This is a genomic window from Pseudomonas sp. Leaf59 (assembly GCF_920984685.1).
Lineage (GTDB): Bacteria > Pseudomonadota > Gammaproteobacteria > Pseudomonadales > Pseudomonadaceae > Aquipseudomonas.
The window spans coordinates 1-57,671 of sequence record NZ_CAKLBR010000027.1 but is presented as its reverse complement, the minus strand read 5'-3'; the positions used below and the strand labels follow the sequence as shown (position 1 = coordinate 57,671).

At 62.4% G+C, this 57,671-nt stretch carries 47 protein-coding genes (1 of these 47 running past the window's edge); 22 read left to right on the top strand and 25 right to left on the bottom strand.

The window, feature by feature from the left end; translation table 11 throughout:
- The 3 genes from LUB09_RS22100 to LUB09_RS22090 all read left to right on the top strand — a co-directional run.
- A protein-coding gene (locus tag LUB09_RS22100) for an efflux RND transporter periplasmic adaptor subunit (protein WP_209981452.1) crosses the window boundary here: on the top strand, nt 1-40 show its end. 1,103 nt of this gene lie to the left of the window's left edge; 40 of the gene's 1,143 nt are visible here — the last part of the coding sequence; its start codon lies off the left edge, out of view; its stop codon occupies nt 38-40.
- Nucleotides 41-46: 6 nt separating this feature from the next.
- On the top strand, nt 47-3,145 hold the full coding sequence (locus tag LUB09_RS22095) for an efflux RND transporter permease subunit (RefSeq protein ID WP_209981451.1): 3,099 nt from the start codon (nt 47-49) through the stop codon (nt 3,143-3,145).
- A gap of 87 nt (nt 3,146-3,232) precedes the next feature.
- Nucleotides 3,233-3,874 carry a DUF1345 domain-containing protein gene (locus tag LUB09_RS22090; protein WP_209981449.1) on the top strand — a complete coding sequence of 214 codons (642 nt, stop codon included), beginning with the start codon at nt 3,233-3,235 and terminating at the stop codon, nt 3,872-3,874.
- Nucleotides 3,875-3,924: 50 nt separating this feature from the next.
- On the opposite strand, the gene LUB09_RS22085 is transcribed toward LUB09_RS22090, so the two are convergent.
- From LUB09_RS22085 to LUB09_RS22075, 3 genes are all read right to left on the bottom strand, one after another.
- Nucleotides 3,925-5,682, bottom strand: coding sequence for an autotransporter outer membrane beta-barrel domain-containing protein (locus LUB09_RS22085; RefSeq protein WP_209990305.1), 1,758 nt, complete (start codon nt 5,680-5,682; stop codon nt 3,925-3,927).
- A 769-nt stretch (nt 5,683-6,451) separates the two neighbouring features.
- On the bottom strand, nt 6,452-8,521 hold the full coding sequence (locus tag LUB09_RS22080) for a hypothetical protein (protein WP_231423695.1): 2,070 nt from the start codon (nt 8,519-8,521) through the stop codon (nt 6,452-6,454).
- Between the two features lie 149 nt (nt 8,522-8,670).
- Nucleotides 8,671-10,608, bottom strand: a complete 1,938-nt coding sequence (locus LUB09_RS22075; RefSeq protein WP_231423694.1) for a hypothetical protein — start codon at nt 10,606-10,608, stop codon at nt 8,671-8,673.
- 273 nt (nt 10,609-10,881) lie between these two features.
- Between LUB09_RS22075 and LUB09_RS22070 the strand changes: the two genes are divergently transcribed.
- From LUB09_RS22070 to LUB09_RS22050, 5 genes are all read left to right on the top strand, one after another.
- Entirely contained in the window at nt 10,882-11,940 is a 1,059-nt protein-coding gene (locus LUB09_RS22070; RefSeq protein WP_269325509.1) for a LacI family DNA-binding transcriptional regulator, read from the top strand.
- 86 nt (nt 11,941-12,026) lie between these two features.
- Complete coding sequence (locus LUB09_RS22065; protein ID WP_231423693.1) at nt 12,027-12,809, top strand: sugar phosphate isomerase/epimerase family protein; 783 nt, start codon at nt 12,027-12,029, stop codon at nt 12,807-12,809.
- Nucleotides 12,802-13,743, top strand: coding sequence for a sugar kinase (locus LUB09_RS22060; RefSeq protein WP_231423692.1), 942 nt, complete (start codon nt 12,802-12,804; stop codon nt 13,741-13,743). Before LUB09_RS22065 ends, LUB09_RS22060 begins: the two co-directional genes overlap by 8 nt.
- Nucleotides 13,744-13,788: 45 nt before the next feature.
- A complete protein-coding gene (locus LUB09_RS22055) occupies nt 13,789-15,081 on the top strand; it encodes an MFS transporter (RefSeq protein WP_057010196.1) in 1,293 nt (430 codons plus the stop codon).
- Nucleotides 15,078-16,055 (top strand): 2-hydroxyacid dehydrogenase, encoded by a 978-nt coding sequence (locus tag LUB09_RS22050; RefSeq protein ID WP_231423691.1) that lies wholly within the window; start codon nt 15,078-15,080, stop codon nt 16,053-16,055. The genes LUB09_RS22055 and LUB09_RS22050 overlap by 4 nt, the downstream gene beginning before the upstream one ends.
- A 649-nt stretch (nt 16,056-16,704) precedes the next feature.
- Here LUB09_RS22050 and LUB09_RS22045 read toward each other — a convergent pair.
- The 10 genes from LUB09_RS22045 to LUB09_RS22000 all read right to left on the bottom strand — a co-directional run bounded on the left by LUB09_RS22045 (nt 16,705) and on the right by LUB09_RS22000 (nt 30,501).
- Nucleotides 16,705-18,408, bottom strand: coding sequence for an AMP-binding protein (locus tag LUB09_RS22045; protein ID WP_231423690.1), 1,704 nt, complete (start codon nt 18,406-18,408; stop codon nt 16,705-16,707).
- 31 nt (nt 18,409-18,439) lie between these two features.
- Entirely contained in the window at nt 18,440-19,738 is a 1,299-nt protein-coding gene (locus LUB09_RS22040; RefSeq protein ID WP_231423689.1) for an acetyl-CoA C-acetyltransferase, read from the bottom strand.
- On the bottom strand, nt 19,735-20,625 hold the full coding sequence (locus LUB09_RS22035; protein ID WP_231423688.1) for a MaoC/PaaZ C-terminal domain-containing protein: 891 nt from the start codon (nt 20,623-20,625) through the stop codon (nt 19,735-19,737). Before LUB09_RS22035 ends, LUB09_RS22040 begins: the two co-directional genes overlap by 4 nt.
- A 3-nt stretch (nt 20,626-20,628) precedes the next feature.
- On the bottom strand, nt 20,629-21,972 hold the full coding sequence (locus LUB09_RS22030) for a 3-oxoacyl-ACP reductase (RefSeq protein WP_209981432.1): 1,344 nt from the start codon (nt 21,970-21,972) through the stop codon (nt 20,629-20,631).
- A gap of 460 nt (nt 21,973-22,432) precedes the next feature.
- Nucleotides 22,433-24,985: an acyl-CoA dehydrogenase gene (locus LUB09_RS22025; protein WP_231423687.1), complete on the bottom strand. Its 2,553-nt coding sequence runs from the start codon at nt 24,983-24,985 to the stop codon at nt 22,433-22,435.
- A gap of 153 nt (nt 24,986-25,138) precedes the next feature.
- The gene (locus tag LUB09_RS22020; protein WP_231423686.1) at nt 25,139-26,548 is read right to left on the bottom strand and encodes an outer membrane protein transport protein; all 1,410 of its coding nucleotides are present in this window, start codon (nt 26,546-26,548) and stop codon (nt 25,139-25,141) included.
- Between the two features lie 123 nt (nt 26,549-26,671).
- Complete coding sequence (gene praB / locus LUB09_RS22015) at nt 26,672-27,175, bottom strand: alkane oxidation protein activator PraB (RefSeq protein ID WP_231423685.1); 504 nt, start codon at nt 27,173-27,175, stop codon at nt 26,672-26,674.
- A gap of 134 nt (nt 27,176-27,309) precedes the next feature.
- A complete protein-coding gene (gene praA / locus LUB09_RS22010) occupies nt 27,310-27,804 on the bottom strand; it encodes an alkane oxidation protein activator PraA (protein WP_231423684.1) in 495 nt (164 codons plus the stop codon).
- A 58-nt stretch (nt 27,805-27,862) separates the two neighbouring features.
- Nucleotides 27,863-29,143, bottom strand: a complete 1,281-nt coding sequence (locus LUB09_RS22005; RefSeq protein ID WP_209981421.1) for an alkane 1-monooxygenase — start codon at nt 29,141-29,143, stop codon at nt 27,863-27,865.
- Nucleotides 29,144-29,439: 296 nt separating this feature from the next.
- Nucleotides 29,440-30,501: an alpha/beta fold hydrolase gene (locus tag LUB09_RS22000; protein ID WP_231423683.1), complete on the bottom strand. Its 1,062-nt coding sequence runs from the start codon at nt 30,499-30,501 to the stop codon at nt 29,440-29,442.
- 202 nt (nt 30,502-30,703) lie between these two features.
- Between LUB09_RS22000 and LUB09_RS21995 the strand changes: the two genes are divergently transcribed.
- The 11 genes from LUB09_RS21995 (at nt 30,704) to LUB09_RS21945 (ending at nt 44,100) form a co-directional block, all read left to right on the top strand.
- Complete coding sequence (locus LUB09_RS21995) at nt 30,704-32,242, top strand: flavin-containing monooxygenase (RefSeq protein ID WP_231423682.1); 1,539 nt, start codon at nt 30,704-30,706, stop codon at nt 32,240-32,242.
- Nucleotides 32,239-33,129 (top strand): SDR family NAD(P)-dependent oxidoreductase, encoded by an 891-nt coding sequence (locus LUB09_RS21990; protein ID WP_209981416.1) that lies wholly within the window; start codon nt 32,239-32,241, stop codon nt 33,127-33,129. Before LUB09_RS21995 ends, LUB09_RS21990 begins: the two co-directional genes overlap by 4 nt.
- A gap of 16 nt (nt 33,130-33,145) precedes the next feature.
- Nucleotides 33,146-33,994, top strand: a complete 849-nt coding sequence (locus LUB09_RS21985) for a metal-dependent hydrolase (protein WP_231423681.1) — start codon at nt 33,146-33,148, stop codon at nt 33,992-33,994.
- Between the two features lie 159 nt (nt 33,995-34,153).
- The gene (locus tag LUB09_RS21980; RefSeq protein WP_057010182.1) at nt 34,154-34,435 is read left to right on the top strand and encodes a peptidylprolyl isomerase; all 282 of its coding nucleotides are present in this window, start codon (nt 34,154-34,156) and stop codon (nt 34,433-34,435) included.
- Between the two features lie 124 nt (nt 34,436-34,559).
- Nucleotides 34,560-36,419 (top strand): extracellular solute-binding protein, encoded by a 1,860-nt coding sequence (locus LUB09_RS21975; protein ID WP_209981411.1) that lies wholly within the window; start codon nt 34,560-34,562, stop codon nt 36,417-36,419.
- Complete coding sequence (locus tag LUB09_RS21970) at nt 36,419-37,477, top strand: microcin C ABC transporter permease YejB (RefSeq protein ID WP_209981409.1); 1,059 nt, start codon at nt 36,419-36,421, stop codon at nt 37,475-37,477. The genes LUB09_RS21975 and LUB09_RS21970 overlap by 1 nt, the downstream gene beginning before the upstream one ends.
- Nucleotides 37,477-38,499: an ABC transporter permease gene (locus LUB09_RS21965; protein WP_209981407.1), complete on the top strand. Its 1,023-nt coding sequence runs from the start codon at nt 37,477-37,479 to the stop codon at nt 38,497-38,499. Before LUB09_RS21970 ends, LUB09_RS21965 begins: the two co-directional genes overlap by 1 nt.
- Nucleotides 38,500-38,509: 10 nt before the next feature.
- On the top strand, nt 38,510-40,081 hold the full coding sequence (locus LUB09_RS21960) for an ABC transporter ATP-binding protein (RefSeq protein WP_231423680.1): 1,572 nt from the start codon (nt 38,510-38,512) through the stop codon (nt 40,079-40,081).
- 227 nt (nt 40,082-40,308) lie between these two features.
- On the top strand, nt 40,309-41,082 hold the full coding sequence (locus LUB09_RS21955; RefSeq protein ID WP_231423679.1) for a 3-hydroxybutyrate dehydrogenase: 774 nt from the start codon (nt 40,309-40,311) through the stop codon (nt 41,080-41,082).
- A gap of 161 nt (nt 41,083-41,243) precedes the next feature.
- Nucleotides 41,244-43,781, top strand: coding sequence for a PAS domain-containing hybrid sensor histidine kinase/response regulator (locus LUB09_RS21950; RefSeq protein WP_231423678.1), 2,538 nt, complete (start codon nt 41,244-41,246; stop codon nt 43,779-43,781).
- Between the two features lie 43 nt (nt 43,782-43,824).
- Nucleotides 43,825-44,100: a peptidylprolyl isomerase gene (locus LUB09_RS21945; protein WP_057010175.1), complete on the top strand. Its 276-nt coding sequence runs from the start codon at nt 43,825-43,827 to the stop codon at nt 44,098-44,100.
- A 109-nt stretch (nt 44,101-44,209) separates the two neighbouring features.
- On the opposite strand, the gene LUB09_RS21940 is transcribed toward LUB09_RS21945, so the two are convergent.
- The 8 genes from LUB09_RS21940 to LUB09_RS21905 form a co-directional block, all read right to left on the bottom strand.
- Nucleotides 44,210-45,118: a sugar kinase gene (locus tag LUB09_RS21940; RefSeq protein ID WP_209981398.1), complete on the bottom strand. Its 909-nt coding sequence runs from the start codon at nt 45,116-45,118 to the stop codon at nt 44,210-44,212.
- Between the two features lie 65 nt (nt 45,119-45,183).
- Complete coding sequence (locus LUB09_RS21935; protein WP_209981396.1) at nt 45,184-46,392, bottom strand: amino acid deaminase; 1,209 nt, start codon at nt 46,390-46,392, stop codon at nt 45,184-45,186.
- A gap of 9 nt (nt 46,393-46,401) precedes the next feature.
- Nucleotides 46,402-47,166, bottom strand: coding sequence for an IclR family transcriptional regulator (locus LUB09_RS21930; protein WP_209981394.1), 765 nt, complete (start codon nt 47,164-47,166; stop codon nt 46,402-46,404).
- Nucleotides 47,167-47,172: 6 nt separating this feature from the next.
- Nucleotides 47,173-47,562, bottom strand: a complete 390-nt coding sequence (locus LUB09_RS21925; RefSeq protein WP_209981390.1) for a RidA family protein — start codon at nt 47,560-47,562, stop codon at nt 47,173-47,175.
- Nucleotides 47,563-47,578: 16 nt separating this feature from the next.
- Nucleotides 47,579-48,361 (bottom strand): amino acid ABC transporter ATP-binding protein, encoded by a 783-nt coding sequence (locus LUB09_RS21920; RefSeq protein WP_209981388.1) that lies wholly within the window; start codon nt 48,359-48,361, stop codon nt 47,579-47,581.
- Entirely contained in the window at nt 48,358-49,020 is a 663-nt protein-coding gene (locus tag LUB09_RS21915) for an amino acid ABC transporter permease (protein ID WP_231423677.1), read from the bottom strand. Before LUB09_RS21915 ends, LUB09_RS21920 begins: the two co-directional genes overlap by 4 nt.
- A gap of 11 nt (nt 49,021-49,031) precedes the next feature.
- The gene (locus LUB09_RS21910) at nt 49,032-49,694 is read right to left on the bottom strand and encodes an amino acid ABC transporter permease (protein ID WP_015372301.1); all 663 of its coding nucleotides are present in this window, start codon (nt 49,692-49,694) and stop codon (nt 49,032-49,034) included.
- Between the two features lie 52 nt (nt 49,695-49,746).
- Nucleotides 49,747-50,595, bottom strand: a complete 849-nt coding sequence (locus LUB09_RS21905) for a transporter substrate-binding domain-containing protein (protein WP_209981386.1) — start codon at nt 50,593-50,595, stop codon at nt 49,747-49,749.
- 320 nt (nt 50,596-50,915) lie between these two features.
- Between LUB09_RS21905 and LUB09_RS21900 the strand changes: the two genes are divergently transcribed.
- Together LUB09_RS21900 and LUB09_RS21895 are read left to right on the top strand one after the other, a co-directional pair.
- Complete coding sequence (locus LUB09_RS21900; protein WP_209981383.1) at nt 50,916-51,164, top strand: hypothetical protein; 249 nt, start codon at nt 50,916-50,918, stop codon at nt 51,162-51,164.
- A gap of 91 nt (nt 51,165-51,255) precedes the next feature.
- Entirely contained in the window at nt 51,256-51,609 is a 354-nt protein-coding gene (locus LUB09_RS21895; RefSeq protein WP_209981381.1) for a thioredoxin family protein, read from the top strand.
- On the opposite strand, the gene LUB09_RS21890 is transcribed toward LUB09_RS21895, so the two are convergent.
- The 3 genes from LUB09_RS21890 to LUB09_RS21880 all read right to left on the bottom strand — a co-directional run bounded on the left by LUB09_RS21890 (nt 51,569) and on the right by LUB09_RS21880 (nt 55,881).
- Complete coding sequence (locus LUB09_RS21890; RefSeq protein WP_231423676.1) at nt 51,569-53,134, bottom strand: TerC family protein; 1,566 nt, start codon at nt 53,132-53,134, stop codon at nt 51,569-51,571. The two genes, LUB09_RS21895 and LUB09_RS21890, sit on opposite strands and share 41 nt — an antisense overlap.
- Before the next feature lie 1,055 nt (nt 53,135-54,189).
- Entirely contained in the window at nt 54,190-55,023 is an 834-nt protein-coding gene (yghU, locus tag LUB09_RS21885) for a glutathione-dependent disulfide-bond oxidoreductase (protein WP_231423675.1), read from the bottom strand.
- A 90-nt stretch (nt 55,024-55,113) separates the two neighbouring features.
- Nucleotides 55,114-55,881: an SDR family NAD(P)-dependent oxidoreductase gene (locus LUB09_RS21880; RefSeq protein ID WP_057010163.1), complete on the bottom strand. Its 768-nt coding sequence runs from the start codon at nt 55,879-55,881 to the stop codon at nt 55,114-55,116.
- Between the two features lie 137 nt (nt 55,882-56,018).
- Here LUB09_RS21880 and LUB09_RS21875 point away from each other — a divergent pair, with 137 nt between their 5' ends.
- Nucleotides 56,019-57,167, top strand: coding sequence for an aldose epimerase family protein (locus LUB09_RS21875; RefSeq protein ID WP_209981374.1), 1,149 nt, complete (start codon nt 56,019-56,021; stop codon nt 57,165-57,167).
- Between the two features lie 115 nt (nt 57,168-57,282).
- On the opposite strand, the gene LUB09_RS21870 is transcribed toward LUB09_RS21875, so the two are convergent.
- Nucleotides 57,283-57,671 (bottom strand): ABC transporter permease subunit (locus LUB09_RS21870; RefSeq protein ID WP_442964109.1); only part of this gene is annotated, 389 nt, incomplete at its 5' end.

The window sequence follows — 57,671 nt, the reverse complement described above, 5'->3', positions numbered from 1 at the left end:
CACCGTTGAAGTCGACGCCAGCCCGCTCGTGAAGGAATAACCCGCCATGCCGCAGTTCTTTATCGACCGCCCGGTGTTCGCCTGGGTGGTGGCCCTGTTTATCCTGCTGGCCGGTGCGCTGGCCATCCCGCAGTTGCCGGTGGCGCAGTACCCTGACGTCGCGCCGCCGAAAGTCGAAATCTACGCGGTGTACCCGGGCGCCTCGGCCCAGACCCTGGACCAGAGCGTGGTCAGCCTGATCGAGCAGGAGCTCAACGGCACCGACCACCTGCTGTATTTCGAATCCCAGAGCAGCCTGGGCTCGGCCACCATTACCGCCACCTTTCAGCCGGGCACCAACCCCGAGATGGCCCAGGTGGATGTGCAAAACCGCCTCAAAGCGGTAGAGCCGCGCCTGCCCCAGGCCGTTACCCAGCAAGGCCTGCAGGTGCAGAAAGTCTCCGCCGGCTTCCTGCTGCTGGTGACCCTGACCTCCAATGACGGCAAGCTCGATGACACCGCGCTCAGCGATTACCTGGCGCGCAACGTGATGAACGAGCTCAAGCGCCTGGACGGCGTGGGCAAGGCGCAGCTGTATGGCTCGGAACGGGCGATGCGCATCTGGATCGACCCGCAGAAACTGATCGGCTTCAACCTCACGCCGGCCGACGTCAACGCCGCGATTGCCGCGCAGAACGCCCAGGTTGCCCCCGGCAGCATCGGCGACCTGCCGGGCACCAACACCCAGGAAATCACCGCAGCGATTCTGGTCAAGGGCCAGCTGTCGACGCCGCAGGAATTCGCCGACATCGTGCTCAAGGCCAACCCGGACGGTTCCACCGTACGTGTCGGCGATGTGGCGCGGGTGGAAGTCGGCAGCCAGGAATACCAGTTCTCCACGCGCCTGAACGGCAAGCCGTCCACCGCCGTGAGTGTGCAACTGTCGCCGGGCGCCAACTCGTTGAACACCGCGACCCTGGTGCGCGCCAAGATGGACGAGCTGTCGCGCTATTTCCCGGCCAATGTGGAATACAAGATCCCGTACGACACCTCGCCGTTCGTCAAGGTCTCGATCACCAAAGTGGTCTACACCCTGCTCGAAGCCATGGCGCTGGTGTTTGCGGTGATGTTTCTGTTCCTGCAGAACGTGCGCTACACGCTGATCCCCACCCTGGTGGTACCGATTGCCTTGATGGGCACCTTCGCCACCATGCTGGTGCTGGGCTTCTCGATCAACGTGCTGACCATGTTCGGCATGGTGCTGGCGATTGGCATCCTGGTGGACGATGCGATTGTGGTGGTGGAGAACGTCGAGCGCATCATGGTCAGCGAAGGCCTGTCGCCCAAGGACGCGACGAAAAAAGCCATGGGCCAGATCACCGGCGCCATCATCGGCATCACCCTGGTGCTGGTGGCGGTGTTCCTGCCGATGGCCTTCATGAAAGGCTCGGTGGGGGTGATCTACCAGCAGTTCTCGCTGTCGATGGCCACCTCGATCCTGTTCTCGGCGTTCCTGGCGCTGACCTTGACCCCGGCCCTCTGCGCCACCTTGCTCAAACCGATCGCCAAGGGCGAGCACCATGCCAAGGGCGGTTTCTTCGGCTGGTTCAACAAACGTTTTGAACAACTCACCGACCGCTACGAAGGCTGGGTGACCTATGCGCTCAAGCGCAGCGGGCGTTACCTGCTGATCTATCTGGTGTTGCTGGTGGGCCTGGGCTGGATGTTCACGCGCCTGCCCTCCTCGTTCCTGCCGGTGGAGGACCAGGGCTACACCATCACCGACATCCAACTGCCGCCGGGCGCAAGCAAGAACCGCACGGTGCAGGTGGCCGAGCAGATCGAAGCACACAACGCCACCGAGACCGGCGTGGGCGATACCACCATGATCATGGGCTTCAGTTTCTCCGGCTCAGGGCAAAACGCGGCGTTGGCGTTTACCACGCTCAAGGATTGGTCGGACCGCGGCGCCGATGCCTCCGCGGCATCGATTGCCAATCGCGCCAACGCGGCCTTTGGCGGCCTCAAGGACGCGATTGCCTTCGCAGTGCTGCCGCCGCCGGTTGACGGCCTGGGCACCTCCAGCGGCTTCGAGTTTCGTCTGCAGGACCGTGGCGGCGTCGGCCACGCAGCGTTGATGGCGGCGCGGACCGACCTGCTCAATGCGGCGGCAAAAAGCCCGATCCTGGCCAACGTGCGTGAAAGCGCCCTGGCCGAGGCGCCGCAGGTGCAGCTCGAAGTGGACCGCAAGCAGGCCAATGCGCTGGGGGTATCGTTTGCCGATGTGGGCAATGTGTTGTCCTCGGCGATCGGTTCGGCGTATGTCAACGACTTCCCCAACCAGGGCCGCATGCAGCGGGTGGTGGTGCAGGCCGAAGGCGATCAGCGCAGCCAGGTGGCGGACTTGATGAAAATCAACGTGCGCAACAAGGACGGCAAGATGGTGCCGTTGTCGGCGTTTGTCGAAGCCCGGTGGACCCAGGGCCCGGCGCAGTTGACCCGCTACAACGGTTACCCCGCTATCGCGATCACCGGCGAAGCCGCACCGGGGCACAGCACCGGCGAGGCGATGGCGGAAATCCAGCGCCTGGTCAGCCAGTTGCCCGCCGGCCTGGGCCAGGAATGGACCGGCCTGTCGTTGCAGGAGCGCTTGTCCGGCTCCCAGGCGCCGATCCTGCTGGGCCTGTCGCTGCTGATCGTGTTCCTGTGCCTGGCAGCCTTGTATGAAAGCTGGTCGATCCCGACATCGGTGCTGCTGGTGGTGCCGCTGGGCGTGCTCGGCGCAGTGCTGGCGGTGACCTTGCGCGGCATGCCCAACGATGTGTTCTTCAAGGTTGGCCTGATCACCATCATCGGCCTGTCGGCGAAGAACGCGATTCTGATCATCGAATTCGCCAAGGACCTGTATGACCAGGGCGAAGACCTGATCAGCGCGACGCTCAAGGCCGCGCGGCTGAGGTTGCGGCCGATCATCATGACTTCGCTGGCGTTCATCCTCGGCGTGGTGCCGCTGGCAATCGCCACCGGCGCCAGTTCGGCGAGCCAGCAGGCGATTGGCACGGGGGTGATTGGCGGGATGATCACGGCGACACTGGCGGTGGTGTTTGTGCCGGTGTTTTTTGTGGTGGTGATGAAGCTGGTACGCAAGCGGCACACGCCCGACTGATCGACACCCCGGTGTTCGCTGTCGAGTTCATGATCAAGTGCAACCGAATAGGCTATGGTGCTCTCAACTACCCTGTTGTGAGCACCCATGGCCTTCCTTGCCCGCACCCACCCTCGCCTTTCCTGCGCCGCCGTCCTCGGCGTTGCCGTCGGCATCCTGGCTCCGGCCGATACGCTGATCGGCAAAATCCTGATCGGCTGGAACGCCGGCGTCTGGACCTATCTGCTGCTGATGCTGTGGCTGACCAGCCGCTCGCGCGCCGACGACGTAAAACGCATCGCCGAGATCGAAGACGAGAACGCCGGGCTGGTGCTGTTCGTGGTGTGCATCGCCGCGATTGCCAGCCTGGCGACCATCACCCTGAATCTGGTGGGCATCAAGGACCTGGACAGCACCGCGCGCCTGCTGCACTACGGTTTCACCGGGATGACGGTGATCGGTTCGTGGCTACTGATCGGGGTGATCTTCAGCGTGCATTACGCCCGCCTCTTTTACACCTGGGAGGGCGACGAGCCCGCGCTGCGCTTTGCCGAAGGGTTGCGTACGCCCAATTACTGGGACTTTCTGTATTTCTCGTTCACCATCGGCGTGGCGGTGCAGACCTCGGATGTGGGCGTGGCCACGCGCAGCCTGCGCAAGGTGGTGCTGGGGCAATCGCTGATCGGCTTTCTGTTCAATACGGCGATTCTGGGTTTTTCGATCAATATTGCTGCAGGGTTGTTCGGTTAAAACGCAAAAAGGGGAAGCCTGAGCTTCCCCTTTTCGCATGCGTGAGTCCCTTAGAAAGCGTACTGCACGCCTACCGTGGCGCCCCACGGCTGATCGTAGGCCTTGCCTTTCATGTGCGTGGCTTCAGCATGCACGCTCAGGCTTGGCGACAACGACACCGCCATGCCGCCCGCGACCTCGTAACTGCCGCCCGACAGGTTGTTTTTAAAGGCCTGGTCGTTGATATAGACCTTGTTGTCCGGGCTGAAATCACGTGCCACCGCCGCACGCAGGTACGGCTGCAGGACGCCGCCGCTGTCGAGCTGGATATTTTTACCGGCGGTCATGCCCACCTTGCCGATGGCCGACGTGGCACGATCGCTCTTCGCCTTCAGACCGTTGTCCATGGTGTAGTTGGAACCGCCAACAGCGGCGACGGACAACTGCGCGAAGGGTTCAAGATACAAACCGTCGTCATCGAGCTTGATGTTCTTGCCGACTTCAACCGAAGCACTTACCGCGTCCTGCGAGTATTTGCCTTTGGCGCGCTGACCGTCACTCATGTTGACCTGGCTCTGGCCGTTCAGTCGGTTGACCTTGGCCGTCAGGTCCACATACACCCCGCTCTCGTCATCACGAAAAATACCGTAGAGACCGGCGTAGTAGCTGTTGACCATACCGCTGCTGCCGCGACTCAGGCCCAGGTTTGAGTTGCTGTAACCACCCATCACACCCAGTGTCCACAGCTCATCCATCGCCCAGTCTGCACCCAGGCTCAGGCCTGCCTGATTCTGGGAGTAGCCGACGCCGTTGCTGTTGGCCGCTACGTCAATCTTGTTACCGTAACCGCGCATCCACAGGCCCTGGCTTTTGCCTTCACCGAAGCGGACTTCACCCATGCGTGTGCGCAGGATGCTTTCCTCGCCACGCAGTACGACCGGTGCCGCGTTGGCAAGCGCCAATACGGCCTTGGCGCTGGTACTGGTGCCCCGCTTCTCGGTGTCCAGGAACCAGTCGGTGCCTTCCTGCTTGAGCCCGTATTCGAACGCACCGACGTCGACGGTATCGCCTACCAGGCCGAACCTGGCACCACCACTTTCGGTGTGCACGACCTTGATTGCGTTGCCGGTAGCCAATTCCGAGCCACTGGCGCCCACCAGCAGTTGGTGATTACCTTCGGCGTTGCCGTTGACATTCAACAGGTCGGTATCGCCGGTGTTGAAGTTGGTGTGCATCTTGAAGGTGCCGTTACCGGTCAGGCTGTTGGTGTTCAACTGGACGTATTGCGCGGGGTCGCCAAACACTACATTACCGCCCCCCATTTTCAGCGCGTTGACCTGGCTGTCACCCACCAGCACCCACTGGGCATTGCTGTTGACATCCAGTTGCTTGACGTTGAACAGCTGGCCGGTCAGCGACGCGTTGTTATTGAGTTGCACAGTGCCCGTACTGCCCGCGCCAATGCGCACATCACCGAACAGGCTGCTGTTGTCGACGTTCATGTTCGCGGTGGAGTTATTGGCTACCTGAAGCAGGTCGCCATTGCCGCTGAGCAGGTTCGAACCGTTAAGCACTTGAATATCGGCATGGGTGCCATTGCCAACGGGCGGGTTCACCAGGATGGCCGCGCCGGTCTTGCCCTGGACCACGGAATTATCGAGGATCAACGAGTTGGTGCGGGTCAGTGTGGCGTCGGTGCGCATGTTGACGCCATTGACGCCGCCGATGATACGGCTGTTGTTGCGCGCCGCAGCGTCGGCGTTGAGCAGCACCAAACCGACACCCGTCGCGGCCGTGGCTTCGACACGCGCATTATCCAGGTTCACCACGCCGTAGCCGGCAGACGAAATACCACGGGTCGAGCCGGTGACGCTGCTGTCTTTCACCGTGGCCCTTGAACCGTCTACTCCCCCTGTCGTCCGGGTGACGGACACACCCCAACCGGTAGAGTTTGTAACCGTACTGTTATTGGTCACCAGCAGGCTGCTGTTGCCGGTAACCAGAATGGCCTGGTTTATCATGGAACGGGCAGTCACTTGTGAGCCATCGATGACCACAGTCGACTGCTGCCTTGCATCAATATCCAACGTCCTGCTACCTGCCTCTGCCGTCAGGCCTGCACCGCTCATCACAATCTGATTGGTGATGGCGCCGTGGGCAATCAAGCTTGAGGCTGGGTTCAGCGAATAATCATCAACACGCGTCGTGCTCGATATCGAGGTATTTGGGAGTGTAACTATGGTTCGCGCGTGAGCATTGGGCGCTGCCAAAAGCAATAACGCAATGGCTGGGGCCGTCAACGCAACGCTCAGGGGGGTGGGTTTGAAGTTAAAGACTGCCGACATATAGTGAACCTCTAGTTCCTGCACGAAACGATAGGGCGGGTTCTAAACCATTTGAGACCCAGCCAATCAAGCGGCGCCATGATTGATCAGTGCAAGCCCGAAATCTGTAGGACATTTCCGAACAATTCAGTTGAATACGCAGCCAGATACGTAGGCGCAATTGCAGCGGTACCGTTGCACAATAAATAATAATAAATGGGGAAAACACCAAAGAGGGTGACGACCCTCTTTGGCATCTACGCTTGAACTTCAATTACGTGGGCACTGCCCCCCCGGCACAGTAGTTGGCGCTACTGGTGGCAGGCCTGAACCCTCGAACACGATAAGTTGCGGGAAGCGAGGACACTGTCGAGCCAAGGTACAGCGTGCTGGTAGTGACCGTTGCAGAACCACTGGTCAACAACGACCTATTGGCGTTAATTGGATTAAACAGAAGCGTAGAGTTTGCAGGGAACGTCACATCGAAACCATTACGGGCCGCCACATCATCCGGCACCGAGAAAGTTCGAACTTCAGTAACCACCGCAGCCCCCGAACTGGTGTTGTTTTGATAACCGGCGAACGTCACACTGACGAACTGCCCTGCCGTCAAATATTCCGAACCGGGAATATGCACGACGAGGTTGCCACTGTTAATGGGTCGCAGGCTGTCGCAGTTGAGCGTTCCGGTGTTGTTAAGCACCCTCGGTGCGCTCATTTGCAGAATCACGGAGTCTACCCTGACCAGTGTAGGGGGCGACGTCTGCGGGTTTGCACTGGCAAGCGAGGTGAGGGTGTAAGACGCCGGCTGGGTAGGACCGCCCAACGTCCTGATATCGGCGAAGGGAATCTGGAATTCGATGGCCCCAGACGGAGGAATGGCCGTGACGGTCTGCGGATACAGCCGACCACCGTAATTCAACGTCACCGTGAAAGGCAACGAATCCTGGGGGAGCACCGCCGCCGTCCACAATGGCACCAGCGCTCTGGCAGGCAGATTCACGTCGGCCGCCTCCAGGTGATCGGGTGGCCCGAATGTACCACCGGCACGTATCGCCTGAACCACGACTGGCGGCAGGTTGGTGTTGACGTCCCCTGGCGGCGTGGGGTCTGGCCCCACCACCGACAGGTCCAGATCGAATGGAGTGCTTAACGGCGCGGTCGGATAGATGCTGGTCCCGCGTCTTACCTGGTAGGATGCCGTCACTGGCACCCGGCTCTTGCCCGCCGCTCGAGGCCCGTACAGCGTATCCATGTTGGCGGGCGTGAATGTAACCGGAATCGCAAAGGGCGTGTTGCCCACCGGTACGGTTATGGGAATTGACCCAAACGACGAGGAGAGCGTGACGACCAGTTGGTCTGTCGGACGCACAACGTTCAGGTAGGCCGGAATCAGCACCCTGACACCGTTCGCATCAGCCACGTCTTTGATGTTAATTAAACCGTCACCCGGGGCGGCGAGTTCGACCTGCGGTGTCAGGAAGTCTGAAGGTGCGGGAGCCTCAACCAAGTCTTCAAGGTCAAGGCTGTAGGATATTTCAGAGGGATTGCCGGCAACGTCGGATATGACGTAGCGAACTGTGTAATTCCCTTTCTTTTCAGCCTCAACCACCCACAGCGGCAGTGGGATAGACGGTGGCAAGGCCGGATCCAGGCGATATTTCGTGTCGGTGCCTGGGGCAGGCGTGAACACGTAGGGTCTGTCCGAAGAGCCAAAAAACATTTCAACGGTATCGTCCGGAGACAGCCCGTCCAGCGCGCTGTATGGAATCGGAAGGTTTACCGTCTGGTTTGGCTGGCTGGCGATAAACGCGCGATCCAGCGGTCCGGTCATACCCGCAGGCGGCTGTGGTGCGGGAGGCTTGACGCGGGGGCCGTCGTAAGGAGACGTCTCATCAACGACCAGGAGTTGCGCGACCGAATAGTTATCCACTCCCGAGTCCGCGACGAACACCCTGTACCTGATCAAATACAAGCCGGGGCCACGATAGGACTGTGGTATCGGCAACGGCACAGGGTCAGGCTGATTGCTCAGAGAAAGTTGAAATCTGCTGCTGTTGCTAGCGAAATAGGCATCTTCAGCAGTTGAGTCCAGGCCGCTCAGATCAAGATAGGGAGCAATCTCTACGGTGACGATATCGGGCTGGAGCGAGTCGGTACTGGCACCGATCCACAGGGGAATATTGTAGTTAGTCCGTTGCTTCTTTGAGCCCGTGCGTGAAAGCAAGCCGGTATAACCAGGCACCTGATCTTCAAGCGCTGCGATGTCAAATCGCTGAGGCGTGTAATCGGTAGGTAATTTGGGTACAAAGTTGTCAATGATTTCTCTGTTTGTAGATTCCATTATCTTGCTCCGGACAGTAAGCCACTGAACATCAGGACACGCCTCGTTAATTGAATGAACCTGATGGGTTCATCAACCACGAATTTTTTAAAGCCTGCAAACAACACCACAACAACTCACCTGATTACGGAAGGCGAAAACAACTTCGTTCAACCGCACACAACTCCGCGAGGCGTGCAGTAACAACCGGTGGAGTAAGTCAAATCAACTCGCACCAACCCGGGCGCGGACGCGCCCACTTTCACTCCGTCACGCCATACCTCATAACTGCCGGTAGCGGATTTGAAATTACGCAAGGGGTACAACGCCGTGTCGTAGGCGTCCACGACGATCGTTGTTCCTGCGGCAGCGTATTCAGGTTCCCAACGCAATGACCGCTCGAATACAACATTCGAATTCTGGGTGCTCCAGTTATTCTCGTTAAACCCTTGCCACTTGAACCTTATCGTGTCGCCCACCCGCAGGCCGGTGTGCGCGGCGATAAACCAGCGCACCCCATTGGCCAACATCGACCACGCCACCCCATTCACCGGTTGGGTTTGCGAGCGACAGGTCAAATAACCATTGGTTAACGTGTGTTGCACCACCGGTGCAGGCAACGGTACGAACCTCACATTCACCGTGGTCACCGGGGAACGTTGCTCGTTAACACCGTTGCTGGTGATGTAATGCACCGCGTGCGCGGTCACGGTGGTGCTATCGAGCACGGCAGCCGGCACATCGGAAAAATTCACCCAGCTACCGGCTACATCGCCCGCCCTTACCGAATAAGTGGCCACCGGACCGTCGCCATTCCAGAACAGCTGCAGTGTGTCCCCTGGTCGCGGCGTATCAAACAGACGCACGCGCACACGAATGGGGTAGCCCCTGTCGTCGTTGACCAGCAGATTGGTGCCGGTGCGCCCCACCACCTCCACCGGCGCCAGCGTCGGGTTGAGCAACGCGGGCGCATTGGCGTGATCCTGCCCGGCAATCGTCAGGTTGACATTGACCGCGAGGGGCGCTGACGGTGTCGGCGAAAGATTGAGGCCGATCACCTCGTAACGCACTTGCACAGTTTCTGCCGCCAACGCAGGTTTGGGTCCTCTTAGAACGGGCCACGGAATTTCAACCTCGAAAGGCAGCCGGGACACCCCTTGCGCGTTCGTTGGCCGATCATCCCAGTACACGATCACTTGATGCCCGGCGGCTGCCGACCATCCGGGATAGTCGATACGAACGAACACGCCCGCACGCGCGTCATCACGCTTGATCAACCGATCGTCATAGGCAGGAGGACGAATGCTTGGCGCCGGCAAGCCAATCCCCATCACAAAAGGCAGGCCCGCACTCATCTCGCTGAAATTGCCGGCCTCGTCGAAAATTCGAAAGAACGCATAAGCCTGGCCATTATTCAGATCTCGAAAAGCATCAGCATTCAGCGTGGCCGTGCGCGGGACAGTGCCGAAATTCACTGGCGAGCCTCCGTCTGCCTGCGCCACCGGAGGGGTGCTCGAATTGGATAAATAGATCTCGACCCGATCCCCGGGCGCCTCGATGTTATAAGCCGGAAGCTTGAAGACCGTGGGTTGATGGTCGAGCACATATTGCTCATCAAGCACCGGCACGGGAGGCACCTGAAACTCCAGCCTGTCGGTTGGGCGCAGCAGTGTCGGGCGCTCCAGGTCAATGGTGATCGTCACTTTGGGATTGCTGAACGTCTGCCCGCTGCCGTTGCGAACGCTGTAATAAAGGTGAGCGACCCGAGTGCGGCTGCGCAGGTTGAGCAGGCTGATTTCACGTTCGTAAAACGCGGGCATGTCCGGCGGTGGCGCGCCCACGTAAAACCGGTCGAGAAGCCTGACGCCATCATCGCTCTCCCACCAGACCTCGCAGGTATGCATGGGATCATCCACCGCGTCCGGAATGGGTTGCCAGGCGGGGATTTGCAGCTTCAGCGGAGCCAGCAACAAGTTTTGCGCAACCACGCCTCTGCCGTCTGCGGTATTGACGCCCGGTACCGTTAGCGGGTCCAGGCCAGTTGAGGTGACGGCGATCCTCGCGGTCAGCCCGGAACGACGCGAATAGGGCTTTACGATAATGGTCATGTTCCAGGCCTCGGGATTAGTTTCGCCACCGCATGTCAGGGGAAGAGCACTTCCTGGCTGCTGTAGGAAAAATTAAACGCTGAAAGCCCGTACCCGGATACTGTCATAACTAACAGGTGGCCCCATCCATTCGTCGGTTTTTTCCAGCTCGGCGCAGCGAGCATTTCCAAATAGTCCTTGACGGAACCCGGCAGCCTGGCATTTTATGAAACCGGTTTCATCGTTCGCATGCCCACGCGGGAACCGCACACTCCAATAAGAAAGGCCGCTATCGTGACTTCCTTTTCCTCCGCCCAGCGCAGCCGCGTGACCATGCTTGACGTGGCCCAGCGCGCAGGCGTCTCCAAAGCCAGCGTGTCACGCTTTATCGGCGACGACCGCGCCCTGCTCTCCGATGCCATTGCCCTGCGCATCGAACAGGCCATCAGCGAACTCGGCTACCGCCCCAACCAGATGGCACGTGGATTGAAGCGTGGCCGCACGCGCCTGATCGGCATGCTGGTGGCCGATATCCGCAACCCCTATTCGATTGCCGTGATGCATGGCGTCGAGACTGCCTGCCGCCAGCATGGCTACAGCCTGGTGGTGTGCAACACCGACCGTTGCGACGAGCAGGAGCGTCAGCACCTCGCCGCGCTGCGCTCGTACAACATCGAAGGGTTGATCGTGAATACCCTCGGCCATCACCTTGATCAATTGCTGGAACTGCAACAGGAAATGCCGTTGGTGCTGGTTGACCGCAAGGTTGAGCCGCTGCATAGCGACCTGGTAGGGCTGGATAACGCCGCAGCCGTGCGCATCGCCGTCGAGCATCTGCAACAGCAGGGTTATCTCAATGTGTTGCTGGTGAGCGAAGCCGCCGACGGCACCAGTTCCCGCTTGGAACGCCAGACCAGTTTCAAGGCCGAAATCGCCGCCCGCCCTGGTTTGACCGGCGCGGTATTGGAGCTGGATAGTGCGCTGGAAAAGCACTTGCACACCTTTCTTGCCAACCCTGGCCCCAAGGCGCTGTTCTGCGCCAACGGCATTGCCGCGCTGGCCTGTACGCGCGCGCTCAAGGCCCTGGGTTGCACGTTGTTTGAGGAAGTCGGCCTGATCGCTCTGGATGACCTGGACTGGTATCCACTGGTGGGCAACGGCATTACTGCCCTCGCCCAGCCGACCGAAGCGATTGGCGCCAGCGCCTTCGATTGCCTGCTCAAACGCCTGCGCGGTGATGACGCGCCGACGCGCACGCTGGATTTTTTGCCGCAACTGATTATCCGAGGCTCCACCCAATTACCTGTGGGAGCTGGCTTGCCTGCGATGACGGTTTATCAGACGAAGCAGTAGTCGACTGACCCACCGCTACCGCAGGCAAGCCAGCTCCCACATTTGTTTGCGTATAAAAATGAAACCGGTTTCAGAGGTACACAACAATGCATAACTACCCCGTTTCCATCAGCCTTTCCAGCTACGGCGCCGATCTGGTTCGCCAGCAGGGCCAATTGAGTTTCGTCCAACTACTGGCGTCTGCCGGCGCGCAACGCATCGAGTGGCGCGAAGAATTGCTGACCACCGAGCAACCCGCCCAGCTGGCCCGGGCCGCTGCCAGTCATGGCCTCGAAGCGGTATTTTCTTCACCGCTGGAGCTGTGGGTGGCCGGCCGCGCCCAGCCGAATGCGGAACTCGCCGCCACCCTGGACCGTGCCCAGGCCTTTGGCGCGCGCTGGCTGAAAGTCTCCCTCGGCTACTTCACCGACACCAACGACCTGCAAAGCCTGCACGCCCTGCTCAACCGGCACGCGGTGCAGTTGCTGGTGGAAAACGACCAGACCCTGCATGGCGGGCGGATCGAACCGATGCAGCGTTTTTTCAGCGAGGTCGAGCGCCTTGGCCTGCCAGTGAAGATGACCTTCGATATCGGCAACTGGCACTGGCAGGACCAGTCGTCCCTCACGGCCGCGCGCCTGCTGGGCAGGCACGTGGATTACCTGCATTGCAAGGCCGTGGCCCGGCGTGCGGACGGCAAGCTGGTCGCACTGCCGCCCAGTGCCACCGACCTGCACCTGTGGGAACAATTACTCAAACACATGAACCAAGGTATTACCCGGGCGGTGGAGTTTCCGTTGCAGGGCGACGATTTGGTCGAGGTCACTGCCCGCCAGGTCGCCGCCCTCGCCTGCCTTGGCCAACCTCGCGCGGAGAGTGCCCATGCCTGAGATCGATATCCTTTCGTTCGGCGAAACCATGGCGATGCTGGTCGCCGAGCAAACCGGTGATCTGGCCCAGGTCATGCAATTTCACAAACGCATTGCCGGGGCCGACAGCAACGTCGCCATCGGTTTGTCGCGCCTGGGTTTCAAGGTCGCCTGGCTGAGCCGGGTGGGCAACGACTCCCTCGGCCGCTTTGTGGTCGACACCTTGCAAAACGAAGGGCTGGACTGTCGGCATGTGGCGGTCGACCCGCTGCACCCTACGGGCTTTCAGTTCAAGTCCCGCGAAGAGACGGGCAACGATCCTCAGGTGGAGTATTTCCGCAAGGGCTCGGCGGCCAGCCATTTGTCCGTCGACTCGCTGAACCCGGCGCTGCTGCAGGCGCGCCATCTGCATGCCACCGGGATCCCGCCGGCGTTGTCCGACGCTACGCGCGCGCTGTCCTTCGAGTTGATGACGCAGATGCGCAAGGCCGGACGCAGTGTGTCGTTCGACCCCAACCTGCGCCCGGCATTGTGGGCCAGTCAGCAACAGATGATCCGCGAAATCAACGCCCTCGCCGCCCTCGCCCACTGGGTACTGCCGGGCCTGAACGAAGGGCGCCTGCTCACCGGGCTGGATGACCCGGCCGATATCGCCGCGTTCTACCTGGACCAGGGCGCCGAAGCCGTGGCCATCAAGCTCGGCGCGGACGGCGCCTATTTCCGCACCCAGATGGACCAGGGATTTATCGCCGCCGTGCCGGTGGACAAAGTGGTCGACACCGTCGGTGCCGGCGACGGCTTCGCGGTCGGCATGATCAGCGCCCTGCTGGAAAACCTGAGCTTCCCCGAAGCGGTGCAGCGCGGCAACTGGATCGGCAGCCGCGCCGTGCAAAGTCGCGGCGACATGGAGGGCCTGCCGACCCGTGCTGAATTGACCACCCGATCCGTCGCATAACCCATTCCCTGTTGCCACAACTACAACAAGCTCAGGAGCAACCTTATGGAAACCGTGAAACTCGCCACCCGCCGCTGGTGGTACATCATGCCCATCGTGTTCATCACCTACAGCCTGGCCTACCTGGACCGCGCCAACTACGGCTTCGCCGCCGCCTCAGGCATGGCCGAAGACCTGATGATCACGCCGGGCATGTCATCGCTGCTCGGTGCGCTGTTTTTCCTTGGCTATTTCTTCTTCCAGGTGCCGGGGGCGATCTACGCGCAGAAACGCAGCGTCAAAAAACTGATTTTCGTCAGCCTGATCCTCTGGGGCGGCCTCGCCACCCTCACCGGCGTGGTGTCCAACGCCTACATGCTGATCGTGATTCGCTTCATGCTCGGCGTGGTCGAAGCCGCAGTGATGCCGGCGATGCTGGTGTACCTGTGCCATTGGTTCACCCGTGCCGAACGTTCGCGGGCCAACACCTTCCTGATCCTCGGCAACCCGGTGACCATGCTGTGGATGTCGGTGGTATCCGGCTACCTGGTGCAGCATTTCAGCTGGCGCTGGATGTTCATCATCGAAGGCCTGCCGGCGGTGCTGTGGGCGTTTATCTGGTGGAAACTCGCCGACGAGCGCCCCAAGGACGCCAAATGGCTCAGCGACAGCGAAAAACACAGCCTGGAAAGCGCCCTCGCCGCCGAACAGGTGGGCATCAAGGCCGTAAAAAACTACGCCGAAGCGTTTCGCTCGCCCAAGGTAATCATTCTCGCGCTGCAGTTTTTCTGCTGGAGCATCGGCGTGTACGGCTTTGTGTTGTGGTTGCCGTCGATCCTCAAGAAAGGTCTGCAAATGGACATGGTCGAGGCCGGCTGGCTGTCAGCGCTGCCATACCTGGCGGCGGTGATCGCCATGCTCGTGGTGTCGTGGGGCTCGGACAAACTGCAAAAGCGCAAACGCTTCGTGTGGCCGCCGCTGCTGATTGCCTCCATCGCCTTCTATGCCTCCTACGCGCTGGGCGCCGAACACTTCTGGTGGTCCTACACCCTGCTGGTGATTGCCGGGGCCTGTATGTATGCGCCCTATGGGCCGTTTTTTGCCATCGTGCCGGAAATTCTCCCGGCCAACGTCGCCGGCGGCGCCATGGCACTGATCAACAGCATGGGCGCCCTCGGCTCGTTCGGCGGCTCGTACCTGGTGGGCTACCTCAACAGCAGCACCGGTTCGCCGGGCACTTCCTACCTGCTGATGAGCGGTGCGTTGATGCTGTCAGTGGTGCTGACCATTTTCCTCAAGCCCGGCGCCAGCGACCGCGCGTCCTCACCTACTCTGGAGCTGAAGGTAAAGACCTCATGAAAAAATCCGTCGTGCTGTACAAAAAACTCTCCGCGCCGCTGATGGCGCGCCTGCACGAACACGCAGACGTGACCCTGATCGATGCCCTTGACGAAGCCGGCCTGGCCAAACTGCGCGACGCCCTGCCCGGCGCCCACGGCCTGCTCGGCGCGAGCCTGCGCCTGGACGCCGAACTGCTCGACCTGGCGCCCAAACTCGAGGCCGTGGCCAGCGTCTCGGTGGGCGTCGATAACTACGACATCGACTACCTCACCCGACGCCGCATCCTGCTCAGCAATACCCCGGACGTACTCACCGAAACCACCGCCGACAACGGTTTTGCGCTGATCCTCGCCACCGCCCGCCGGGTGGTGGAACTGGCCGACATGGTGCGCGCCGGTCAATGGCACAAAAACATCGGCCCCGCGCATTTTGGCAGCGACGTGCACGGCAAGACCCTGGGCATCGTCGGCATGGGCCGCATCGGCGAAGCCCTGGCCCAACGCGGGCATTTCGGCTTTGGCATGCCGGTGATCTACCACAGTCATTCGCCAAAACCTGCGGTGGACGCGCGTTTTGCTGCGCAGTACCGCAGCCTGGACGACCTGCTGCAACAGGCTGACTTTGTGTGCCTCACGTTGCCGCTGACAGCGCAGACGGAAAAGCTGATCGGCGCACGCGAGTTTGCGCTGATGGGGCCGGAGACGATCTTTATCAATATCTCGCGGGGCAAGGTGGTGGACGAGGCGGCGCTGGTGGATGCGTTGCAACAGCGCACGATTCGTGCGGCGGGACTGGATGTGTTTGAACGTGAGCCGCTGGAGCATGCTTCGCCGTTGCTGCGGTTGAATAATGTGGTGGCGACGCCGCATATTGGTTCGGCGACTCATGAAACGCGGGAGGCAATGGCCAGGTGTGCGGTTGATAATCTGCTGGCGGCGTTGGGCGGGGAGCGGCCTTTGAATTTGGTGAATCCGGGGGCTTATGTGGGTTGAGCCCTTTTTTTGGGGTTTTATGGGGTACATATTCGTTATTTGGGTAATGGCTGATTATGGTTCCGCCCTTACGGCGGGTCACTTTGGAAAAGAGCCCCAAAGTAACCAAAGGGCTCTTGCCCCACCACTCGGCACCTCGCTAATGCTCGGTGTGCCCGCACGCAGGCTTGAATCCGTGGGCCGCCGCGATGGGCCATCCCTGGCCCAGCGCGGCTAACCCGGCGTCCTGCCGGGTTACCCACGGATTCAAGCCTGCGTGCGGCCAGCGTGGTTGACGGGGCGCTTGAGATCAAAAGCCAAAGCAAAGCAGATCAAAAGCCAGAGCAGAGCAGTGTGATATCCATTCAGACAAATGGAGATCCAAATGTGGGAGGGGGCTTGCTCCCGATAGCAGTGGGTCAGCTACACATAAGCTGACTGACCCACCCTCATCGGGAGCAAGCCCCCTCCCACATGTTGTACAGCGTACGGCAGACAATCCCGGTCGGCTCTAAGGCCGCCGCGCTGCAGGCTTTGGAGCGTGGGTAAGCCGGCAGGACGCCGGGCCGGCTTCCGGTCCTTCCAAAAGTGACCCGCCGTAAGGGCGGAACCGCCAGCCGCCATCACCTAAATAACGGATATGCCCCGCCCGTAAACCCAGCCAAAAAGCTCACCGCAAAGCCCTGCGCAACACCTTCCCCACCGTAGTCTTGGGCAACTCCGTACTGCGAAACTCCACATACCTGGGCACCTTGTACCCCGTCAAATACTCCCGACAGTGCGCAAGAATCTGCGCCTGGCTCAAGCTGGGATCCTTGCGCACCACAATAATCTTCACCCTCTCCCCGGTCACCCCATCCTCCACCCCGATGGCCGCCACTTCAGCCACGCCGGGATGCATCGCCACCACGTCTTCGATCTCGTTGGGGTACACATTGAAACCCGAGACCAGAATCATGTCCTTCTTGCGATCCACCAGACGGATATACCCGCGCTCATCCATCACCCCGATATCGCCGGTCGACAACCACCCCTGCGCGTCCAATACCTCCGCCGTTTCTTTGGGCCGCTTCCAGTAACCCTGCATCACCTGCGGGCCGCGCACTTGCAGTTCGCCCTGCTCGCCAATTTCGGCAATCTCGCCGTCTGCCCGCACGAACCGCACCCAGGTCGACGGCAGCGGCACGCCGATGCTGCCGGTGAATTCCATCTCGCGCATGCGCGAAATATCGATGGGGCTGATGCTCACCACCGGCGAGCATTCGGTGAGGCCGTAGCCCTCGATGATCGGCAGCCCGGTGACGTCCTTCCAGCGCTTGGCCACCGCGGTGTGGGTGGCCATGCCGCCGGCGATCACCAGGCGCAGGGCGGAAAAATCCCGCGCGCAGAAGTCCTTGTTCTCCAGCAAACCGTTGAACAGCGTGTTCACCCCGGCGATCCCGTTGAAGCGTTCCTTGCGCAGGATCATCTGCACACGCTTCACGTCCCGTGGGTTGGCGATCAGGATATTGCGCCCGCCCAGGCACATGAACATCAGGCAGTTCACCGTCAGGGAAAAGATGTGGTACAGCGGTAGCAGCGTCACGTTGCTCTGCTGTTGCGCCGGGTCCAACTGGTCGCCGACCCAGGCCTTGGCCTGCAACAGGTTGGCGATGATATTGCGGTGGCTGAGCATTACACCCTTGGCGTCGCCCGTGGTGCCGCCGGTGTACTGCAGAAAGGCCAGGTCATCGCGTTGCATCGGCACCGGCAGGTGATTGAGCGCCCGCCCCTGTTTCAGCACCTGGTTGAAACGCACCGAACCACTTAGGTTGAACACCGGCACCTGCTGCTGCACACGGCGCAGGATGAAGTTCATCGCCGCGCCCTTGAAGGTGCCGAGCAGATCACCGATGGCTGCCACCACCACGCGTTTGACACTGCTGCCCTGCATGACTTTTTCCAGGGTGTGGGCGAAATTTTCGAAGATCACCACGGTCTCGGCGCCGCTGTCCTTGAGCAGGTGCCTGAGCTCATGGGAGGTGTACAACGGGTTGACGTTGACCACCACCGCACCGGCCAGGATCGTGCCCAGCAGGCAGATCGGATATTGCAAACAATTGGGCATCATCAGCGCCACGCGGTCGCCCTTTTTCACGCCCTGGCCCTGCAGCCAGGCGGCAAACGCAATGCCCTGAGCCTGCCAGTCGGCGTACGTCATCTCGGTGCCGATGCTGACGTACGCCACGCGCTCGCGAAACTTCTCCAGGTGTTCGAGGAACACTTCGCGCAACGATGGGTAGGCCTCGATATCGGCCTCAATGTCTGCCGGAACCCCAGGCAGGTATGCGTTCAACCAGATGCGTTCGGTCTGTTCCAGGCTGATAGCGTTCATGGCAGTTTCCCTGTTGTTGTTATGGGTGGCGCTATTTTTCGACGATGGCGGTGATGCCCAGGCCGCCCGCTGCGCAGATCGAGATCAGGCCGCGCCCGCCGCCGCGTTCATGGATGGCCTTGGCCAGCGCGGCGAGTTGCCGGCCTCCGGTGGCGGCAAAGGGGTGACCGCAGCCCAGCGAGCCGCCGTTGACGTTCATCTTCGCGCGGTCGATAGCGCCCAACGGCGCCTCCAGGCCCAATCGTTCGCGGCAATAGTCGGGGTCTTCCCAGGCTTTGAGCGTGCACAGCACCTGGGCGGCGAATGCTTCGTGGATCTCGAAGAAATCGAAATCGGCAAAGCCCAGCCCTTCACGCTTGAGCATGCGCGGTACGGCGTAGGCCGGGGCCATCAGCAGGCCTTCGCTGCCGTCGACGAAATTCACCGCCGCCGTCTCGCCAGTGCGCAGGTAAGCCAGCACCGGCCAGCCATGGGCGGCGGCCCAGGCTTCGCTGGCCAGCAGCACCACCGAGGCGCCATCGGTGAGCGGCGTGGCGTTGCCGGCGGTGAGGGTGCCATGCTCGCGGTCATAGGCCGGCGCCAGGCCGGCGAGTTTTTCCAGGCTGGTATCGGTGCGCAGGTTGTTGTCACGGGTCAGGCCGCGATGGGGACTGATCAGGTCATCGAAAAAGCCACGCGTGTAGGCGGCATCGAGACGCTGATGGCTGGTGAGGGTCAATTCGTCCTGGGCCAGGCGCTTGATCTGCCAGCGCCTGGCCATTTCTTCGCAATGCTCACCCATGGACAGGCCGGTGCGCGGCTCGCCATTGCGCGGCAGCAGTGGCTTGAACAGCATCGCCGGGCGCGCCTTGAGCAGCGCCTTGAGCTTATCGCCCAGGCCTTTGCCGCGATTGGCCGCCAGCAATACGTGGCGCAGGGATTCATTGATGCCGATGGGCGCATCGGACGTGGTGTCGGCGCCACCGGCAATGCCCACCTCGATCTGGCCGAGGGCGATTTTGTTCGCCACCAGCAACGCCGCTTCAAGCCCCGTGCCGCAGGCCTGCTGTACATCGTAGGCGGGCGTTTGAGGGGACAGCGTGGTCGACAGCAGCGACTCGCGCGCCAGGTTGAAGTCTCGCGAATGTTTGATCACCGCGCCTGCGGCAAACTCGCCCAATCGCTGGCCGTGCAGGTTGTAGCGATCCACCAGGCCTTGCAGCGCAGCCACCAGCAAATCCTGGTTGCTCTCGAAGGCATACACCGTGTTGGAACGGGCGAACGGGATGCGGTTGCCGCCGATGATCGCCACGCGGCGAGTCGGCGCCGGGTTGAAGCTGTAGTCACTCATGCCAGGTTCTCTTTCCAGATAAACAGCCCGCGCATGTGCGGCTTGTCGCCCGCGACGTTGCGCACTTCGAATGCCCGGCGCGGGCCGCTCAGCGGATGGCTCCACAGCGCGACCTGGCCGGGCAGGAAGATCGGCAATTTGAAGTCGCAATGGGCCTCGGCTACGGCCAGGCCGCCCGGAGGTTGCCCGGCGGCCAGCGCCCGGCCCAGGGTCCACATGCCGTGGGCGATGGCGCGGCGAAAACCAAAGATTTTTGCGCCAATCAGCGAGGTATGAATCGGATTGAAGTCCCCCGACACCCTGGCGAAGCGACGTCCCAGGTCGGCGGGCAACACCCAGCGCTGGGTGCGCAACAGGCCTTCTTCCGGCAAGGGCAGCGCGTCGTCCCACAGCTCGCCGACGGGATTTTCCACCTCGCGGCGCAAGTAAAGGCTGTCGCTTTCCCACACCAGAGCGCCTGCGCCGTAAGCGCGAGTGGCGATGCTCAGCGCCTGCCCCTTGGGGTGGGCCACCCAGCGTTCGCAATACACCTCCAGGCGCAGGGCCTGGCCTTCGTGCAAACGCTGATGCTGACGGATGCGGTTGGCCAGGTGCACCATGCCGCTGGCCGGATACGGAAAACTCGGCCGGGTCAGCAACATCAGGTGCAAGGGAAACGCCAGCACGTGGGGATAGGACAGCGGCACGCCCTGCTCGCGCCGGAAACCACAGGCACGGCCATAGGCGGCGATGCCGGCAGGCGACAGCTCCACGGCCGAACGCACCAGGCGCTGAGTGGGCAACGGCGGTGCACCGTCGAGCGTGGGCTTGCGCAAGGCGCGCACCCCATCCAGCAGCAGCCGGCTGCGCGACAGTGGCGGGTCGATGATCTGCGTCACGTAGTCCATGGCTCAGGCTCCCAACAGGCTTTGGCCGCACACCCGCACCACCTGGCCATTGACCCCGCCCGAGGCCGGATGGGCCAGCCAGGCGATGGTCTCGGCCACGTCGATGGGCTGACCGCCCTGGGACAGCGAATTCATGCGCCGCCCCGCTTCGCGGATCATCAGCGGAATTTTCGCGGTCATCCGGGTTTCGATAAACCCGGGCGCCACCGCATTCACTGTCACTTGCTGCGCCGCCGCCTGGGGTGCCAGCGCGTTCACCAAGCCGATCACACCGGCCTTGGAGGTGGCGTAATTGCTCTGCCCCAGGTTGCCGGCGATGCCGGAAATCGACGACACGCAGACGATGCGCCCGCCCGGGTTCAGGCCCTGCTGGTCGAGCAACGCCTGGCTCAATTGCAACGGCGCTTGCAGGTTGACCGCCAGCACACTGCGCCAGGCGTCTTCGCTCATTTTGGCGATGGTCTTGTCGCGGGTGATCCCGGCGTTGTGCACCACCACATCAAAGGCGCCGTGCTGGCTGATGTGGTCGTGCAACAGGGCGGCGGCATCCGCGGCGGTGATGTCCAGCGCCAGGGCCGCGCCGCCCACGCTGCTCGCCGCCTGTTGCAAGGCATCCCGGGCCTGGGGCACATCCACGCACACCACATGGGCGCCGTCCCGGGCCAGTACCTGGGCGATGGCCAGGCCGATGCCCCGGCTGGCGCCGGTCACCAACGCACGGCGACCGGCGAAGGGCGCGTCCCAGTCGACCGCGACCTGGCCGTCCACCGGTTTCTCCAGGCGCACCACTTGCCCCGAGACATACGCGGAGCGGCGCGACAGGAAAAAACGCAGGCTGCTGTCGAGCGCGTCTTCGGCGCCCGGCGCCACGTAGAGCAACTGCACGGTAATGGCCCGACGCAGCTCCTTCGCCAGCGAGCGCACCAGGCCCTCGAGGGCGCGTTGGGCGATGGACTGCGGCGGCGCCTGGCAGTGTTCCGGCGCGGTGCCGAGCACCACCACCCGTGACTGCGGGCCAAGGCGCCGGGCATTGGCGTGGAAGAACGTGTAGAGCGTGTCGAGCTGCTGCACGTCGACCACGCCGGTGGCATCGAACACCGCGCCCTGCACCTTCACTGTGGACGGCGCCTTCAGCGTCGCCGGGATGGCAGCGACGGTGTCGGTGGCCGTGAAAAGGCGCTGCACAGGCTCAACCAGACGCCCGGCCCCGGCGACGATCACCGGATTGACCAACGCGGCCTGACCGCTGCGATGGCGCTGCAGAGGCACGGGTTGCGGCAGGCCGGCGGCCTGGGCCACGCGTCGCCCCCAGGGGGAATTGACGAACGAAAGGTAGCGGTCACTCATAAATACATTCCTTGCACACTATTCGAAAACGCCACAGGCCTGTGTGGCGAGCGGGCTTGCCCTGCGTTGGGCTGCGCAGCAGCCCCAAAGCCAGGCGCTGAGCCGTATCAGGTACACCGCGTTTTGCTCGATGGGGGCGCTTCGCACCCCAACGCGGGGCAAGCCCGCTCGCCACAGAGGCTCCGGCCTGATGTTGCAGCGCGCCCTAATGCCGTTCAGCTAAGCGCAGATTCCCTGTGGCGAGCAGGCTTGTCCTGCGTTGGGCTGCGCAGCAGCCCCAAAGCCAGGCGCTGAGCCGTATCAGGTACACCGCGTTTTGCTCGATGGGGGGCGCTTCGCACCCCAACGCGGGGCAAGCCCGCTCGCCACAATAAGCCCACACATTTTCCTTGACTGAACGGCATTAGGGCTTGCCCCGCGTTGGGCTGCGAAGCAGCCCCCGTAAGACGAATGCGTGGTATCAGGCACTCCGCGTGGGCTGGTTTTGGGGCTGCTTCGCACCCCAACGCGGGGTAAGCCCGCTCGCCACTTTGGCCGGTTCCAGCGCTTGCTTGCGCTGCTGCAGTGCCTCCAGCAAACCGAAGTCCTGCGCGAAGTCGTCCACCTGGATGGCGTGGTCAGCGTATTCCACATAGCGCCCGAGCAGGCTGTCTTCGTCGTCGCTGATCAGGTCCAGCGCCCGCGCCTTGACGCGCCAGGCGGTAAAGGCCGTGGCAGAAATCGGCATCGGTTCGAGCAGGCCCTGTTTGATCGCAGGCTTGAGCCGCGCTTCGATCAACTCCAGTTGAGGCAACAACCGGAAGCCCAATTCGCCATAAGCCAGCTTGTCGATTTCCGGCCGGGGAATATAGGAATCAGCGAGCAAACGGTCGCGGGTTTCGCAGGGCGTCTGCACCAGGTCGGCGACCTCGGCCAGCAGGCGATCGGACGGTTTGCGCTGGGGAATGCCCAACGGAAAACTCAAGCCACGCAGCACCGCCGCCGCCGCTTTGGACGGGTAGTTATCGAGCACTTCGGCCAACGCTTCGTGGGCCCGCAGCAGTGCATCACGGGCCGACCAGTGCACCAACGGCAGGTCCGCCTGGGGCCGGCCGTCGTCTTCAAAGCGCTTGAGCACGCAGGACAGGATGTACAACTGCGACAGCACATCGCCCAGGCGCCCGGTGATGCTTTCCTTGCGCTTGAGGGCACCGCCGAGTACGCCCATGGACACGTCCGACACCAGCGCCAGCACCACCGACAGACGATTGGCCTGGCGGTAGTAGCACGCCAACGCTGGTTCGGTGCGGGCCGGAGCGGCAATCAGGCGGCCGCCGGTCAGCCCATGCACCGCCGCGCGCACGGTGTTGGCCAGCACAAAGCTGATATGGCCGAACATCGCGCTGTCGAACGCTTCCAGCGCCTTGCGCCGGTCGGGGTTGCGCGCCGCTTCCATCTCGCGAAACACATAGGGATGGCAACGAATCAGGCCCTGACCATAGATGATCAGGCAGCGGGTCATGATGTTCGCGCCTTCCACCGTGATGGCGATGGGGCTTTGCTGGTAGGCACGGGCCAGGAAGTTGTTGGGCCCCATGCAGATGCCCTTGCCCGCGACGATGTCCATGCCGTCGTTGACGATCATCCGCGCACGTTCGGTGACGTGGTACTTGGCGATGGCCGAAATCACCGAAGGCTTCTCCCCGGCATCCAGCGACGCCACCGACACCTTGCGCACCGCATCGCAGGCATACAGATGCCCGGCCATGCGCGCCAGCGGTGCCTGCACCCCTTCGAACTTGCCGATGGGCAGGCCGAACTGCTTGCGCATTGCCGCGTACGCGGTGGTGCCGCGCACCGCAACCTTGCCCAGGCCGACGTTGGCCGATGGCAGCGAAATCGCGCGCCCCGCCGCCAGGCATTCCATCAACATGCGCCAGCCATTGCCGACCTGTTCACGGCCACCGATCACCCACTCCAGCGGAATGAACACATCCTTGCCGGTGGTGGGGCCGTTCTGGAATACCGCGTTCAATGGCCAGTGGCGACGGCCGCTGTTCACCCCGGGGTGCGAGGTGGGGATCAATGCGCAAGTGATGCCCAGCGCACCCGGCGCGCCGAGCAGGCCCTGGGGGTCTTCGGCGCGAAACGCCAGGCCGAGCACCGTGGCAATCGGCCCTAACGTGATGTAGCGCTTGTCCCAGGTGACTTTGAAGCCAAGGACTTCCTGGCCCTCGTGCAGGCCTTTGCAGACGATGCCGAGGTCGGGAATCGCACCGGCATCGGAGCCGGCATACGGGCTGGTCAGCGCGAAACACGGGATGTCTTCGCCCCGCGCCAGGCGCGGCAAGTAGTAGTTGCGCTGGGCATCGGTGCCGTAATGCAACAGCAGTTCGGCCGGGCCCAGGGAATTAGGCACCATCACCGAAATCGCCGCTGCCGAGCAGCGGGTCGACAGCTTCATCACCACCTGCGAATGGGCGTAGTGGGAGAAGCCTTTGCCGCCGTACTGCCGGGGAATGATCATGCCGAGGAACCCGGCGTCCTTGGTGTACTGCCAGGCCTGCGGGGACATGTCCTGCCAGACCTGGGTGGTTTCCCAGTCGTTGGCGATGTCGCACAGGGTTTCGACTTCGTTGTCGAGAAAGGCCTGCTCTTCGGCACTCAGGCTGGCCGGCGCGGCTTTCAAGAGGCGCTGCCAGTCGGGCTTGCCGCTGAACAGTTCGGCGTCCCACCACACGGTGCCGGACTCGATGGCCGCACGCTCGGTGTCGGACATCGCCGGCATGATCGTGCGAAACAGCGCCAGCGCCTTGCCGGTCAACAGCGCACGGCGCAGCGGTTTGATCGCCAGCAGCAGCGCGGGCACTACCACCAGCAGCGCCGCAAGGGTGATGCCCACACCCGCCACCACGCTGAACAGGTAACCCATCGCCAGCCATACCAGGCCAGTGCCGAGCCACAGCGCGGCGGCGGCTTGTCGATACGCCAGGACAATCGCGGCGGCGAAACCCACCAATAACCAGATAACCATGGGACACCTCTCTCGATTTCAGGACGGAGCAAATTCAAATTAAACTTTGAAATTTTTATTTAATGCTTGAGCCAAAAAAAGCAGCCGACCCGGTCAGCCGCCTGTTACTTGATTGCATCGCCATGGGTCGCCTGCGCGACCCATGGCGACAGGTCAGAACGCGTAGGTTGCCGACAGGCTGACCACCTCGCCCTTCGCATCGGCCTTGCCGTCCAGCGTCGCCCCACCGAGACGATCCTGGTTTTGTGTCCTGAGCTTGGCTTTCTCGACGAATTGCCGCGAGTAGGCACCGTCGATGCTCAAACCGGGAATGGCGCGAATGTTGTAGCCGAAGCCCAGGGACGCGAAAATCCGATCCCCGTCCGGGATACGCGGGTCACGCGTGGAGTTGCGCGTAGGCGTCTGGTCGGTGGCCACGCCGGCGCGGAAGGTGAAGTCATCGGTAAATTTGTAGTCACCGCCCAACGACACCATCCAGGTGTCCTTGTAGTTATAGGGAATCGACACGATTTGCTGGCCGTCGGACTTCAACGTCAGCGCCTTGAACGACGACCACTGGGTCCAGGTGACGCTGGCGCCCAAGGTCAGGCGGTCATTGAACTGGTGGACCCAGTCAACGGAGGCGTTGGCGGGCACGTCCAGTTGCGCCGAGGCATTGGCGCCGTTGGCGTTGAGGTTCAGCCCTGGATAAGCCAGCGACGGCAGGCCGCTTTCGATCAACGTCCTGTTGGTCTCGTCGGCGTAGATGTTGTATTTGCCCTCCAGCTTGTTCTTGATTTTTGCGTGGTAGTTCAGGCCCAGGGTGTCGACATCGGTCGGTTTCCAGACCACCCCGGCAAACCAGCCCACGGAGGTGTTATCCACCTTCACGCGCATCAGCGCGGAGCCTACGCCTGAGGGGAACGGCAGACCGATGTTCGGCGACAGCGCCGCGGCCGAATACAGGTCAAGGTTCTGGCTCACAAAGCCCTTGGTGTGCTGCACGATGGCGCCACCGCCCAGCGAAAACTGATCGTTGACCTTGAACGATAACGAGCCGGTGACACCGACCGTTTCAATGCGGGTATCGACGGCAAAGTCGCGGCCGATCCAGTCCTGGTCCCACGTGGTGCGCGCACCCATCGGCACCACCTGGCTCAAGCCGAAGGCAAAGCGATCGTTGATCGGCATTACCATGAAGCCGGTTGGCAACCATGCGGTGAAGCCGCCCTGGCCACCGTCGCCGGTCCGAGGCGTGGAACTTAAATCCGTGGGGTCGACGCTGGCCGGTGCATTGCCCGCATAATCCTTGGCCGTGCCCTTGTACTTGACGTTGATACGCGCGTAATCAACGGTGAACTGCGAAATGTTGTGATCGATAAAGGCCATGGCCGCCGGGTTGTTATAGGCCGCCGAAGGATCGTTCTGGAACAGCGAGCCGCCACCGAAGGCACGTCCCCATCCGGGAGCGCCGAAGGTCGGCGTGCCAAAACCGCCGGCTTGCGTCTGACCCGTTACACCGATAAGGCCGCCGAGGACTGCCAGGCTCAACAACGTGCGGGCCTGCCGTTTCTTATTATTCATGCTCCACTCCTTATTTTTATCCTCCAGGATCGGCTGTCCCGACCTGGCCTGCCGCAACAAGTGCCTCTTGCGAGGCACTTGCGTATTTCAACGTGTGATCATCACGTCAAGCGCTCCGGGCCCTCAGGGCGTCACGGTAAACGCAGGGTTCGGCACGGCAGTCAGTGCAGTGATCTTGCAACTGCCCACGGTCTGGGCGCTTGGGACGCTCAAGGTGTTGGTGGAGTTGCTCCAGTTGACATTGATGGTCACCGGCGAGCTCGAACAGTTGTTGAGGATCTTGAAGTTCACCCCGGAAACCGTCCCGGTGAACGCATCCGGGCCACCGCTGGCGACGCTCAGCGTCCAGGGCAAGCCTTGCAGCACCGGCACGCTGCACAGGGAGTTGGAACCACTGACCGAAGCGCCGGTGATGGCAGCGCTCGCACCGTTGCCTGCGACGGTACCGGTGAAGGTGATGTTGCACGTGACGGGCTGGTTCAGCGAGGCAGGCGACGTCACAGTGATGGAGCCTGCCGTCGAGAAGCCGGCGCCGGCCGGCGCGATAGTTGCCGCATTAGCCATCGACGCCGCGCCAAAGCACAGGGCAAACGACGTTGCACAAACGAGGGTTTTCAAGCTTTTCATTGTTTTTCCTCACATGTTGTGGCGAATCATTTCGCCAGGGGTAATGGCCATGAACGAGAGGTCACGGTGAAACTGCAGAACTTCCCTTTCCAGCCAAATTTCAATGCATTTACCGCTGTAACAAATCCGCGTACTCAGTCGACCACTTTGAAAGTGGGCGGCATCTTGATCGACACCGACTTGATCCTGCAGTCCTCGCCAATCGGCACATCGCGGGCCTCCAGCTTGCCGGTGGCGTTATCCCAGGTGCCATCGGCGGTCGACGGGCCGCACTTGCCGCCCAGGCCGAAGGCATGCACGTCGACGCTGATCCTGGACATGGAGCCGCTTTGCGTGTCCCGGGCGATCAGCACCCAGGGCAGGTTGATGGCCTCGACGCGGCTGCACTTGAGGCCGCCGTCGAACTCGACCTTGTCGACATTCACCGAGGAGCCATCGGCCGCGACCTTGCCGGCGACCTTGATGGTGCAGTCGGCGCTGATCAGCTTGCCCTTGGCAAAACTGATCGGGCCCTGCGCCGTAAAGGCACTGCCGGCGGGCTCGATGCGCGCGGCCTGGGCCTGGTGGTAGACGATCAGGCCCAGCGCGGCCAGAACGATAGAAGAGATGAACCTGGCAGGTGTTTGCATGGTGGACGTCCTTCCCTTGAAATTATTGTTGTTCGGGTCATACAACGTTATTGCAGCTTCAATGGGGCGCAGCGCCGCGACCGTACTGGTGCAGATACTTCGCGCGCTGTGACGGTTGAAGATTGGTCAGAGAGAGATCGCCGGCGTAATGATTGAGCACGCGTTGGTCCATACGGCGGCGCCAGAGGTACGGCACATACGCCCAGACGATCATGCTGGCGTAGCCGTAGGGAAGTTGCGGCGACTCATCAAAGTGACGCAACGACTGGTAGCTGCGGGTGGGGTTGGCGTGATGGTCCGAATGCCGTTGCAACTGGAACAGAAAGATATTGGTAACGATGCGATTGCTGTTCCACGAATGGCGCGGCGAGCAACGTTCATAACGGCCGTTGGGCAACTTCTGGCGTTTGAGGCCGTAGTGCTCGACGTAGTTGACCACCTCCAGCAACGAGAAGCCGTACACGCCCTGAATGATCAGAAACGGAATCACTGCGGCGCCCAGCCAGGCAATCATCGCGCCCCACAACACCACGCTGTACATCCACGCGCTCAACACGGCGTTTTTCCAGTGCCAGGCCGGCAGGCCGAGTTTGCGCAGGCGTTCACGCTCCAGATTCCACGCCGAACGGGCGCTGAACCACACCGAGCGCGGCAGGAATGCCCAGAAACTTTCGCCCAGCCGGGAACTGGCAGGGTCTTCCGGGGTGGCGACCCGCACGTGATGGCCACGGTTGTGTTCGGTGTAAAAGTGCCCGTAGAAGGTCGGCGCCAGGGTCACCTTGGCCAGGAACACCTCCAGCGGACGAGGCTTGTGGCCCAGCTCATGGGCGGTATTGATGGCAATGCCGGTGGCCGCGCCAGTGGACATCGCCATGCCCAGGTAGGTGAACCAGCCAACCGCGCCGTGCAACTCGGTGCGCGCGGTCATAAAGGCGGCGGCTTTTGCCAACCCACTGGCGGGATCCAGCGTGGCGGTGGCGCGCAGCAGGCCGCCGTTGATGATCCAGTCGATGCCGCCGGCCGCCAGCCAACCGGTGACCACCACCGAAGCGATCACGAACAGCACGCCGATATAGACGATCCAGCGGTAGTAGCTTTGGCTTTCGAGGTGGCTGACGGCGGACTCGGGCGGGTTGCTGACGTCCTCGCCGAGCAGACCGTCGATCAGGGGAATCAGGCCGAAGATCACCAGCACGCCCACCCACCACAACGATTGAACGCCGGTGGCGATGGCCAGGGCGCCAGAGAGCAAGGGCGTGGCCAGCGGCATGATGCCCAGCCACCACAGGTGGCGCTTGCCGTCGGTCCACACGCCTGGTGCTGCCAGGGTCTGATTCATGGCAGCCTCCGCGCACGCTGGGCGGCAGGCGGGTTGATGGAGCGCTGACTGCCTGCTGCAGTCAGCCATGCGATAAAAGGCGTTTTTTTCATTATTTTATTCGCTCTTAGGCATTTCAAAAACTGTTTCAAATTACACATTGAAATAATTTTTTTAAATAAATAGCGCGGAATCGTTAGCTCGTCAACTATTTCTTCAACCCTTTTTTGCGTGACCGGGCAGTCTGTTTTTCAGCTGTTTGGTCAGGTCTGCAGCGCGGGCGTTGACGCCGTGAAATCGCGCGTCGAATCGCCACGCTACGGATGCACCAGGGCAAGTGGCGCAGGCGCAATCGCGGCGTTTTCTCCCGTTCGGGCACGTCTGGCGACCTGCTCCACCAACGCCGCCACCCGTTCGGTAGCCGTAATCGGCAGCATGTGCCCACAGCCCTCCACCACCTGCAGCTTGAGCCCGGGCACCTTGCTGGCCAGGGCCTGGCCGTGTTTGCGCAAGTCGAGCACCTTGTCCCGCGAGCCATAGATCAGCCCGATCGGCAAGGTCAGTTGCGGATAGCGCGCCACCATGTGCGGCAGGTCATCGTTGACCTGGTTGATCTCGGTGGAGGCTGCGTAGAAATTGTCAGGACGCATGCCCAGCAAACCGCCGCCTCGGGTGGCAAAATCGGCCGGGGCGGCATCCGGCGCGAACACGCCCTTGACCACCGAACGTTGGGTCAACAGGCCGATGGGCAAGGTCAGCGTGCGCGCGACCCAGCGGCGCAGCCACGCCGGGCGCACGGCCAGGGACAGGAATACCGGCGGCAACAGGCGCTGGGGATGAGTCAGCGGCGCCACCAGAATCAAGCCGGACACCGTCTCGGGATGATCAAGCGCCAGTGCCAGGGCAATCGCGCCGCCCAGGGAATGGCCCAGCACCAGCGGTTTATGCAGGCCCAGGGTATTTATAAGGTCGCTGATCTGCCGCGCCTGGGCCGGCAGGTCCGCCGCCGTGCCTTTGCCACGGGTGGAATAGCCGGAGCCCGGGCGGTCGAGGCTGATCACGCGAAAGTGTGCACTCAAGCGGCCAGACAAGGCATAGGTGAGGTTGCGACTGCTGCCCATCAGGCCGTGAATCATCACCAGCGGGGGACCGCTGCCCTCCTCGACATAATGAAAACGCTCGCCCTTGACCTCCACCACCCGCCCGTTGCGCGGCACAGCCGCTTCTATGCGCCGCGTCATCCACGCACTCAAGCCCCACAACACCGCGCTTGCACCGACAAACACCGCTGCAGCCACACCCCATTCGACAGCCATCGCTTCGTCCTCCGCTTCCCTGGAGCTGGCGACCCGACCGGTATTGATCGAGGCCTCAGCCATCGTCCCTGCCCTGCTTGCGGGCCTCACTCATAGCGTGCGCGTCCGTCGGACGAGGCGCACATACCAAACAAGGTCCTGGCGTGGGCGAATTTTTCAGGTAGATTATTTAAAATCTTTTTTAAAATATGTAATTCAAATTTCCTTTGCAATGGTGTTTCATCCAAAAAACAGGAGCGCACCCGATGCCCATGAGGGACTGCCCATGAATACCCAGCGTGAATCAATCGACATTGCCATCATCGGCTCAGGCTTCGCCGGCCTGTGCATGGCCATCCAGCTCAAGCAGGCTGGCTTCAACGACTTTTTTGTTGCCGAGCAGGCGCAGACCCTCGGCGGCACCTGGCGCGACAATCACTACCCCGGCTGCGCCTGCGATGTGCAGTCCCACGTGTACTCGTTTTCGTTTGCGCCCAACCCGCACTGGTCGCGGCAATTTGCGCCGCAGGCCGAGATCCGCGCCTACCTCGAGCAATGCGAGCAGCGCTTTGAGCTGGCGCCCTACCTGCGGTTTGGCATGGGCCTGCAACGCGCGGTGTTCGATGAACACCAGCAGCGCTGGCAACTGAGCTTCAGCGATGGCCGCCAGGTGAGCGCGCGGGTGCTGGTGTCGGGCATGGGCGGCTTGTCGCGCCCGGCGCTGCCGAACATTCCGGGTCTGGAGAGTTTCAAGGGCAAGCGCTTCCATTCCCAGCAGTGGGACCACGACTATTCCTTGAAGGGCAAGCGTGTCGCAGTGATCGGCACCGGGGCCAGTGCCATCCAGTTCGTACCGCAGATTGCACCGCAGGTGGCGCACCTGGACCTGTTCCAGCGCACCCCGCCGTGGATCATGCCCAAGCCCGACCGACCGATTTCCGCCGGCGAACGCTGGCTGTTCAAACACCTGCCCTTCACCCAGCGGCTGGTCCGCAGCGCCTTTTACTGGGCGCTCGAAGGCCGCGTGGTGGGCTTTGCCCTGCATCCCCGGCTGATGACAATGGTGCAGAAAATCGCCCTGCGTCATTTGCGCAGGCAGGTCGCCCGCCCATCGCTGCGCAAGACCCTCACGCCGGATTACACCCTCGGCTGCAAGCGCGTGTTGATCTCCAACGACTACTACCCGGCGCTGTCGCGCAGCAATGTCGAGGTGGTGACCGACCCGGTGCTGCGCATCGAAGCCGACGGCGTCGTCACCGCCGACGGCATCAAGCACCCGGTCGACTGCCTGATCTTCGGCACCGGTTTCCAGGCCAGCGATCCCCTGCCCCGCGACTGCATCATCGGGCGCCACGGCGTTGACCTGATGGACACCTGGCACGACGGCGCACATGCCTATAAAGGCACCACGGTGCCGGGCTATCCAAACCTGTTCCTGATTGTCGGGCCCAACACCGGGCTGGGGCACAACTCGATGATTCTGATGATCGAGGCCCAGGTCGCCTACATCCTCGATGCGTTGCGACAGATGCAGCTCAAACGCATCGCCACGGTGGACGTCAAGCCTGCCGTCGAACAGGCCTGGAACAACCAATTGCAGGACAAACTCCAGCGCACCATCTGGAACACCGGCGGCTGCCAGAGCTGGTACCTCGACCCGCGCACCGGCAAGAACACCACGTTATGGCCGGGCTCCACCTGGCGTTTCAGGCAGCTCACCCGGCACTTTGCGCTCAAGGACTATGGGGTCGACCTGGCCCCCGTCCCGGCGCCCACGCGCGCAACGCCTGCGCCCCATTCCACTGCAGAAGGCAGCCTGTCATGAAGTCATTCGACGGCCGCGTGGCGGCCATTACCGGCGCGGCGTCCGGCATGGGCCGCGCATTGGCCCTGGCGCTGGCGCGCGAAGGTTGTCACCTGGCGCTGGCGGACGTGAACCGCCAGGGCCTGGAGCACACCGAAGCGTTGATTCGGTCTTCGACCCTGTCGCCAGTGCGGGTCACCACCCAGGTGCTGGATGTGGCCGACCGCCAGGCCGTGGACGACTGGGCCGCGCGCTGCGTGGCAGAGCATGGCGCGGTCAACCTGGTGTTCAACAACGCCGGCGTGGCGCTGTCGAGCACCGTCGAGGGCGTGAGCTACAGCGACCTGGAATGGATCATCGGGATCAACTTCTGGGGTGTGGTGCACGGCACCAAGGCGTTCCTGCCGCACCTCAAGGCCAGCGGCAACGGCCATGTCATCAACACCTCCAGCGTGTTCGGCCTGTTTGCCCAGCCCGGCATGAGCGGCTACAACGCCAGTAAATTTGCCGTGCGCGGCTTTACCGAGGCGCTGCGCCAGGAGCTGGATCTGCAACGCTGCGGCGTGTCCGCCACCTGCGTGCACCCCGGCGGCATTCGCACCGACATCTGCCGCAGCAGCCGCATCGACGCGAACATGACCGGCTTTCTGATCCACAGCGAGCAACAGGCCCGCGCCGACTTCGAAAAACTCTTCATCACCGACGCCGACCAGGCCGCCAGGGTGATCCTGCAAGGCGTGCGCAAAAACAAGCGCCGGGTGCTGATCGGCCGCGACGCGTATTTCCTCGACCTGCTCGCCCGTTGCCTGCCGGCCGCCTACCAGGCGCTGGTGGTGTTCGCCAGCAAACGCATGGCGCCCAAGCCGCGCAGGCCTGTGTTCGAACCCAACGACGAACCCCGTCTCTGAAAAAGGAGCACGCACCATGTTGCCTATCCGTCGCGATATCCGTTTTGCCTTGCCTGCCGAGCGCATCAAGAGCTGGCATGAACAAGGCCCGTTCGTCACGCATTTCTTCAATGCGCTGTCGCTGCTGTTTCCCCAGGGTGAGCTGTTCTTCATGGACAGCGTGCGCCACTACCGCTCGCGCATCGATGATCCTGCGCTGAAAAAGGAAATCCAGGGGTTTATCGGCCAGGAAGCCATGCACAGCCGTGAGCACGTGGCCTACAACAACCTGCTGGAGGACGCGGGATTGCCGGCGCATAAACTGGACAGCCGCCTCAAGGTGATTCTCGATCTGCAGAAAAAACACCTGCCGCCGTCCTTCAACCTGGCGGTGACCATAGCCCTTGAGCACTACACCGCGATGCTTGCGGAAATCCTCCTCAGCGACCCCTCGCGCTTCGGCGATTCACTCAAGGGCTACCAGCAGATGTGGTACTGGCACGCCCTTGAAGAAACCGAGCACAAGGCCGTGGCGTTCGATGTCTGGAACCGCGTCATCAAGCCCGGCCCCAAGCGTTACCTGCTGCGCACCGGCACCATGCTGTTCACGACCCTGTTCTTCTGGCTGGTGGTGCTGGATTTCCATGTACGCCTGCTGTTTGCCGACCGCAAGGCCGGCGGTCATTTGAAGGGGTTCTGGCGCATGTGCAAATTTTTGTACGGACCCAAAGGCGTATTCCCGCGGATGCTGGTGCCGTGGCTGCATTACTTCAAACCCGGTTTTCACCCCTGGGACCATGACAACCGCGCCCGCCTGGCGGGCATCGATGGGCTGGTCGAAGAGATCGAACAGACCCGCACTACCTATGAGTCGGCCAGCCTTTAAACCCATCAAACAGCGCGTTGACTATTCCTGTGGCGAGCGGGCGCGCCACAGGACCGTGGCGCGCTCGTCTGCCCGATCGAAAACCCCGTGGAACTTTGCCAACAAATAACCACCTGAATCCAGTACGCTCACCCTTTTTACATCAAGGAGTTATCTCAAATGGCCAAAGCCACCGCCCGCCACATCCTCGTTTCCACTGAAGAAAAGTGCAACGAACTGAAATCCCAAATCGAAGGCGGCGCCGATTTCGCAGAAATCGCCAAAGCCAACTCCAGCTGCCCATCCAGCCGTCAGGGCGGCGACCTGGGTTCGTTCGGTCCGGGCCAGATGGTCAAGGAATTCGACAGCGTGGTGTTCAGCGCCCCGGTCAACACCGTGCAAGGCCCGGTGAAAACCCAGTTCGGCTATCACCTGCTGGAAGTCACCAGCCGCCAGGACTGATCCTGCCGCGCTGATGCCCCAACAACGGCCCGCCTTCTGGCGGGCCGTTGTGCATGGGGTGACGGGCGACCCGTAAGCCGCTAACGTACAGCCCTCATTCTTCACCCGGCGCTCAAGGCTGACCATGCGATTGGCGTTTCCCCCACTCCTTAGCTCCATCCTGGCGCTGCTGCTGGCCAGCACGGCCGTGACCGCAGCTCCGCAGACCTACCTGACGGTCTACGGCGAGCCGGCCAAATACGCCGCCGGTTTCAGCCACTTCGACTACGCCAATCCCGATGCGCCCAAGGGCGGCACGCTGCGCCGTTCGGCGCTGGAGATCGGCCGTTTCGACCATGTGCTGCCCTATATCGACAAAGGCATCGGCGTGTCCCAGGTCGACGGCTGGCTCTACTCCCCGCTGGCCCAACGCTCGCTGGATGAGCCCTACACGGTCTACGGCCTGGTGGCGGAAAAGATGGAACGCGCCGACGATGGCCTGTCATTGCGTTTTTACCTCAACCCCAAGGCGCGGTTTGCCGACGGCACACCGATTACCGCCGAAGACGTGCGCTACAGCTACGACCTGCTGATGACCCAGGGCAGCCTGCGTTTTCGCACGCTGTTCGCCGATGTCAAACAGGTGGTGGTCGAAGGCGAGCGCCAGGTGCGCTTCGACTTTTCCAGCAACGAGAACCGCACTCTGCCCCTGGACCTGGCCACCCTGCCGGTATTGCCCGAGCACTGGTGGAAAACCCGCGACTTCGCCAACGGCGGCGGTTATGAAGCGCCCCTGGGCAGCGGCCCGTACAAGGTCAGCAAGATCGATTCGGGCAGCACCATCACCTTTACCCGCGACCCCGATTGGTGGGGCAAGGACCTGCCGGTCAGCCGTGGCCTGTACAACTTCGATCACCTGAGTCTGGAATACTTTGGCGACACCGAGGTGGCGCGCCAGGTGCTGCGCGGCGGCGCCTACGATTTCAACCGTGAGTTCTCCGCCACCGGTTATTCCATCGGCTACAACGGCCCGGCGCTGGACGACGGCCGTCTGCAACGCGCGCACCTGGCCAGGGAGATGCCGCAACCGGCCCAGGGCTACGTGTTCAACGTGCAGAATCCGCTGTTCAAGGACCGCCGCGTGCGCAAAGCTTTGGCGATGCTGTGGGACTTCGAGTGGGCCAACCGGCAGATGATGCACAACCTCTACATTCGCCAGCAGAGCTTCTTCTCCAACAGCCCGTTGGCCGCCACCCAGTTGCCCACCCAGGAAGAGCTGGCGATTCTCGAACCGCTGCGCGGCCAGGTGCCCGACGAGGTGTTCACCCAGGTGTTCAAGGCGCCGGTCACCGACGGCAGCGGCGTGATCCGCGATAAACAGCTGCAGGCCCTGGCCCTGCTGGAGGAAGCCGGCTGGAAACCCGAGGGCGACACGCTGGTGAACGCCCAGGGCGAACCGCTGGAATTCACTTTCCTCAACACGCAGACCGGCATGGAACGTCTGCTGCTGCCCTATAAACGCAACCTGGCGCAGATCGGCATCACCCTGAACATTCGCCGTATCGACTCCTCGCAGTACGTCAACCGCGTGATGGCGCGGGACTACGACATGATCGTCACAGGCTTTCCAGTCACCCCCTCGCCCGGGATGGAGCTGTACAACTTCTTTGGCTCGGCGGCCGCCCATGACCCCGGCGCCAACAACTACATGGTGCTCAAGGACCCGGCCGTCGACAGCCTGATCAAAGGCCTGGTCAAGGCAAACACCCAGGCGCAGATGCTCACCTACGCCCACGCCCTGGACCGGGTGCTGCAATGGAACTACCTGTGGATTCCCAATTACTACCCGCCGGGCACCTCCGCCGCGTGGTGGAACCGCTTCGGTCGCCCGGCCATCGAGGCCAAAAATGACGAAGCCCTGGAAACCTGGTGGGAAATCAGCCCCACACCGCTGACCCATGAACAAATGAACGCCGCACTGAAAAAACGCGCAGGTGCCCGCTGATGTTTGCCTATATCGTGCGGCGCCTGCTGCTGATCATCCCGACCCTGGTGATCATCCTGCTGGTGAATTTCGTCATCGTACAGGCCGCGCCCGGCGGGCCGGTGGAACAGGCTATCGCCCACCTGCAGGGGATCGGCGGCGGCGGCGTGGGGGCCGGCGCGGGCGAAAGCATCAGCGCCTCGCGCGCCAGCCGAGGCCTGGACCCCAAGCTGATCAAGGACATCGAAAAGCAGTACGGCTTCGACAAACCGGCCCCGGAGCGTCTGTGGCTGATGCTCAGCAACTACGCCCAACTGGATTTCGGCAACAGCTTCTTTCGCGGCAAAACCGTGATCGAGCTGATCCTGGAAAAAATGCCGGTGACGATCTCCCTCGGCCTGTGGGCCACCTTGATCACCTACCTGGTGTCGATCCCCCTGGGCATCCGCAAGGCCGTGCGCCATGGCAGCAGCTTCGATGTGTGGAGCAGCACCGCCATCGTGATCGGCTACGCGATGCCGGCGTTTCTGTTCGCGATGTTCCTGATCGTGGTGTTCGCCGGCGGCACCTCGCTGAACTGGTTCCCGGTGCGCGGCCTGGTCTCGGACAACTTCGACGAACTGAGTACCGTGGGCAAGGTTGCCGACTACTTCTGGCACCTGGTGCTGCCGGTCACCGCGCTGGTGATCGGCGGGTTCGCCACGCTGACCATCCTCACCAAAAACTCGTTTCTCAATGAAATCACCCGCCAATACGTAGTGACGGCCCGCGCCAAGGGCCTGAGCGAACGCCGCGTGCTTTACGGCCACGTGTTTCGCAACGCGATGCTGCTGGTGATTTCGGGCATTCCCCAGGCGTTCATCAGCGTGTTCTTCGCCGGCTCGCTGCTGATCGAGGTGATTTTTTCCCTCGACGGCCTGGGCCGCATGAGCTACGAAGCGGCAGTGTCGCGGGACTACCCGGTGGTGTTCGGCTCGTTGTTCATCTTCACGCTGTTCGGCCTGCTGATAAAACTCATCGGTGACCTCTGCTACACCCTGGTGGACCCGCGTATCGACTTCGCCGCGAGGAACGCCTGATGCTCAATCTGTCTCCCGTGGCACGCCGCCGTTTCGAGCGCTTCAAGAAAAACCGCCGGGGCTGGTGGTCGCTGTGGCTGTTTATCGGCCTGTTCATGCTCACCCTCGGCGGCGAGCTGATCGCCAACGACAAACCGCTGGTGCTGAGCTTCAAGAACGAGCTGTATTTTCCGGTGTTCAAGCGCTATACCGAGCAACAGTTCGGCGGGCAGTTGCCGTTCCAGGCCGACTACCGCAGTGACTACGTGCAAACCCTGATCAAGCAGGACGGCGGCTGGATGCTGTTTCCGCCGATTCCGTTCAGCGACGACACGCCCAACTACGAACTGACCCGTCCTGCCCCCAGCCCGCCCTCGGCGGTGAACTGGCTGGGCACCGATGACCAGTCCCGCGATGTGCTGGCGCGGGTGATCTTCGGTGCGCGCGTATCGATCCTGTTTGCGTTGGCCCTCACGGCCATCAGCGGCGCCATCGGCATTGCCGCCGGGGCCTTGCAGGGTTACTACGGCGGCTGGGTGGACCTGCTCGGGCAGCGCATCCTTGAAGTGTGGTCGGGGCTGCCGGTGTTGTACCTGCTGATCATCCTGTCGGGGTTCGTGGAGCCCAATTTCTGGTGGCTGCTGGGGATCATGGCGCTGTTTTCCTGGCTGGCCCTGGTGGACGTGGTGCGCGCCGAGTTCCTGCGCGGGCGCAACCTGGAGTACGTCAAGGCCGCGCGTGCCCTGGGCCTGGGCGACGGCAAGATCATTGGCCGGCATATCCTGCCCAATGCAATGACCGCCACCTTGAGCTACCTGCCGTTTATCCTCACCGGTGCGATTTCCACCTTGAGCGCCCTGGATTTCCTCGGCTTCGGCATGCCCGCTGGGAGTGCCTCGCTGGGCGAGCTGATCGCCCAGGGCAAGCAGAACCTGCAAGCGCCGTGGCTGGGCCTGACGGCGTTTTTTACCCTGGCGCTGATCCTGTCGCTGCTGGTGTTTATCGGCGAGGCCCTGCGGGATGCCTTCGACCCCCGCTCATGAGTGACTGCCTATGAACCTCATCGAAATCCGCGACCTGTGCGTCGCGTTCAGCGGCCAGACCGTGGTGCGCAACCTCAGCCTGGACGTGCGCGAGGGCGAATGCCTGGCGCTGGTGGGCGAGTCGGGCTCGGGCAAGTCGGTGACCGCCCACTCGATCCTGCAACTGCTGCCCGAAGCCGGCACCCACACCACAGGCTCGGTGAAATACCGTGACCAGCAATTGGTCGGCGCAGCGCCCGCCACCTTGCAGAAACTGCGCGGCAATCGCATTGCGATGATCTTTCAGGAGCCGATGACCTCGCTCAACCCGCTGCACAGCATCGAAAAGCAGATCGGCGAAACCCTGCTGCTGCACAAGGGCCTGGGCGGCAAGGCGGCGCAGGCGCGCATCCTCGAACTGCTCGAACTGGTGGGCATTCAAAACCCCCGGGAGCGCCTCAAGGCCTATCCGCACCAACTGTCCGGCGGCCAGCGCCAGCGGGTGATGATCGCCATGGCGCTGGCCTGCGAGCCGCAACTGCTGATCGCCGACGAACCCACCACCGCGCTGGACGTGACCGTGCAGCGCAAGATCCTGCTGCTGCTCAAGTCGCTGCAGCAACGTCTGGGCATGTCGCTGCTGCTGATCAGCCACGACCTCAACCTGGTGCGCAGCATTGCCCAACGCGTGTGCGTGATGCGGGCCGGCGAGATTGTCGAACAGGCCGCGTGCGAAACCCTGTTCACCGCGCCGCAGCACCCTTACAGCCGGTTGCTGCTCGACGCCGAGCCCTCGGGCGAAGCGTTGTGCAGCGACACCCGCGAAACGGTGTTGCAGGTGGACGACCTGAGCGTGAAATTTGCGCTGGGCGGCGGGCTGTTTCGCCGCAAGACGTATCTGCAGGCGGTGGACGGCATCAGCCTCAGCGTGCAACGCGGCAAGACCCTGGGGATTGTCGGCGAATCGGGCTCGGGCAAATCCACCCTGGGCCAGGCGATCCTGCGCCTGCTCGACTCCACCGGCAGCATTCGCTTCCAGGACGCAGCCCTCGACCTCCTCAGCCATCAGCAGATGCGCCCGTGGCGCAAACAGATGCAGGTGGTGTTTCAGGATCCTTACGGCAGCCTCAGCCCGCGCATGTCGGTGCAGCAGATCATCGGCGAAGGGCTGGAAGTGCATGCACCGTGCAGCCTGGCCGAACGCGATGCGCAGGTGATCCAGGTGCTCAGGGACGTGGGCCTGGACCCGGCCAGCCGGCATCGCTACCCCCACGAATTCTCCGGCGGCCAGCGCCAGCGCATCGCCATCGCCCGCGCGCTGGTGCTCAAGCCGGCGCTGATGCTGCTGGACGAACCCACCTCGGCGCTGGACCGCACGGTGCAAAAACAGGTGGTGACGCTGCTGCGCGAACTTCAAGAAAAATATGGCCTGACGTATCTGTTTATCAGCCATGATCTGGCGGTGGTACGCGCCATGGCCCACGACATGATCGTGGTCAAGGACGGCAAGGTGGTGGAACGCGGGCCGAGCCATCAGGTGTTCGACGCGCCGCAGCACCCCTACACCCGGGAACTCCTGGCCGCCGCGCACATTGCACGGTAAGGAATACAGGAAACCCATCACTTGTGGCGAGCGGGCTTGTCCCGCGTTGGGGTGCGAAGCACCCCCAATCCAGCAAAACGCGGTGTACCTGATACGACTCAGCGCCTGGTTTTGGGGCTGCTGCGCAGCCCAACGCAGGACAAGCCTGCTCGCCACAGGGAATCTGCGCTCAACTGAACGGCATTGGGGCTTAACCGCTCGCCACAACGCAATTGTGTGAGGTTTTTATGACGAATTTGCATGGCAGGACCGCCCTGGTCACCGGTTCCACCAGCGGCATCGGCCTGGGGATCGCGCTGAGCCTGGCCGAGGCCGGTGCCGACCTGATCCTCAACGGCTTCGGCGACGCCGACGCAGTGATCGCCCAGGTGCAGGCGTTCGGCGGCAAGGTCGGCCATCACCCGGCCGACGTCAGCGACCCGGCGCAGCTCGCCGACCTGTTCGCCTATGCCGAGCGCGAATTCGGCGGGGTGGATATCCTCGTCAACAATGCCGGCATCCAGCACGTGGCGGCGGTGGAAGACTTCCCGGTGGAGCGCTGGGATTCGATCATTGCGATCAACCTGTCCTCGGTGTTCCACACCACGCGCCTGGGCCTGCCGGGCATGAAGGCCAAGGGCTGGGGACGTATCGTCAATATTGCCTCGGTGCACGGTCAGGTCGGTTCGGTGGGCAAGGCGGCGTATGTGGCGGCCAAGCACGGCGTGATCGGCCTGACCAAGGTGGTGGGCCTGGAGACGGCTGCCAGCAACGTCACCTGCAATGCGATCTGCCCCGGCTGGGTGTTGACCCCGCTGGTGCAGAAGCAGATCGATGATCGCATCGCCAAGGGCGTCGACCCGCAGCAGGCGCAGCATGATTTGCTCGCCGAAAAGCAGCCATCGCTTGAGTTCGTCACACCGCCGCAACTGGGTGAGCTGGTGTTGTTCCTCTGCAGCGACGCCGGCAGTCAGGTACGCGGCGCCGCCTGGAACATCGACGGTGGCTGGCTGGCGCAATAGTGCAAGGCTTTACCCCTGAAGATGAAAGGTTTCAGCTCATCGGAGGGTTTTAGAGAAAAACCCCCAGGGCATGCTATTTTTCGAGGGTAGTCACCCGGCCGTTTCCCACGGGATAATGGGTGTTGTCATTTTTTCAAAGCGTCAGGCTCAGGGCTTTTTTCATGAATGGAACATCCACCGGTAGCGAAGCCGGCGCATTGATTGCGCGGCTGGACTGGGCACGAAGCCCCCTCGGTGAGGCCAATGACTGGCCGCAAAGCCTGCGTACCGCAGTGGATATCGTCGTGCATTCGCCGATGCCGATGCTGCTGCTGTGGGGCCGCGACCTTATCCAGTTGTATAACGATGGTTTTGCCCAACTGGCCGGCAACAAGCACCCGGACGCACTGGGGCAGCCGGCGCATCACACCTGGCCGGAACTGCAGGACTTCACCGCACCGATCTACGACGCCGTACTCGGCGGCCAGGTGCGCACCTTCAGCGAGCAGCGCTTTGTGCTGCAACGCGAGGGGCGCGACGCCGAGATCTGGCTCGACCTCACCTACAGCCCGGTGCGCGATGAAAGCCGCCAGGTCGCTGGTATCCTGGTCACCGCCATCGAGACCAACGAGCGCCGCCGCAAGGCCATCGAGCTGCAGCAACGCTCCGAAGACAGCCTCAAGGCCCAGCACAACACCGAGCAACGCCTGCAACTGGCACTGGCGGCGACCGACGCGGTGGGCACCTGGGACTGGGATATCGGCGAAGACCGCTTTATCGCCGACGCGCATTTCGCCTTCCTCCACGGCGTCGACCCCGATCAGGCCAGCCTGTTGCCGATCAGCGACTACCTGTTGGGCGTGCACCCCGAAGACCGTGGCATGGTCACGCGCAGCATCAAGCATTGCATCACCTTCGGCACCGAATACGCCGAGGAATACCGCCTGATGCAGGCCGACGGCGAAGTGCGCTGGGTATTCGCCCGCGGTCGTTGCTACAAGGACCCCCAGGGGCGGCCCGCGCGCTTCCTCGGCGCCGCGCTGGACCTCACCGAACGCAAGCACACCGAACAGGCCCTGCGCCAAAGCCAGACCGAGCTGCAACTGATCATCAACGCGATGCCGGTGCTGATCGGCTATGTCGACCATGAACAGCGGTTTCGCCTGAACAACAGCGCCTACCTCGAGTGGTACGGCATGACGCCCCAGGAGCTGTACGGCAAGACCATCCGCGAAGTGCTCGGCGACGAGGTGTATGCCGGCCGCCAGGACAAGATCGCCGCTGCCCTGCGCGGCAAGGCCTGCAGCTTCATGACCCTCACGCCGCATCGCGACGGGCGCCCGCGCCATGCGCTGATGAAGTACCTGCCGCGGTTCAGCAACGACGGTTCGGTAAACGGTTTTTATATCTTTGTGATCGACGAGACCGAACGCAAGCTCACCGAAGAAGCCCTGCGCCACCTCAACGAGAACCTCGAAGAACGCGTGGCCCAGCGCACCCAGGCGCTGGCCGAGGCCAACCAGCGCCTGCAGAACGAGATGTACGAACGCGAGCGCGCCGAAGACGCGCTGCGCCACGCGCAAAAAATGGAAGCGGTGGGCCAGCTCACCGGCGGCATTGCCCATGACTTCAACAACATGCTCACCGGCATCATCGGCAGCCTCGACCTGATGCAGCGCTACATCGCCGGCGGGCGCAGCGAAGAGATCGGCCGCTTTGCCGACGCCGCCGTGTCCTCCGCCCATCGTGCGGCCGCCCTCACCCACCGGCTGCTGGCGTTCTCGCGGCGCCAGTCGCTCGACCGCCAGCCCACCGACCCCAATCAACTGGTGGCGTCGCTGGAGGATCTGTTCCAGCGCACCAAAGGCGCACACATCTCGCTCAAGGTGCAACTGGGCCAGGACATCTGGCCGGTCAACACCGACGCCAGCCAACTGGAAAACGCCCTGCTCAACCTGGTGATCAACGCCCGCGATGCGATGCCCGATGGCGGCGAACTGCTGATCGAAACCGCCAACAGTTACCTGGACGGCACCGATATCACCACCCTCGAACCGGTCAAGGCCGGCGACTACGTGATGCTGGGCGTGAGCGACAACGGCAGCGGCATGGCGCCGAAAATCCTCGCCAAGGCGTTCGATCCGTTCTTCACCACCAAGCCCATCGGCCAGGGCACCGGCCTGGGCTTGTCGATGATCTACGGGTTTGCCCAGCAGTCCGGCGGCCATGTCACCATCCAGAGCGAACCGGGCCAGGGCACCTGCGTGCGCCTGTACCTGCCGCGCCTGCACGGCACCGCACTGGAAAGCAGTTTGCCGACGCACTTGAGCGAAGCGCCGGTGGCCCTGGCCGGTGAAGCGGTGGTGGTGGTCGAGGACGACGCGGCGGTGCGCATGCTGGTGGTCAATGTGCTCGACGAACTCGGCTACACCGCACACCAGGCGGCGGATGCCCGCGCGGCGTTGCCGTTGCTGGAGTCGGATTTGCGCGTCGACCTGCTGGTGACCGACGTCGGCCTGCCGGGCATGAACGGCCGGCAACTGGCAGAAATCGCACGCCAGCATCGTCCCGGTCTGCGCGTGTTGTTCATGACCGGTTACGCCGAGAAAGCCGCCGAGCGCCAGGGCTTCCTGGAGGACGGCATGGACATGGTGGCCAAGCCGTTTTCCATTGATCTGCTGGCCACCAAAATCCGCAGCATGATCGGCGTTGCCGAATGAGTTCAGGCATAATCGCGCGCCGTCGCCCACCTGGTAGAACACGATGAAAGCCCAAGCCCGTCATATCCTGGTGAAAACCAGCGAAGAAGCCGAACAACTCAAGCAGCGCATCGCCAAGGGCGAAGCCTTCGATGTGCTGGCCAGGAAGTATTCCACCTGCCCATCGGGCAAGCGCGGCGGTGATTTGGGTGAAGTGCGACCGGGGCAGATGGTGGGGGCGATTGATGCGGTGATCTTCAAGAAGCCCGTGAAGGTGGTTCACGGGCCGATCAAGAGCAAGTTCGGGTATCACCTGGTGCAGGTGTTTTACCGGGATTGAGGGGTTGGCCTTGCACCGCTATCGGGGGCAAGCCCCCTCCCACACTTGAAGGTATTCACAGTTCAAACTGTGGGAGGGGGCTTGCTCCCGATCCGCCCCGGGCGGCCATTCACCCCCGAGGTATCAGCGCCCCCGGCACCTGAATCACTCGACTCGCCAACCGATGCCCCGCCAGTGCAGCCTCCTGCGGCGAACCGCCCTTGAGCCGGGCGGCCAGGTACGCCGCGCTGAACGAATCCCCCGCCGCTGTCGTATCCACCACCGTTTCGACCTTCAATGCCGGCACGGCAACGCGTGCGCCGTCGCAGCGAATCCGGCACTCATCCGCGCCGCGCTTGAGCACCACCTCGGTAATCGCCGGGTACGCCGCGAACACCTGCTCGCTGTCGGCATAACCGAACAACGCCTGCTCGTCGTCTTCGGTGAGCAAGGCGATATCCACCTCGGCCATGACCTTGCGATACGCCACCCGCGCTGCCTCGATATCGGCCCACAGGCGTGGCCGGTAATTGTTGTCGAACACCACCTTGCCGCCGCGCCTGCGGGTTTCGGCCAGCGCCAGCAACAAACGCCCGCGGCCGATTTCACCCAATACCGCCAGGGTGATACCGCTGAAATACACCAGGTCATAGCCCGGCAACGCCGCCAGGATCGGCTCGGCCGCAGGCGTGGTGAAACAGTCGCGCACCGCTGCTTCGTTGCGCCAGTAGAGAAATTTACGCTCGCCATTGGCGTCGGTCTGGATGCAATACAAACCCGGCAGACGCCCCGGCAGGCGTTGGACCATGCTCAGCCCCAGGCCCTCGTCGGTCCACTGCCGGCACATGGCATCGCTGAAACTGTCATCGCCCAGGGCGGTGACGTAGTCGACGGTGCCGACTGCGCCCAGCTCGCGGCGCAGGTACACCGCCGTGTTCAGGGTATCGCCGCCGAAGCTCTGGTGCAGGCTGCCGTCGGCGCGGTGTTGCAGTTCGATCATGCATTCGCCGATCAGGGCGATGCGCGGTTGGGTGGTCATGGCGATGCTCTCCGGTGTGGCGGATGGCCTCATCGCAGGCAAGCCAGCGATGAAGGCAACGCGGTCTAAAAACAGGTACGCAGGGACTCGATCACGCGCAACTCGTCATCCACCAGGCAGCCCACCTGCCACTTGTCAAAGGTCAGGCAAGGGTGTGACGTGCCGAACGAAATGATGTCGCCAATTCGCAGTTCAACCTGCGGCGCCACTGTCATGAACGCATGCTGGTCCATCACCGCAGTGACCTGGCACGCACTCACGTCATCGCCCTCGGCCGGCACGATGCCAGCCCTGTAGCGTTTGAGCGGCACCGGCAGACCGGCGTCAAAGGCCACGTCGCGCTTGCCCAGGGCAATCACCGCAAAGCCGGGTTCGGGCAGCGACTGCACGTGTGCCCAGACTTCCATGGCCGGGCGCAGCCCTTCGTCGAGGTCACTGCGCCGGTCGAGCACGCAGCATTGCGCGTCCTTGTAGATACCGTGGTCGTGGGCCACGTAGCTGCCCGGGCGCAATACGCTGAGGAAACGGCCGGCGGCGTTCTGCTGTTCGAAGGACGCGGCGATCAGGTCGTACCACGCCGAGCCCGAGGCGGTGACGATGGGCTTGGCGAGGTCGAATGCGCCGTTGTCCTGCAGGTCCACCGCCAGGCGCACCAGGCTCGCGGCGAAGTCGCGGATGCCGCTGATGGCGTGCTCGCCGTGGATCACGCCTTCGTAGCCTTCGATACCGGTGAGGGCCAGGGCCGACTGGGCCTTGATCGCCGCCGCCAGGTCGCGCACCTGCTGCTCGCTGCGGCAACCGCAGCGGCCGCCGACCACGCCGTATTCGATCATCACGTTCAGGCGCAGGCCGCGCGCGGCGAAGAACAGGCCCAGGTCGGCGACGTTGTCCGGGTGGTCGACCATGCAATGGAAGTCGAACTGCGGGTCCTCCAGCAACTCGGCGATCAGCGCCATGTTCGGCGCGCCCACCAGTTGGTTGGCCATCAACACCCGGCGCACGCCACCGGCGTAGGCGGCGCGGGTCTGCACCGCGTTGGCGAGGGTGATGCCCCAGGCACCGGCGGCAAGCTGACGCTGAAACAGCGCCGGCATCATGCTGGTCTTGCCGTGGGGCGCGAGTTCGGCGCCGCTGCTGCGGACAAAATTCTGCATCCAGCGAATGTTGTGTTCCAGGGCATCGCGGTGCAGGACCAGGGCCGGCAGGCTGACGTCGCGGACCAGATGGGCACCGACGGCGGCGGCGCCTTTTTCAACGGCGTTGAGGGCGGACATGCAAAACTCCTATTCGTTGATGCGCCGGGCCAACTGGTTGGCGCTGTCGATCAACACCCGGCGGTAATCGTTGTAATGGGTAATTGCGTCGGCCCGTGGCGCGACGATGCACAGGGTGGCAATGCTTACCCCCTGGGCGTCCCGTACCGGGGCGGCGAAGCAGTGGGTGAAGGTGTCGGCCACGCTGTCGAAGGAAAAGAAGCCGTCGAGGGTGGCCTGGCGGATCTGCGCCAGGAAGGTGTCCAGCGCCAGGCGCTGGCCGTCCGGCAGGATGAAGTCGTCGGGGTCGATCAGGTCGATGATCTGCTGGTCGCTCAGGTGCCCGAGCAACAGGCGCCCGGAGGCAGTCCACGGGATCGGCGCGTTTTCGCCGATGTCCGAGGAAATACGGAAATGCCGCTCGCCCTCACGCATCAGCGCCACCGTGTATTTGCGCCCGTTGAGCAGGCACATCTGCGCGGTTTCGTGGGTCTGGCTGACGATTTCCTGCAAGGCGTGGTCGGCCTCGCGGGTCAGGTCGAAATGGCGCAGGTGCGCCTGGCCGAGAAAATACAGCTGGCGGCCCAGATAGACGTGGCCGTCCTTGCCCACGGTCTCCAGAATGCGCCGCTCCAGCAGCGAGGCGACCAGTTCGTAGACCGTGGATTTGGGGCTGCCGATGCCGCTGGCAATATCATTCGGACGCAGGGGCTGGCCGACCTCCTTGAGAAAATCGAGGATATCGAATGCCCGGTCCAGGCCCTTGGCGCGGCGTTTGATGGGGTCTTCGGTCATGGCAGTTCAGCCCTTTTTCCTGTAGGCCACACAATCGATCTCCACCTTGCAATCCACCATCATGCTGGCCTGCACACAGGCCCGCGCCGGGGCGTGTTCCGGGGTGAAGTATTCGCCGAAGACCTTGTTGAAACTCCAGAAGTCGCGCGGGTCTTCCAGCCAGACGCCGACGCGTACCACGTCTTTCAATTCGTAGCCGGCCTCTTCGAGGATCGCCACCACATTGCGCAGGGTCTGCCGGGTTTGCTCGATGATCCCGCCGGTGATGATTTCGCCGTCCACCGCAGGTACCTGGCCTGACACATAAAGCCAACCGTCGGCTTCCACCGCGCGGGCAAAAGGACGAGGCTGACCACCTCCGGCGGTGCTGCCGGCTCCGTAACGAGTAATGCTCATAAAAACAGGCTCCTGATTAAAAACGAATGTTCTTCAAAAATTCTGCCAGGCGCGGCGATTGCGGGCGCTCGAACACCTCTTTCGCGCTGCCCTGCTCTTCAATGCGGCCTTGGTTCATAAACACGATTTTGTCCGAGACTTCATACGCAAAGCGCATCTCGTGGGTGACCAGCAACATGGTCATGCCCTCCTCGGCCAGGCCCTTGATCACACTGAGCACTTCGCCGACCAGCTCCGGGTCGAGGGCCGAGGTGACTTCGTCGAACAGCATCAGGCTGGGGTTCATCGCAATGGCCCGGGCAATCGCCACACGTTGCTGCTGACCGCCGGACAACTGGCCGGGAAAGTGATTGCGCCGTTCCAGCAGCCCCACGCGGTCCAGCCATTTTTCGGCCAGTGCCACCGCCTCGTCCCTGGGCATCTTCTTGACTTTCAACAGGCCCAACGTGACGTTCTGCAACGCCGTCAGATGGGGGAACAGGTTGAACTGCTGGAACGCCATGCCGGTCATCGCGCGGTGCCGGGCGATCATACGCTCCGGGTGGCGCACGCGCTTGCCGCTGCTTTCGCTGTAGCCGATGGACTCACCCTCCAGGGTGATCTGCCCGCCCTGGAACTCTTCGAGCAGGTTGACGCAGCGCAGCAGCGTGGTCTTGCCCGAGCCGCTCGAGCCGATCAGTGTTACCACGTTGCCGCGCTGCAGGCTCAGGTCGACGCCCTTGAGCACTTCGAGCTCGCCGTAGTGTTTGTGCAGGCCGCGAATGTCCAGCAGCGGTTGGGTTGTTTGAGGCTGGTTCATGGCAAGGCCACCCGTTTTTCAATGTAGCGCCCGAATAATTCAATGGCGTAGTTGATGACAAAGAACAGAAAGCCCGCGAACAGGTAGAACTCCAGGGTCATGAAGGTGCGTGCGATCACCTGCTGGGTGCTGAGCAGCAGCTCGGCCACGCCGATCACCGAGAGCAACGTCGAGGCTTTGACGATTTCCGTGGACGAATTGACCCAGGTCGGCAGGATCTGGCGCAGCGCCTGGGGCAACAGCACGTAGCCCAGCGACTGGTAGAACGTCAGCCCAATCGCCCGGCCCGCCTCGAGTTGCCCACGGGGGATGGCCTGCAGGGAGCCGCGCACGATTTCTGCCACATGGGAACCGCAGAACAGCGTGAGCCCGACCGCACCGGCCTGGAACGCGCTGATCTGCCAGCCGAGCGCCGGCAGCATGTAGAAACACGCCAGCACCAGCACGAACACCGGCGTGCCACGGATCAGGTCGACATACAGGCGAAACGGCGCGCGCATCCAGAACCTGCCGTAGGTGAGGATCAAGCCGGCGACAATGCCGATCAGGGTGCCGAAAAGTATCGCCAGGGCCGACACGTAGACGCTGGCCTGGAAGCCGGCCCAAAGCGTGTCACGGGCGATCCACAGTTCCTGCAGCCAACTGGGGGATTGATACATGGAGGCCGCTCCTAACGACGGATCGCCAAGCGCTGTTCCAGGTAGCGGAGCAGCATGGCGATGAGGTAACAGGCAGCCACGTAGAGCGCCGTCGTGACCAGCCAGGTTTCGATCACCCGGTAGCTTTCGACATTGATCTTACGGGCGTAATAAGTCAGCTCGGGCACCGCGATGGCGGCGGCCAGTGACGTGTCCTTGAACAGCGAAATAAAGTTGTTCGACAGCGCCGGCAGCACGTTGCGCAGCATGACCGGCACGCTGATGTACGCGCGAATCCGCCACTCGCCCAGGCCGATGGCCAGGCCGGCTTCGCGCAGGCCCTTGGGGATATTCAACAGGCCGGCGCGGAACACTTCGGTGAGGTAGGCACCGGCGTACAGCGACAGGGTGATGATGAACGAGGGGATCTTGTCCAGGCGGATGCCCAGGCTCGGCAAGGCGAAGTAGATCAACAGGATCAGCACCAGGATCGGCGTATTGCGCACCACTGTGACGTACACCGAGGCGAGGATGCGCAAGGCACGGTGCCGGGACAGCATGGCGAAGGCCATCAACAGGCCAATCACGCAGCCGATGGCGATCGAGATCAACGCCAGCGTCAGGCCCAGGCCGAGCCCCGCCAGCAAGGTGTCGAAGTCGCGCCACACGGCGGCAAAGTTCAACTGATAATTCATGGTTGGCAGCACCTGCTCGGGGCGTCGTCGGCGACGCCCCAGGGTTTACGATTTACTTGAACTCAACCGGGAAGCCGATCGCGGGTTCCGGCAGGTCCACGCCGAACCACTGCTTGAACGAGGCCTTGTAGGTGGGGAACTCCACGCCGGTCATGGCTTCATGCAGGGCGGTATTGACGAAGTTCAGCCAGTCCTGATCGCCACGCTTGACCGCGCACGCATAGGTCTGCGGGCTCCAGGCGTAGGTCGGGCTGCGGTAGCGGCCGGGGTTCTGCACCATCAGGTACTTGACCGAAGACTGGTCGGTGGCGGCGGCATCGGCGCGCCCGGAGTTCACGGCCTGGTACATCAGGTCGACGCTGTCGTACTGATCGACCCTGGCCTTGGGCAGTGCCTGGTGCACCAGTTCTTCGGCGTACACGTTCTGCAGCACGGCCACGGTGACGCTGTCGCCTGCGGCCTGCAGGTCTTCGATCTCTTTATATTTGCTGTTGTTGGGCAGCAGCAGGCCCACGCCTTCGCGGTAGTACGGCAGGGTGAACGCCACCTGTTGCGCACGGCTGGCGGTGACGGTGATGAACTGGCACGTCATGTCGACCTTGTCGGTCAGCAGGTTGGGAATGCGCGCGTCAGACGACTGCACCACGAACTCGACCTTGCTCGGATCATTGAACAGCCCCTTGGCGACGATGCGGCCGATATCGATATCGAACCCCTGCAACTTGCCATCCGCGCCCTGGAAGTGCCACGGCGCATTGGTGCTGCCGGTGCCCACGATCAGATGCCCGCGCTTGAGCACGGCATCGAGCTTGCTGTCCGCCGCCTGCACCAGGCCGGCAAGGGACGCCGAGGCGGCGAAAAGAAAAACACACGCGTTGAACACGAAAGGTCGGTGATGCATGGCGAGCACTCCAGGGGCTGTATATTCCGCTATACCGGAACTTGGTATGTAACAACGGAATAGACAGCAGAAAGTGTGCCACTGCCGCTGACAGAACACCATGGCAGGAATAAACCTGTTGATAATCAAGTGGATGAATAGCGCGGCGAAATGCAGCAGTGCGTCGGCATTTCCTATTGCAGTGCTACCCAGGGCCTCATACAGGGCGTGACAGCGCCATGCCAGTGCGTCACGCCCTGTTACCGGGCGCAGCGCCCTCTGGAAAAATCCCGGCGCTGGACTAGCCTTTGGCACACCTCTGACGACAAGGAATGCGCCCGATGAAGCTTCGTCTCACCCTGCTGCTGCTCACCCTGCTGGCAGCCAACAGCGCCTGGGCCAGCAACGACCGCCGCGAATGCAAGGAAGAACTGCAGAAACTCAAGGAGGCGTTCAACGTCGACTACACCAGCCAGAACCACCATGGCTACCGCGAGGCGAAGGCGTCCCGCGACAATGAGGAATACCGCAAATGCGCCGGCCAGGCGCGCAAGGCGCGCGAACGCATAGAGCGTGACCGCGATGCTTGATACCTGTGAAGGTTGACAGTAGACGCTGAGGATCGGCCGATTTAGCGTACCGGTGGCGGCTGTTCAGGCCGGGTGCGCAAGGAGGATCGTCATGGGCGCTGCAAATAGGGTCATCAATGACCTCAAGGAATACGAGAGCATCCTCAAGGAACACGAGCGGGTAATCGTTCTGTTTACCTCACCCTACTGCCAGGCGTGCCTGGGCGTCGGCCCGCGCTTTGAACGCATCGCGGCAAAATACGCCCACAGCATCAAGAGTCTGCTGTTGGACACCACGCAGACACCGAAGATCGAAGGCGTGGACGGCACCCCGACCCTGGTGGTGTATAAAAATGCCCAGGAGGTGGAGAACCTCAAGGGCATCGGTGACCCGCAGGACCAGGAAGCATTTCTGGAGGACGTGTTTAAAGACTACGTGCCGACGGCACCAGCACCACCTGTGTGACCCGCCGCTCCTCCACCGCCGCCACCGTCAGGCGCCAGCCCTCATGCTCCAGGCTATCGCCCAGTACCGGCAGGCGGTCCAGCAGGCTCATCACCAGCCCGGCCAGCGTCTGATAGTCCTCGGTCGCCGCCGCCTTGAAACCGGTGCGCTGACGCACCTGGTTCAGGTTCAACGCACCATTGGCGCGAAAGCCCACGCCCTCCTCGACGATATCCGGCCCTTCGATCTCGCTGGCGTCCGGTAATTCGCCGGCGATGGATTCGAGGATGTCGGTCATGCTCAACACCCCCATGAAGTCGCCGAATTCGTTGATCACGAAGGCAATGTGGGTGGATTCCTGGCGCATCTGTTCCAGGGCATTGAGGATCGAGAAACTGTCCAGCAGGTTGATCGCCCGGCGCGCGAGGTGTTCCAGGTTAGGCGCGTTGCCGGCCAGGTACTCCTTGAGCAGTTCCTTTTTGTGCACAAAGCCCAGCGGTTCATCCACCGCGCCGTTGCGGATCAGCGGCAGACGCGAGTAGGACGAGTGCATGAGTGTTCGACGAATCGTCTCGGCATCGTCCGCCAGATCGATGCAGTCGACCTTGGCCCGTGGCGTCATCAGGGTGCGGATCGGCCGCTCGGCCAGTTGCAGCACACCGCTGATCATTACCCGTTCACGTCGGTCGAACAGTGGGCCCTGGGCGGCATCCGCCTCGCCCAGCAGGTCGGCGACGTCGTCATCCACCTCTTCCACCGCCAGGCGGCGCCCGCCCAGCAGGCGCATCACCGCATGGGCGGTGCGCTCACGCACTGGCAACACGCCCTGCGCCGACTTCTTGCGGCGCGCCCGCGCGATCTGGTTGAAGATCTCGATCAGGATCGAGAAACCAATCGCGGCGTACAGGTAGCCCTTGGGAATATGGAAGCCCAGGCCTTCGGCGGTCAGCGCGAAGCCGATCATCATCAAAAAGCCCAGGCACAGCATGATCACCGTCGGGTGTGCGTTGACGAAGCGGGTCAGCGGTTTGCTGGCCACGATCATCAGGCCGATGGAAACAATCACCGCGATCATCATCACCGCCAGTTCATCGACCATGCCCACGGCGGTAATCACCGCGTCGAGGGAGAACACCGCGTCGAGCACCACGATCTGCGCCACGATCGGCCAGAACATCGCATACGCCACATTGCCGCTGCGCTGGGCCACATGGCCTTCAAGGCGCTCGTGCAACTCCATGGTGGCCTTGAACAGCAGGAATACACCGCCAAACAGCATGATCAGGTCACGGCCGGAGAAGCTCTTGTCGAACACCTCGAACAACGGCTGAGTGAGAGTGACCAGCCAGGAAATACTCGCCAGCAGGCCCAGGCGCATCAGCAGCGCCAGGGACAGGCCGATCAACCGCGCACGGTCGCGCTGCTCAGGGGGCAGTTTGTCCGCCAGGATCGCGATAAACACCAGGTTGTCGATGCCCAGCACCAGTTCCAGCACAATCAGGGTCGCCAGGCCAAGCCAGGCCGTTGGGTCCGCTAACCATTCCATTTGTATAAGTCTCTGTGTTCAGTTTTCAGGAGACCGGGCACGGCAGTGCGCGATCAGTGGACCGGGACAGGGTTGGCAGTCGGAATACGGGGTGCTTGAGCGGGAACAGCGACGGTGCGTGTCTTGGGGAAAGACGACTGGGAGGCTCCAAGAGGGTGTTCATGCAAGTCCTGCGATGGGAAAAGGACTTGAATCCTACAGCTGAAATATAAATTTCCCACAACGCAAAACTATTACAAGATCTGTAAAGGCGCTGTGGCAACGGTGCCCGCAGTGGCGAGCGCCTCTATGGCGAGCGTGCTTGCCCTAATGCCGTTCAGTTAAGCGCAGATTCCCTGTGGGAGTGGTGTTGCGACGATTCGACTTGCCCGCGAAAGCGGTGGGTCTTCAACATCAATGTTTTCTGGGCCGACGCCATCGGGAGCAAGCCCCCTCCCACATTTTGTACAGCGTTCGGCAGACCATTCCGGTCGGCTCTCAGGCCGCCACGCTTTTGCTTTTGCTTTTGCTTTTGATCTGGAAGCGCCCCGTCAAACACGCTGGCCGAACGCAGGTTTTGGAGCGTGGGTAACCCGGCAGGACGCCGGGTTAGCCGCGCTGGGCCAAGGATGGCCCATCGCGGCGGCCCACGCTCCAAAGCCTGCGTGAGGGCACACCGAGCCTGGGCGAGGTGCCGAGTGTTGGGGCAAGAGCGTTTTGCTTACTTTTGCGCTTTTCAAAAGTGAGCCGCCGTCAGGGCGGAACCCTAAGCCGCCGTTACCGCACAAACCGATAGGTACACCGAAAAGTCGCACCGCTCGTTGCTTCGAGCATCACGTTGGCTTAACTGAACGGCATTAGGGCTTGCCCCGCGTTAGGCTGCGAAGCAGCCCCAGTAAAGCACCCCCGCAGGGTAAGACAGATCCGATTGGCAGGTTTTGGGGGCGCTTCGCGCCCCAACGCGGGGCAAGCCCGCTCGCCACAACAAGCCCGCTCGCCACAACAAATACACTCCCCACTACAAATCCATTCGCCATCATTCGCCACAACGAGCCCGGCAGCCAAAACCGCTGAAATCAATCCAGGTCCGCAGCCTCATGCCGCTCCGCCAGTTGCTCGGACACCTCGCCGAACACCCGGTTGACCCGACGCCCGCGCTTGACCGCCGGCCGTGCGTCGATCGCCTTGGCCCAGCGCATCACGTGGGTGTACTCATGCACCGAAAGAAACTCTGCGGCGTCATACAGGCGGCCCAACACCAACCCACCGTACCAGGGCCAGATCGCAATATCGGCAATGCTGTAGGTATCCCCGGCAATGTATTCACTCTCGGCCAGGCGCTTGTCCAGCACATCCAACTGACGCTTGGCTTCCATGGCAAAGCGATTGATCGGGTACTCCATCTTGCTCGGCGCATAGGCATAGAAATGCCCGAAACCACCGCCCAGGTACGGCGCACTGCCCATCTGCCAGAACAGCCACGACAGGCACTCCGCCCGCGCTGCCGGCTCCGTCGGTAATAACGCAGCGAACTTCTCGGCCAGGTACTGCAGGATCGCGCCGGATTCAAACACGCGAATCGGCGTGGCGCCGCTGTGGTCCATCAGCGCGGGAATCTTGGAGTTCGGGTTCACCGCCACAAACCCGCTGCCGAACTGATCGCCGTCGCCGATCTTGATCAGCCACGCGTCGTATTCGGCACCGGTATGCCCCAGCGCCAGGAGTTCTTCCAGCAGGATCGTGACCTTCTGCCCATTGGGCGTGGCCAGGGAGTACAGCTGCAACGGATGCTTGCCCACCGGCAGCGCCTTGTCATGGGTGGCACCGGCGATGGGCCGGTTGATGCTGGCGAAGGTGCCGCCACTTTCAGCGTCCCAGGTCCAGACTTTCGGCGGCTGGTAGTCAGTCATGCTCGGTTCTCCCGTGGGTTGCAACAGTAGGTTGGAAACATTTCGATACTGCCAGCCGGGCGACGTTCCATCCAGCGCCAATCGGTGTGCCTACACCCAGCCGCCGTCGACAATGAAGTTCTGCGCCGAACACATCGCCGCCGCGTCCGACGCGAGGAACAACGCCATATTGGCAATATGCTCCGGCAACACGCTGCCCGGCAGGCACTGGCTGCGCGCGATCAAGTCCCTGGCAGCATCGTCCACCCACATCGCCAGTTGCTTCTCGGTCATCACCCAGCCCGGCACCAGCGTGTTCACGCGGATATGGCTGGGCCCCAGCTCACGCGCCAGGGCACGGGTCATGCCGTGGGCCGCCGCCTTGCTGGCGGCATAAACGGGGTAGCCGGCCGAGGCCATCATCCAGCCGACGGAGCCCAGGTTGATGATCGAACCGCCGCCCGCCTCTTTCATGCCCGGTACCACCGCCTTGGCGGCAAAGAATGCATGCTTGAGGTTGACCGCGATCAGCCGGTCGAACGTCTCCGAGTCGACTTCCTCCAGGGTGTGGCGCACGTCATTGGCAGCATTGTTCACCAGCACCGTGATCGGCCCCAGCGAATGCTCGAACCGGCCGATAGCCGCGCGATAGCCAATCTCGTCGGTGATGTCGCAGCACACGAACTCGACGGTGTGCCCCTGCGAACTCAACAGCGCCGCCAGGCGTTCGCCCTGGCTTTGCGCGCGGTCCACAAACGCCACCTTGGCGCCCTGCGCGGCAAAGGCTCGCACCATGAACTCACCAATGCCCGAAGCACCGCCGGACACCAGCACGGTTTTGCCCTTGAGGTCGGGATACACAGCCTGCGGAATACTCATATAACGGTTGCCTCGATCAATTAGTCTTATTTTATTTTACGAAATCGGCGTTAAAGGCTATAAATTCGCTGTCACACCGACAAAATATCGCTATTAGTAGAACTATTCCACTCAAAACAACAAAAGGAAGTTCGACCATGAAGCACCCTCGATACCTGCTCTCCGGCCTCGCCCTGTCCATGCTGGTTGCCAGTGGCGGCGCCCAGGCAGCCGGCCTGAGCAGCGAGCACAAGCCGTTCGGCAAGACCCATGACGGCACGCCCGTCGAACAGTACATTCTGCGCAACAGCCACGGCATGCAAGCCACGGTCATCACCTACGGCGGCGTGTTGCAGTCGTTGAAGGTGCCGGACAAGCACGGCAAGGTCGAGGACGTGGTGCTCGGGTTTGATGACGTGCAAGGCTACCAGGCCGGCACCGCGTTCTTTGGCGCGACCATCGGGCGTTTCGGCAACCGCCTGGCCGGCGGCGCCTTTGAACTCGACGGCAAGCGCTTCCAGGTGCCGCTCAACGATGGCCCCAACTCGCTGCATGGCGGCGCCCAGGGCTTCGACAAGCATGTGTGGAAAGCGGCGCAGGTCAAGGACAAGGACTCGGTGGGCGTCACCCTCACCTACCTGTCCAAGGATGGCGAAATGGGCTTCCCCGGCAACCTGAAGACCGAAGTCACCTACCGCCTCAATGACAAAAACGAACTGCACATCGACTACAAGGCAACCACCGACAAACCCACCGTGCTCAACCTCACCAACCACAGCTACTTCAACCTGGCCGGCGCGGGCAATGGCGACATCCTCAAGCAGGTTGCCACCCTGCACGCCAGCCACTACACGCCGGTGAATGCCACGCTGATTCCGACCGGCGAACTGGCACCGGTGGCGGGCACGCCGATGGACTTCCTCAAACCCACGCCTATCGGCCAGCACATCAAGGACGATCACCCGCAGCTCAAGTTCGCCGAGCCCAAGCAAGGCGGGTTCGACTTCAACTGGGCGCTGGATACCAAGGGCGACGTCAGGCAACTGGCTGCCGAGGTGCATGACCCCGAGTCGGGCCGCCGTCTGCAGCTCTACACCAGCGAGCCGGGAGTACAGTTCTACACCAGCAACTTCCTCGATGGTTCGGTGAAGGGCAAGGCCGGCAAGACGTACCTGCACTGGAGCGGGTTTACCCTGGAGACCCAGCATTTTCCGGATGCGCCCAACCAGCCCAACTTTGCCTCGACCCGCTTGAACCCGGGGCAGACCTACACCCAGAACACAATCTTCAAATTCTCCGCCGATTGAAATTGTGGGAGGGGGCTTGCTCCCGATGGCGGTGGGTCAGCGACTGATGTGCTGACTGATTCACCGCTATCGGGAGCAAGCCCCCTCCCACATTGGTTCCTCGTAAGGCTTGAGGTCAGCGTTGCTTCATGCGGTCGATGACCACCGCCAGCAACAGGATCGAGCCGCGGATCACGTATTGATAAAACGTGTCGATGTTCTTCAGGTTCATCGCGTTTTCGATGATCGCCAGAATCAGCACCCCGGCAATCACGTGGCGGATCATGCCGATGCCGCCGCTCAGCGATACCCCGCCCAGCACGCAGGCGGAAATTACCGTCAGCTCGAAACCCTGGCCGATCATCGGCTGGCCCGAGGTCATGCGCGAGGCGAGGATGACGCCGGCCAGGGCGCCGATCAGGCCGTGCACGGCGAAGATGATGATCTTGGTGCGGTCAACGTTGACCCCCGCCAGCAGCGCCGCTTCCGGGTTGCCGCCGATGGCCATGGTGTTGCGCCCGTAGG

What these genes read in the sequence shown, in the direction of transcription:
- LUB09_RS22095 (WP_209981451.1), top strand. Translation starts at nt 47, where the DNA reads ATGCCGCAGTTCTTTATCGACCGCCCGGTGTTCGCCTGGGTGGTGGCC.
- LUB09_RS22090 (WP_209981449.1), top strand. Translation starts at nt 3,233, where the DNA reads ATGGCCTTCCTTGCCCGCACCCACCCTCGCCTTTCCTGCGCCGCCGTC.
- LUB09_RS22080 (WP_231423695.1), bottom strand. Translation starts at nt 8,521, where the DNA reads ATGGAATCTACAAACAGAGAAATCATTGACAACTTTGTACCCAAATTA.
- LUB09_RS22075 (WP_231423694.1), bottom strand. Translation starts at nt 10,608, where the DNA reads ATGACCATTATCGTAAAGCCCTATTCGCGTCGTTCCGGGCTGACCGCG.
- LUB09_RS22065 (WP_231423693.1), top strand. Translation starts at nt 12,027, where the DNA reads ATGCATAACTACCCCGTTTCCATCAGCCTTTCCAGCTACGGCGCCGAT.
- LUB09_RS22060 (WP_231423692.1), top strand. Translation starts at nt 12,802, where the DNA reads ATGCCTGAGATCGATATCCTTTCGTTCGGCGAAACCATGGCGATGCTG.
- LUB09_RS22055 (WP_057010196.1), top strand. Translation starts at nt 13,789, where the DNA reads ATGGAAACCGTGAAACTCGCCACCCGCCGCTGGTGGTACATCATGCCC.
- LUB09_RS22050 (WP_231423691.1), top strand. Translation starts at nt 15,078, where the DNA reads ATGAAAAAATCCGTCGTGCTGTACAAAAAACTCTCCGCGCCGCTGATG.
- LUB09_RS22045 (WP_231423690.1), bottom strand. Translation starts at nt 18,408, where the DNA reads ATGAACGCTATCAGCCTGGAACAGACCGAACGCATCTGGTTGAACGCA.
- LUB09_RS22040 (WP_231423689.1), bottom strand. Translation starts at nt 19,738, where the DNA reads ATGAGTGACTACAGCTTCAACCCGGCGCCGACTCGCCGCGTGGCGATC.
- LUB09_RS22035 (WP_231423688.1), bottom strand. Translation starts at nt 20,625, where the DNA reads ATGGACTACGTGACGCAGATCATCGACCCGCCACTGTCGCGCAGCCGG.
- LUB09_RS22030 (WP_209981432.1), bottom strand. Translation starts at nt 21,972, where the DNA reads ATGAGTGACCGCTACCTTTCGTTCGTCAATTCCCCCTGGGGGCGACGC.
- LUB09_RS22025 (WP_231423687.1), bottom strand. Translation starts at nt 24,985, where the DNA reads ATGGTTATCTGGTTATTGGTGGGTTTCGCCGCCGCGATTGTCCTGGCG.
- LUB09_RS22020 (WP_231423686.1), bottom strand. Translation starts at nt 26,548, where the DNA reads ATGAATAATAAGAAACGGCAGGCCCGCACGTTGTTGAGCCTGGCAGTC.
- praB (WP_231423685.1), bottom strand. Translation starts at nt 27,175, where the DNA reads ATGAAAAGCTTGAAAACCCTCGTTTGTGCAACGTCGTTTGCCCTGTGC.
- praA (WP_231423684.1), bottom strand. Translation starts at nt 27,804, where the DNA reads ATGCAAACACCTGCCAGGTTCATCTCTTCTATCGTTCTGGCCGCGCTG.
- LUB09_RS22005 (WP_209981421.1), bottom strand. Translation starts at nt 29,143, where the DNA reads ATGAATCAGACCCTGGCAGCACCAGGCGTGTGGACCGACGGCAAGCGC.
- LUB09_RS22000 (WP_231423683.1), bottom strand. Translation starts at nt 30,501, where the DNA reads ATGGCTGAGGCCTCGATCAATACCGGTCGGGTCGCCAGCTCCAGGGAA.
- LUB09_RS21995 (WP_231423682.1), top strand. Translation starts at nt 30,704, where the DNA reads ATGAATACCCAGCGTGAATCAATCGACATTGCCATCATCGGCTCAGGC.
- LUB09_RS21990 (WP_209981416.1), top strand. Translation starts at nt 32,239, where the DNA reads ATGAAGTCATTCGACGGCCGCGTGGCGGCCATTACCGGCGCGGCGTCC.
- LUB09_RS21985 (WP_231423681.1), top strand. Translation starts at nt 33,146, where the DNA reads ATGTTGCCTATCCGTCGCGATATCCGTTTTGCCTTGCCTGCCGAGCGC.
- LUB09_RS21980 (WP_057010182.1), top strand. Translation starts at nt 34,154, where the DNA reads ATGGCCAAAGCCACCGCCCGCCACATCCTCGTTTCCACTGAAGAAAAG.
- LUB09_RS21975 (WP_209981411.1), top strand. Translation starts at nt 34,560, where the DNA reads ATGCGATTGGCGTTTCCCCCACTCCTTAGCTCCATCCTGGCGCTGCTG.
- LUB09_RS21970 (WP_209981409.1), top strand. Translation starts at nt 36,419, where the DNA reads ATGTTTGCCTATATCGTGCGGCGCCTGCTGCTGATCATCCCGACCCTG.
- LUB09_RS21965 (WP_209981407.1), top strand. Translation starts at nt 37,477, where the DNA reads ATGCTCAATCTGTCTCCCGTGGCACGCCGCCGTTTCGAGCGCTTCAAG.
- LUB09_RS21960 (WP_231423680.1), top strand. Translation starts at nt 38,510, where the DNA reads ATGAACCTCATCGAAATCCGCGACCTGTGCGTCGCGTTCAGCGGCCAG.
- LUB09_RS21955 (WP_231423679.1), top strand. Translation starts at nt 40,309, where the DNA reads ATGACGAATTTGCATGGCAGGACCGCCCTGGTCACCGGTTCCACCAGC.
- LUB09_RS21950 (WP_231423678.1), top strand. Translation starts at nt 41,244, where the DNA reads ATGAATGGAACATCCACCGGTAGCGAAGCCGGCGCATTGATTGCGCGG.
- LUB09_RS21945 (WP_057010175.1), top strand. Translation starts at nt 43,825, where the DNA reads ATGAAAGCCCAAGCCCGTCATATCCTGGTGAAAACCAGCGAAGAAGCC.
- LUB09_RS21940 (WP_209981398.1), bottom strand. Translation starts at nt 45,118, where the DNA reads ATGACCACCCAACCGCGCATCGCCCTGATCGGCGAATGCATGATCGAA.
- LUB09_RS21935 (WP_209981396.1), bottom strand. Translation starts at nt 46,392, where the DNA reads ATGTCCGCCCTCAACGCCGTTGAAAAAGGCGCCGCCGCCGTCGGTGCC.
- LUB09_RS21930 (WP_209981394.1), bottom strand. Translation starts at nt 47,166, where the DNA reads ATGACCGAAGACCCCATCAAACGCCGCGCCAAGGGCCTGGACCGGGCA.
- LUB09_RS21925 (WP_209981390.1), bottom strand. Translation starts at nt 47,562, where the DNA reads ATGAGCATTACTCGTTACGGAGCCGGCAGCACCGCCGGAGGTGGTCAG.
- LUB09_RS21920 (WP_209981388.1), bottom strand. Translation starts at nt 48,361, where the DNA reads ATGAACCAGCCTCAAACAACCCAACCGCTGCTGGACATTCGCGGCCTG.
- LUB09_RS21915 (WP_231423677.1), bottom strand. Translation starts at nt 49,020, where the DNA reads ATGTATCAATCCCCCAGTTGGCTGCAGGAACTGTGGATCGCCCGTGAC.
- LUB09_RS21910 (WP_015372301.1), bottom strand. Translation starts at nt 49,694, where the DNA reads ATGAATTATCAGTTGAACTTTGCCGCCGTGTGGCGCGACTTCGACACC.
- LUB09_RS21905 (WP_209981386.1), bottom strand. Translation starts at nt 50,595, where the DNA reads ATGCATCACCGACCTTTCGTGTTCAACGCGTGTGTTTTTCTTTTCGCC.
- LUB09_RS21900 (WP_209981383.1), top strand. Translation starts at nt 50,916, where the DNA reads ATGAAGCTTCGTCTCACCCTGCTGCTGCTCACCCTGCTGGCAGCCAAC.
- LUB09_RS21895 (WP_209981381.1), top strand. Translation starts at nt 51,256, where the DNA reads ATGGGCGCTGCAAATAGGGTCATCAATGACCTCAAGGAATACGAGAGC.
- LUB09_RS21890 (WP_231423676.1), bottom strand. Translation starts at nt 53,134, where the DNA reads ATGGAATGGTTAGCGGACCCAACGGCCTGGCTTGGCCTGGCGACCCTG.
- yghU (WP_231423675.1), bottom strand. Translation starts at nt 55,023, where the DNA reads ATGACTGACTACCAGCCGCCGAAAGTCTGGACCTGGGACGCTGAAAGT.
- LUB09_RS21880 (WP_057010163.1), bottom strand. Translation starts at nt 55,881, where the DNA reads ATGAGTATTCCGCAGGCTGTGTATCCCGACCTCAAGGGCAAAACCGTG.
- LUB09_RS21875 (WP_209981374.1), top strand. Translation starts at nt 56,019, where the DNA reads ATGAAGCACCCTCGATACCTGCTCTCCGGCCTCGCCCTGTCCATGCTG.